The organism is Acidovorax sp. Leaf191, assembly GCF_001424425.1.
In the GTDB taxonomy this organism is placed as follows: domain Bacteria; phylum Pseudomonadota; class Gammaproteobacteria; order Burkholderiales; family Burkholderiaceae_C; genus Acidovorax.
On record NZ_LMPT01000005.1, the window covers coordinates 57,672 to 115,342 of the forward strand.

Annotated in this window: 43 protein-coding genes and 1 pseudogene (2 of these 44 cut by a window edge); 19 read left to right on the forward strand and 25 right to left on the reverse strand. The window is 65.7% G+C overall.

Annotated features, from left to right (window positions below; translation table 11 throughout):
- Nucleotides 1-1,629: the 5' end (the start) of an IPTL-CTERM sorting domain-containing protein gene (locus tag ASG27_RS05935; protein WP_082485839.1), read on the reverse strand. The gene continues 1,839 nt to the left of window position 1, outside the view; the window shows 1,629 of its 3,468 coding nt (coding positions 1-1,629); the start codon lies at nucleotides 1,627-1,629; its stop codon lies beyond the left edge, outside the window.
- Nucleotides 1,630-1,961: 332 nt separating this feature from the next.
- On the opposite strand from ASG27_RS05935, the gene ASG27_RS05940 reads away from it, so the two are divergent.
- Entirely contained in the window at nucleotides 1,962-2,270 is a 309-nt protein-coding gene (locus ASG27_RS05940) for a hypothetical protein (protein ID WP_056409786.1), read from the forward strand.
- Between the two features lie 247 nt (nucleotides 2,271-2,517).
- Here ASG27_RS05940 and htpG read toward each other — a convergent pair whose 3' ends face one another.
- The 7 genes from htpG to ASG27_RS05975 all read right to left on the reverse strand — a co-directional run bounded on the left by htpG (nucleotide 2,518) and on the right by ASG27_RS05975 (nucleotide 12,169).
- Nucleotides 2,518-4,494: a molecular chaperone HtpG gene (htpG, locus tag ASG27_RS05945; RefSeq protein ID WP_056409788.1), complete on the reverse strand. Its 1,977-nt coding sequence runs from the start codon at nucleotides 4,492-4,494 to the stop codon at nucleotides 2,518-2,520.
- 220 nt (nucleotides 4,495-4,714) lie between these two features.
- Nucleotides 4,715-5,650, reverse strand: coding sequence for a hypothetical protein (locus ASG27_RS05950; protein WP_056409791.1), 936 nt, complete (start codon nucleotides 5,648-5,650; stop codon nucleotides 4,715-4,717).
- A 96-nt stretch (nucleotides 5,651-5,746) separates the two neighbouring features.
- Nucleotides 5,747-7,027 (reverse strand): esterase/lipase family protein, encoded by a 1,281-nt coding sequence (locus ASG27_RS05955; protein WP_082485840.1) that lies wholly within the window; start codon nucleotides 7,025-7,027, stop codon nucleotides 5,747-5,749.
- A 107-nt stretch (nucleotides 7,028-7,134) separates the two neighbouring features.
- The gene (locus tag ASG27_RS05960; protein WP_442854059.1) at nucleotides 7,135-8,157 is read right to left on the reverse strand and encodes a pseudouridine synthase; all 1,023 of its coding nucleotides are present in this window, start codon (nucleotides 8,155-8,157) and stop codon (nucleotides 7,135-7,137) included.
- A 105-nt stretch (nucleotides 8,158-8,262) separates the two neighbouring features.
- Entirely contained in the window at nucleotides 8,263-10,605 is a 2,343-nt protein-coding gene (locus ASG27_RS05965; protein ID WP_056409796.1) for a putative bifunctional diguanylate cyclase/phosphodiesterase, read from the reverse strand.
- Complete coding sequence (locus ASG27_RS05970) at nucleotides 10,602-11,258, reverse strand: methylamine utilization protein (protein WP_056409798.1); 657 nt, start codon at nucleotides 11,256-11,258, stop codon at nucleotides 10,602-10,604. The genes ASG27_RS05965 and ASG27_RS05970 overlap by 4 nt, the downstream gene beginning before the upstream one ends.
- Before the next feature lie 8 nt (nucleotides 11,259-11,266).
- Nucleotides 11,267-12,169: a DUF4394 domain-containing protein gene (locus ASG27_RS05975; protein WP_056409801.1), complete on the reverse strand. Its 903-nt coding sequence runs from the start codon at nucleotides 12,167-12,169 to the stop codon at nucleotides 11,267-11,269.
- Between the two features lie 450 nt (nucleotides 12,170-12,619).
- Here ASG27_RS05975 and ASG27_RS05980 point away from each other — a divergent pair, with 450 nt between their 5' ends.
- Entirely contained in the window at nucleotides 12,620-14,347 is a 1,728-nt protein-coding gene (locus ASG27_RS05980) for a methyl-accepting chemotaxis protein (RefSeq protein WP_056409803.1), read from the forward strand.
- Nucleotides 14,348-14,458: 111 nt separating this feature from the next.
- On the opposite strand, the gene ASG27_RS05985 is transcribed toward ASG27_RS05980, so the two are convergent.
- A complete protein-coding gene (locus tag ASG27_RS05985; protein WP_056409806.1) occupies nucleotides 14,459-15,205 on the reverse strand; it encodes a Crp/Fnr family transcriptional regulator in 747 nt (248 codons plus the stop codon).
- A 154-nt stretch (nucleotides 15,206-15,359) separates the two neighbouring features.
- On the opposite strand from ASG27_RS05985, the gene ASG27_RS05990 reads away from it, so the two are divergent.
- Nucleotides 15,360-16,583: an ABC transporter substrate-binding protein gene (locus ASG27_RS05990; RefSeq protein WP_235503834.1), complete on the forward strand. Its 1,224-nt coding sequence runs from the start codon at nucleotides 15,360-15,362 to the stop codon at nucleotides 16,581-16,583.
- A 201-nt stretch (nucleotides 16,584-16,784) separates the two neighbouring features.
- On the opposite strand, the gene ASG27_RS05995 is transcribed toward ASG27_RS05990, so the two are convergent.
- Nucleotides 16,785-17,609: a general secretion pathway protein GspB gene (locus ASG27_RS05995; RefSeq protein WP_056409809.1), complete on the reverse strand. Its 825-nt coding sequence runs from the start codon at nucleotides 17,607-17,609 to the stop codon at nucleotides 16,785-16,787.
- A gap of 1 nt (nucleotide 17,610) precedes the next feature.
- Complete coding sequence (locus ASG27_RS06000; RefSeq protein ID WP_056409812.1) at nucleotides 17,611-19,374, reverse strand: ExeA family protein; 1,764 nt, start codon at nucleotides 19,372-19,374, stop codon at nucleotides 17,611-17,613.
- Nucleotides 19,375-19,680: 306 nt separating this feature from the next.
- On the opposite strand from ASG27_RS06000, the gene ASG27_RS06005 reads away from it, so the two are divergent.
- From ASG27_RS06005 to ASG27_RS06040, 8 genes are all read left to right on the forward strand, one after another.
- A complete protein-coding gene (locus ASG27_RS06005; protein ID WP_056409815.1) occupies nucleotides 19,681-21,627 on the forward strand; it encodes an AMP-dependent synthetase/ligase in 1,947 nt (648 codons plus the stop codon).
- 35 nt (nucleotides 21,628-21,662) lie between these two features.
- Nucleotides 21,663-22,448, forward strand: a complete 786-nt coding sequence (locus ASG27_RS06010; protein ID WP_056411486.1) for an ABC transporter ATP-binding protein — start codon at nucleotides 21,663-21,665, stop codon at nucleotides 22,446-22,448.
- Nucleotides 22,449-22,466: 18 nt separating this feature from the next.
- The gene (locus ASG27_RS06015) at nucleotides 22,467-23,396 is read left to right on the forward strand and encodes a branched-chain amino acid ABC transporter permease (RefSeq protein ID WP_056409818.1); all 930 of its coding nucleotides are present in this window, start codon (nucleotides 22,467-22,469) and stop codon (nucleotides 23,394-23,396) included.
- A 151-nt stretch (nucleotides 23,397-23,547) separates the two neighbouring features.
- Nucleotides 23,548-24,624, forward strand: a complete 1,077-nt coding sequence (locus ASG27_RS06020) for a branched-chain amino acid ABC transporter permease (protein WP_056164211.1) — start codon at nucleotides 23,548-23,550, stop codon at nucleotides 24,622-24,624.
- A 187-nt stretch (nucleotides 24,625-24,811) separates the two neighbouring features.
- A complete protein-coding gene (locus ASG27_RS06025; protein WP_056164207.1) occupies nucleotides 24,812-26,140 on the forward strand; it encodes an ABC transporter substrate-binding protein in 1,329 nt (442 codons plus the stop codon).
- 235 nt (nucleotides 26,141-26,375) lie between these two features.
- On the forward strand, nucleotides 26,376-27,188 hold the full coding sequence (locus tag ASG27_RS06030; RefSeq protein ID WP_055400025.1) for an ABC transporter ATP-binding protein: 813 nt from the start codon (nucleotides 26,376-26,378) through the stop codon (nucleotides 27,186-27,188).
- A gap of 218 nt (nucleotides 27,189-27,406) precedes the next feature.
- Nucleotides 27,407-28,654, forward strand: a complete 1,248-nt coding sequence (locus ASG27_RS06035; protein WP_056409821.1) for a phenylacetate--CoA ligase family protein — start codon at nucleotides 27,407-27,409, stop codon at nucleotides 28,652-28,654.
- Between the two features lie 327 nt (nucleotides 28,655-28,981).
- Complete coding sequence (locus ASG27_RS06040) at nucleotides 28,982-29,971, forward strand: tripartite tricarboxylate transporter substrate-binding protein (RefSeq protein ID WP_056409823.1); 990 nt, start codon at nucleotides 28,982-28,984, stop codon at nucleotides 29,969-29,971.
- Between the two features lie 189 nt (nucleotides 29,972-30,160).
- On the opposite strand, the gene ASG27_RS06045 is transcribed toward ASG27_RS06040, so the two are convergent.
- Complete coding sequence (locus ASG27_RS06045) at nucleotides 30,161-30,766, reverse strand: hypothetical protein (protein WP_056409827.1); 606 nt, start codon at nucleotides 30,764-30,766, stop codon at nucleotides 30,161-30,163.
- Nucleotides 30,766-31,320, reverse strand: coding sequence for a M23 family metallopeptidase (locus ASG27_RS06050; protein ID WP_056409830.1), 555 nt, complete (start codon nucleotides 31,318-31,320; stop codon nucleotides 30,766-30,768). Before ASG27_RS06050 ends, ASG27_RS06045 begins: the two co-directional genes overlap by 1 nt.
- A 254-nt stretch (nucleotides 31,321-31,574) precedes the next feature.
- On the opposite strand from ASG27_RS06050, the gene ASG27_RS06055 reads away from it, so the two are divergent.
- Nucleotides 31,575-32,702 (forward strand): Bug family tripartite tricarboxylate transporter substrate binding protein, encoded by a 1,128-nt coding sequence (locus ASG27_RS06055; protein ID WP_235503835.1) that lies wholly within the window; start codon nucleotides 31,575-31,577, stop codon nucleotides 32,700-32,702.
- 33 nt (nucleotides 32,703-32,735) lie between these two features.
- On the opposite strand, the gene ASG27_RS06060 is transcribed toward ASG27_RS06055, so the two are convergent.
- From ASG27_RS06060 to ASG27_RS06070, 3 genes are all read right to left on the reverse strand, one after another.
- Nucleotides 32,736-33,326: a hypothetical protein gene (locus tag ASG27_RS06060; RefSeq protein WP_156370506.1), complete on the reverse strand. Its 591-nt coding sequence runs from the start codon at nucleotides 33,324-33,326 to the stop codon at nucleotides 32,736-32,738.
- Between the two features lie 112 nt (nucleotides 33,327-33,438).
- Nucleotides 33,439-33,762, reverse strand: a complete 324-nt coding sequence (locus tag ASG27_RS06065) for a DUF1840 domain-containing protein (RefSeq protein ID WP_056409835.1) — start codon at nucleotides 33,760-33,762, stop codon at nucleotides 33,439-33,441.
- Nucleotides 33,763-33,798: 36 nt separating this feature from the next.
- Entirely contained in the window at nucleotides 33,799-35,067 is a 1,269-nt protein-coding gene (locus ASG27_RS06070) for a class I SAM-dependent methyltransferase (protein WP_056409838.1), read from the reverse strand.
- Nucleotides 35,068-35,189: 122 nt separating this feature from the next.
- Here ASG27_RS06070 and ASG27_RS06075 point away from each other — a divergent pair, with 122 nt between their 5' ends.
- The 7 genes from ASG27_RS06075 (at nucleotide 35,190) to ASG27_RS26520 (ending at nucleotide 42,658) form a co-directional block, all read left to right on the forward strand.
- Entirely contained in the window at nucleotides 35,190-37,568 is a 2,379-nt protein-coding gene (locus ASG27_RS06075) for a bifunctional salicylyl-CoA 5-hydroxylase/oxidoreductase (RefSeq protein ID WP_056409841.1), read from the forward strand.
- 2 nt (nucleotides 37,569-37,570) lie between these two features.
- Nucleotides 37,571-38,062, forward strand: coding sequence for a MarR family winged helix-turn-helix transcriptional regulator (locus ASG27_RS06080; RefSeq protein WP_056164186.1), 492 nt, complete (start codon nucleotides 37,571-37,573; stop codon nucleotides 38,060-38,062).
- Nucleotides 38,059-38,913 (forward strand): enoyl-CoA hydratase family protein, encoded by an 855-nt coding sequence (locus ASG27_RS06085; protein WP_056164182.1) that lies wholly within the window; start codon nucleotides 38,059-38,061, stop codon nucleotides 38,911-38,913. Before ASG27_RS06080 ends, ASG27_RS06085 begins: the two co-directional genes overlap by 4 nt.
- 4 nt (nucleotides 38,914-38,917) lie before the next feature.
- Nucleotides 38,918-40,123, forward strand: coding sequence for an acyl-CoA dehydrogenase family protein (locus tag ASG27_RS06090; protein WP_056409844.1), 1,206 nt, complete (start codon nucleotides 38,918-38,920; stop codon nucleotides 40,121-40,123).
- Nucleotides 40,124-40,129: 6 nt separating this feature from the next.
- Complete coding sequence (locus tag ASG27_RS06095; protein WP_056409847.1) at nucleotides 40,130-41,839, forward strand: AMP-binding protein; 1,710 nt, start codon at nucleotides 40,130-40,132, stop codon at nucleotides 41,837-41,839.
- A 17-nt stretch (nucleotides 41,840-41,856) separates the two neighbouring features.
- A complete protein-coding gene (locus ASG27_RS06100; RefSeq protein WP_056409850.1) occupies nucleotides 41,857-42,261 on the forward strand; it encodes a RidA family protein in 405 nt (134 codons plus the stop codon).
- A 226-nt stretch (nucleotides 42,262-42,487) separates the two neighbouring features.
- Nucleotides 42,488-42,658: a hypothetical protein gene (locus ASG27_RS26520; protein WP_156370508.1), complete on the forward strand. Its 171-nt coding sequence runs from the start codon at nucleotides 42,488-42,490 to the stop codon at nucleotides 42,656-42,658.
- A 526-nt stretch (nucleotides 42,659-43,184) separates the two neighbouring features.
- Here the strand turns inward: ASG27_RS26520 and ASG27_RS06105 are convergent.
- The 9 genes and pseudogenes from ASG27_RS06105 to ASG27_RS06130 all read right to left on the reverse strand — a co-directional run.
- A pseudogene (locus ASG27_RS06105) lies at nucleotides 43,185-43,445 on the reverse strand (integrase core domain-containing protein); the annotation flags it as partial.
- Nucleotides 43,445-43,804 carry an RHS repeat domain-containing protein gene (locus ASG27_RS06110; RefSeq protein ID WP_056434579.1) on the reverse strand — a complete coding sequence of 120 codons (360 nt, stop codon included), beginning with the start codon at nucleotides 43,802-43,804 and terminating at the stop codon, nucleotides 43,445-43,447. The pseudogene ASG27_RS06105 and the gene ASG27_RS06110, both read right to left, overlap by 1 nt.
- 485 nt (nucleotides 43,805-44,289) lie before the next feature.
- Entirely contained in the window at nucleotides 44,290-44,802 is a 513-nt protein-coding gene (locus ASG27_RS26525; protein WP_156370510.1) for a hypothetical protein, read from the reverse strand.
- The gene (locus ASG27_RS25775) at nucleotides 44,768-45,421 is read right to left on the reverse strand and encodes an RHS repeat-associated core domain-containing protein (RefSeq protein ID WP_235504169.1); all 654 of its coding nucleotides are present in this window, start codon (nucleotides 45,419-45,421) and stop codon (nucleotides 44,768-44,770) included. Before ASG27_RS25775 ends, ASG27_RS26525 begins: the two co-directional genes overlap by 35 nt.
- Complete coding sequence (locus tag ASG27_RS06115; RefSeq protein ID WP_056434582.1) at nucleotides 45,418-46,251, reverse strand: hypothetical protein; 834 nt, start codon at nucleotides 46,249-46,251, stop codon at nucleotides 45,418-45,420. Before ASG27_RS06115 ends, ASG27_RS25775 begins: the two co-directional genes overlap by 4 nt.
- A 57-nt stretch (nucleotides 46,252-46,308) precedes the next feature.
- On the reverse strand, nucleotides 46,309-46,773 hold the full coding sequence (locus tag ASG27_RS25780; protein ID WP_162240427.1) for an ankyrin repeat domain-containing protein: 465 nt from the start codon (nucleotides 46,771-46,773) through the stop codon (nucleotides 46,309-46,311).
- The gene (locus tag ASG27_RS06120) at nucleotides 46,760-51,163 is read right to left on the reverse strand and encodes an RHS repeat-associated core domain-containing protein (protein WP_056434585.1); all 4,404 of its coding nucleotides are present in this window, start codon (nucleotides 51,161-51,163) and stop codon (nucleotides 46,760-46,762) included. Before ASG27_RS06120 ends, ASG27_RS25780 begins: the two co-directional genes overlap by 14 nt.
- Before the next feature lie 114 nt (nucleotides 51,164-51,277).
- Nucleotides 51,278-55,177 (reverse strand): Ig-like domain-containing protein, encoded by a 3,900-nt coding sequence (locus ASG27_RS27775; protein ID WP_156370516.1) that lies wholly within the window; start codon nucleotides 55,175-55,177, stop codon nucleotides 51,278-51,280.
- Nucleotides 55,174-57,671, reverse strand: partial view of a hypothetical protein gene (locus ASG27_RS06130; RefSeq protein WP_156371470.1) — the 3' portion only. The gene runs 4 nt beyond the window's last position; the window shows 2,498 of its 2,502 coding nt (coding positions 5-2,502); the start codon falls outside the window, past its right edge; the stop codon is at nucleotides 55,174-55,176. Before ASG27_RS06130 ends, ASG27_RS27775 begins: the two co-directional genes overlap by 4 nt.

Here is a 57,671-nt window from a genome sequence, read left to right on the forward strand (position 1 = left end):
CGCAGACACGGTGATGGCGGGTGCATTGGTGTTGGCCGCAAGGCCCGAGTTGCGCGTGCAGTTCCAGGCGCCGGGGCCGGTGAAGGGCAGCGCATCGCAGGTCCAGCCTGAAGCGGTCAGGGGTGCGCTGAGCGTGACGCCCGCAGGCACCTGGTCGGTGACGGTAATGTCCTGGCCCGCGGGCACGGCCAGCGGACCGGCGTTGCGTGCGGTCAGTACGTAGTTGAACGCCTGGTTGGGCACGACGGGGTTGATGCTGGCCGTCTTCGTGAGCTGCATGTCCGCGTCGTTGCTCGATGTCACATTGATCGAGGCGGTGTTGTTGGCGGGCACCGGGTCCGACAACGCGGTGCTGATGCCAGCGGTGTTGGTCAGCGCGCCCGTGCTGGTCGCGGTGGCCACCACCGTGATGACCGGCATGTTGGTGAAGTTGGCGCCGGTGTACTCCGTGCGCGTGCAGGTGATGGTGGGATCGCACGTCCACCCGGCTCCGCTGGCGGAGACGAAGGACAGGCCGGCACCGAGCGTGTCGGTCACCGTGATGGGCTGGCCGGTCAGCAGCACACCGCCGTTCAGGCGCGGCGTGAGCGTGTAGGAGACATCGCTGCCCAGCGCCACATTGGTACCGCCGGGAGCGGACTTGGAGATCTGCACGTCGGCCCCGGAGGCGGACGTCACGTCGGCGGACACGGTGTTGTTGGACGCATCGCCATCGGGCATGGCGGAGTTGTCAGGCTTGATGCCGGCCACCGCGAACGCGGCGGTCACCGTGCCGTTCACATTGGACACCGCCGGTACCGTGAGCACGGACGATGTGGCACCGTTGGCGAGCGTGGCCGCACGCGTGCAGGCCACGGACGCACCGCTGGCCAGGGGATAGCCTGCGGAGGGGGTGCAGGTCCAGCCGCCGCCGCTAGGCGCCGCAGTCACCGAGGCCCCTGCGGGCACGGTGAAGCTGATGCGCTGGCTGCCGGTGGCCGCATCCGGGCCGTTGTTGGCCACCTGCAGCGCGTAGCTGTAGTTCTGGCCGGCGGTCACGTTGGCCAGCGACGGCGTGGCCGTGAGTGCCAAGTCCGCGGCCTGCGTGGCCGTGGTGTCCTGGATGCTGTTGACGTTGTTGCTGGTGTTGGGGTCGGACGTGCTGCTGCCCGCCGTGGCGGTGTTCGTCCACACGCCGGCGGAGGGCAGGCGCACGCGGATGGTCACCGTCTGGTTCGCATTGAACGGAATGTTGCCCAGGGCACAGTTGACGGTGCCGCCGGCCTGGTTGCAGGTGCCGGCGGTGGTGTTGACGTCGATGAAGGCCGAGCCCGTGGGCAGCGTGTCGACCAGGGTCACGGCGGTCGCGGCATTGGGGCCGTTGTTGTCGATGCGCAGGGTATACGTGAAGATGCCGCCGGCAGGGCCCGGGTCCGGAGAGTCCGCATGGTTCACCACCAGGTCGGCCGACTGCGCCATCGCAGCCCCCGCGCACAGGCCACCGGCCAACAGCAACCAGCGCAGGCGCCGCACGGCGCGCGGTTTCACCGCGGCGCCCGGGGCGGCAGGCAAGGTATCGCCCGAGGCCGGCAGCTGCCGGCTGGGGGGATGTTCTCGCGCGAACAGGCGCGCCAATGAACTGAACAACATAAATGCTCCTGGGTGTGAATGGCTCAAGCCTTTTGGGTCACGCCGCAACCTCACCAAGCCCCTTTCGGGTTGGAACAAAGTCGGTGCAAAGGGAGTGCGTGAAATCTGCCTTGAGCACAGCGGCTGAAGGCTGGGACCGAATCTATCGGCACTACGGCCGGCAGGCCGCGTTGCAACAATCGTTCACATTCTACCGACTGGTAGCGTTGGGTTTGTGCCACGCCGCCACGGGCATTGAACAATTCGATCCGTGCAATCTGCTGCATGGCCGCATCTCGGCCACTGATATATGCTGCACCCATGACCAACCCTGTGAACGGACCACCCACCCCATGAAGGACTGGATTCGCAACGCCCTCTCGATTCGCCAGAAGCGCCGCGCCGCGCCCGTCGGCTCACTCCCCCCGGTGGGCGCCACCATCGTTCGGGGCCCGATCAAGATGACCATCACGCACGATGTGCCGCCCGACCTGTGGGACTGGCTGGTGCTTTCGGGCTGGCGCAACATGCCCGTCAAGAACGACCGGCGCAAAGGCATGCAGGCCTCCAAGAGCGCCCTCAAGGACCTGATCGACGCCGACCCGCAAGAGCGCAACCGCGCGCACAGCCGCATCCTGGAGCAGGCGCAGCCCGAGGAGTGAGCCGCGGGGTGCCACTCGTGCGCCCTTGGCACGGATCGGGCACGGACCGGGCACGAACTTGGCACGGACTTCGGCGTGCGCATCGCCACCCCCTGCAGCCTGCGCCCCGCGTGCGTTGATGGCGCAAAAAAGCCCGGGTCCTTGCGGAGCCCGGGCTTGCTATCAAATAAGTAGCTGCTTGCGCTCTGCCGGCCAGCGTCAGAGGCAGAGAGAGGCACAGGCCGAGGCCATCACCAGCCCGGCCGCATCAGACCAGCAGCGCATTCACGCGGCGCACGTAGGCTGCCGGGTCTTCGGGCAGGCCGCCTTCGGCCAGCAGGGCCTGGTCGAACAGGATGTGCGCCAGGTCGTGGAAGTGCACGCTGCCGTCGAGCTTCTTGACCAGCGCGTGCTCGGCATTGACCTCCAGCACGGGCTTGGATTGCGGGGCCTGCTGGCCGGCCTGCTTGAGCATGCGCGCCAGCTGGGTGCTCATGCCGTCGTCCTGCACCACCAGGCAGGCGGGTGAATCCACCAGGCGGGTGGTCACGCGCACGTCTTCGGCCTTGTCCTTCAGGGCTTCCTTGAGCTTGGCGAGCAGGGGCTTGAAGGCCTCGGCGGCTTCTTCGGCGGCCTTCTTCTCGGCCTCATCCTGCAGCGTGCCCAGGTCCACCGCGCCCTTGGCCACGCTCTGCAGCGGGGTGCCGTCGAACTCGTGCAGGTAGTTCAGCGCCCACTCGTCCACGCGGTCGGTCATGAGCAGCACCTCGATGCCCTTCTTCTTGAAGACTTCGAGCTGCGGGCTGTTCTTGGCGGCGGCCAGGGTGTCGGCGGTGATGTAGTAGATGGCCTCCTGGCCCTCTTTCATGCGCGCCTTGTAGTCGGCAAAGCCCACCGTCACGGCGTCGCTGGCGGTGCTGGCAAAGCGCAGCAGCTTGGCCAGGCGCTCGCGGTTGCCGAAGTCCTCGCCCAGGCCTTCCTTGAGGACCGAGCCGAACTCGGCGTAGAACGCGGTGTACTTGCCTTCCTTGGCCTTGTCGTCGGCATCGACCACATCGGTGACGCCGTCATCACCACCGGCTGCAGCTTCGTGCTTGTCGTGCTTGGCCAGGTCTTCCAGCATGCCCAGCACGCGCTTGGTCGAGCCTTCGCGGATGGCGCGCACGTCGCGGCTTTCCTGCAGCAGCTCGCGGCTCACGTTCAGCGGCAGGTCGGCCGAGTCGATCACGCCCTTGACGAAGCGCAGGTAGGTGGGCATCAGCGCCTCGGCGTCGTCCATGATGAACACGCGCTTGACGTAGAGCTTCACGCCCGCCTTCTTGTCGCGGTTCCACAGATCGAACGGCGCCTTGGCAGGGATGTACAGCAGCTGCGTGTACTCGGTGTTGCCCTCGACGCGGTTGTGCGCCCAGGTCAGCGGGGCCTCGTGGTCGTGGCTGATGGCCTTGTAGAACTCGGCGTACTGCTCTTCGGTGATGTCCTTCTTGGGGCGGGTCCACAGGGCGCTGGCCTTGTTGATGGTTTCCCACTCGCCGGTCTTGACCATGCCGCCGGGCTGGCGGCCGCCGGCTTCGTCGCCGGGGGTGATCAGCTCGCCGTCTTTCCACTCTTCCTTTTCCATCAGGATGGGCAGGCTGATGTGGTCGGAATACTTGGCGATGACGGACTTGAGCTTCCAGGCGTTGAGGTATTCCTCGGCATCGTCGCGCAGGTGCAGGATGATGCTGGTGCCGCGCTCTGCACGGGTGATGGCTTCGACCTCGAAGTCACCCGTGCCGCCGCTCACCCAGCGCACGCCCTGGTCGGCGGGCAGGCCGGCACGGCGCGATTCGACCGTGATCCTGTCGGCCACGATGAAGCCCGAGTAGAAGCCCACGCCGAACTGGCCGATGAGCTGCGCGTCCTGCTTCTGGTCGCCCGAGAGCTTGCCCATGAAGTCCTTGGTGCCGCTCTTGGCGATGGTGCCCAGGTGGTCGATGGCCTCCTGCTGGCTCATGCCGATGCCGGTGTCGGTGATGGTGAGCGTCTTGGCGGCCTGGTCGAAGGTCACGCGCACCTGCAGGTCGGGTGCGTCTTCGTACAGGGCGTTGTTGTTCAGCGCCTCGAAGCGCAGCTTGTCGCACGCGTCCGACGCGTTGGAGATCAGCTCGCGCAGGAAGATTTCCTGGTTGGAATACAGCGAATGCGTGACCAGGTGCAGCAGCTGGGCCACTTCGGCCTGGAAGGACAGGGTTTGCTTGCTCATGGGATGAATGCTCTGGATCAGGATAAAAAAACGTCAGCCGGCGCAGCCCCGCGGGAGCCGCCCGGCCTGGCAGGCGATGACGTGGGGGCACACGGCCCCATTTCAAGAGGACTCCGGGAACGGCCCGGACGCGGGTGTGGCAGCCAGCGATTGTTGGCGCCGCCGGGCACCACGGTGCGCGCTCCGGGCGGACACCCCGGGCGCGGCGTCGGCCTCAGCCTCAGCCTTCCAGCGTGATGCGCTGCACCAGCGACTGCAGGATCTTGTCGGCCCGGTCGTTGGCCACCTGGCAGGTGCCGGCCGCCGCGTGGCCGCCGCCGCCGAACTCCAGCATCAGGTTGCCCACGTGCACCTGGCTGCTGCGGTCCAGGATGGACTTGCCGGTGGCGAACACGGTGTTCTGCTTTTGCAGGCCCCACATCACGTGGATGGAGATGTTGGAGCCGGGGAACAGCGCATAGATCATGAAGCGGTTGGTGGCCCAGATGGTGTCCTCCTCGCGCAAATCCAGCACCACCAGCTTGCCGATGTCGATGCCGCAGCGCAGCAGCTGCTCCTTGGCCTTGGGGGCGTGTTCGCGGTACAGCTGCACGCGCTCCTGCACGTCGGGCAGGGCCAGTATCTCTTCGATGGTGTGGTCGCGGCAGTACTGGATCAGGTCCATCATCAGCGCGTAGTTGCTGATGCGGAAGTCGCGGAAACGCCCCAGGCCCGTGCGCGAATCCATCATGTAGTTCAGCAGCACCCAGCCCTGCGGGTCCAGGATGTCCTCGCGCGAGTACTGGGCCGAGTCGGCCTGGTCCACGGCGGCCATCATCTCTTCGGTGATGCGCGGAAACGCGGCCTTGCCGCCGTAGTAGTTGTAGACCACGCGCGCCGCGGACGGGGCGTGGGCCTCGATAATGTGGTTCTCGTCGCGGCGGCCCGAGTTGCGCACGGTTTCGGACTCGTGGTGGTCGAACACCAGGTGGGCGCCGGGCACGTAGGGCAGGTTGGTGGTGATGTCGCGGCTGGTGACGGCGATCTTGCCGTCCTGCATGTCCTTGGGGTGGACGAAGGTGATCTCGTCGATGAGGTTGAGCTCATTGAGCAGCACGGCGCACACCAGGCCGTCAAAGTCGCTGCGGGTTACCAGGCGGTATTTCACGTCGCTCACTAGCTTCTCCTTGTTTCGGTTCTCACAGCCGCATGGTAGCGGCGTCTCCACGTCCGTCCGCACCGTTGGCATCAAAAAGGCACCCTCCGGTCGTTTTCACGCGGTCTCCAGCCATTGTTCGACCTGGCGGGCCACGCGCACGTCGTCCAACATCGCCAGATGCCCCATGTTGTGGAACACCGCCTGCCGCTCCTGCGCGAAGTGCAGGCAACGCCGCGCATCATCGTGGATGCCCAGGGCGCTGCGCAATGGCACCAGGCCGTCGCCCAGCAGGCGCTCGGCCACCGGGCTGCGCCGCGGCGCCAGCGTGGCCGCCACGGTGCAGCATGCCACCCCGGGGGGCAGCGGCACGGGGGTGCGCTGGTCGGGGCTTTGGCGAAAGCGGTCGCGCCCGGCCCAGTCGGCATCGCACACGTGGCCGTAGCGCAGGTCGGTGATGCCAGCACTGCGCAGTTGCGCCAGCCGCGCAAAGGGGCGCGAATAGGCAGAACTGCCCAGCAGCACGTCCACCCAGCTGCCGGCCCGCTCCAGCGGCGCGCCGTGGTGCGGCGTGCCCAGGCACACTAGGTGGCGCAGCAGGCCCCGCCAGCGCGTGGCCGGCGCCTGGTCGCCGGCCGCTGCTTGCTCGCAGGCGCTGCGGGCCACCAGACCGCCCATGCTGTGGGCGAGGATCGCCAGGTCCGTGACCGGCACGGGCCAGGCCGCCACCAGTGCGTCGAGCATCCGGGACAGTTCGGCACCGTTGGTAGAGGTGTGCAGGCCCGTGTTGTAGCGCAGGTAGACCGGCGTGTAGCCCAGCGCCTCTCCCAGGTAGGCGCCGTGGTCGTGGCCGCCGCGCTGCCACTGCAAGTCGTTCATGCACAGGCCGTGCACCAGCACCAGCAGCTTGCCGCTGGCGCGCCCCGCAGCGCCCAGCGCGGCCGGGTCCAGCGGCAGGCCGCGCTGGTAAAAGCCCATGGGCGTGCACAGCGGGTTGTGGTCGGCCTGCAGCCGGTCGCCCATCACACCGTTCAGCGCTGCCAGCACGGCCTGGCGCTCCCACTGCACGCCGGCCTCCGCCGGGCCCTGCACCAGGGGCTCCAGCCGCTGCAGGCCCGCCTGCAGGCCGGCATCCACCAGGCGGGTCACGCCGCGGATGCTCTGGTAGACCAGCCCGGTGAACCCGCGCGCCTGGCCCGGCTGCGCGCCGCCCGGCAGGCCCAGCGTGCCCAGCACCGACTGGTGCACGCCCTCGACCACGCGGGTGATGCCCGTGGTGGCCTGGGTGGCCAGCCGGGCCACGCCGCGCAGGTCCGACGCCCGCACTTGCCGCAAGGGGCGCGCCGCCGCCGGTGGGACCACCGGCGGGCGTGAGCGGGGGCGTGGCGGGGACGGCATGGCGGTGGGTCCAATCCTGATCAAACCGGCGCCATGGCGGGCCCTGCGGCCCGCACCCGGCCAGCCGCATCCCCACCCGGCAGGCGGGCCTGTGCGCTCATGCGGCGTCAGAACTGTTCATGGGGCGAGAGGTAGCGCCACTGGCCCACGGGCAGGTTGCCCAGCGTCACCCGGCCGATGCGGATGCGCTTGAGCCCCACCACCTTCAGGCCCACCTGCTCGCACATGCGGCGGATCTGGCGCTTCTTGCCTTCGTTGAGCACGAAGCGCAGTTGCTCGGGGTTCTGCCACTCGACCTTCGCGGGCTTCAATGCCTGGCCGTCCAGCGACAGCCCGTGGCACAGCAGCGCCAGCTGTTCGCGCGGAAACGCCGACTGCACATCGGTTGCGATGTCGCCGTACTGCACGCGCACCAGGTATTCCTTGTCGACCGTGGAGTCCTCGCCGATGAGGTGGCGCGCCACGCGGCCGTCCTGGGTCAGCACCAGCAGGCCCACCGAGTCAATATCGAGCCGCCCGCAGGGCGCCAGGCCCCGCAGCTGCGGCGGCGAGAAGCGGTTGCGGCTCGGGTCATCGCGCCAGTGGGTGCGGGGGTTGATCAGCGCCACGGCGGGCGTGTGGCCGTCTTCGGCCTGGCCGCTCACGTAGCCCATGGGCTTGTGCAGCAAGATGGTGACGCGCTGCTCCTGAAAGCTCTGCGCGACCTTGTCGACCTCGATGCGGTCGGTGGGCAGCACCTGCTGGCCCATCTCCGCCACCTGGCCATTGACCTTGACCCAGCCCAGCGCCACCCATTCGTCGGCCTCGCGGCGCGAGCACATGCCCAGCTCTGCCATGCGCTTGTTCAGGCGCGAGCTGACCAGGCCGTTGGGTGCCACGGTGCGTGCGGCGGGCGCGGGGGCCTGGCGCACCGGGGCGACAAACCCGGTGCCCGACGCGGTGCGGTAGCCCGACGGTGCAGGCGCGCGGGACGGCCGGGGCGGCGGCGCGGGCCGTGCAGGGGCGGCCTTGGCGGCCTTGCCCGCGATGACGGGACGGCGAAGCATGGGCCGCGGTGCGGACGGGCCGCCGGCATCCGGGGCGGGGGCCGCGGCGGGGCCGGCGGGCGGGCGGGAGCTGGAAGAGGACATTGCGCGTATTTTCGCCTGTGGGCCGGTCGGGCCTTGCGGGCCCGGCGCCAAAAGACCGGAAACGGTGCCGCTGCGGCACCCGCCCCCGGTGAAAAACCGGAAAGCTTACCCCTGGCGCGCCTGCCAGGCCAGGAAATCCTCCACCGGCAGCGGGCGGGTGATGTGGTAGCCCTGCGCCTCGTCGCAGTCGAGCACGCGCAGCCGCTCCAGGATGCCGGCCGTCTCCACCCCTTCGGCCACCACCGTGAGGCCCAGGTTGTGGGCCAGGTCGATGGTGGAGCGCACGATGGTGGCGTCGTCCTCGCCCACCTCCATGCCCATCACGAAGGACTTGTCGATCTTGAGCTCGTCCACCGGCAGGCGCTTCAGGTACGCCAGCGACGAGTAGCCCGTGCCGAAGTCGTCGATGGACAGCTTGAAGCCCTGCTCCGACAGCTTGTTGAGCATGGCCTCGGCGCGCAGCGGGTCGTCCATGATCGCGCTCTCGGTGATCTCCAGGCAAAACGACGCGGCCTGCACGTTGTGGCGCACCAGGATGGCGCCCAGGCGCTGGCTCAGCTCCGGGTCCAGCAGGTCGCGCGTGGACAGGTTCACCGACACCCGCAGGGGCAGGCCCTGCGTGCGCGGGTCGGCCAGCAGCCGGGCCACGGCCTCGAACATCCACAGCGTGAGCTGCCGCACGAAGCCCGTCTGCTCGGCAAACGGGATGAACTCCATCGGCGGCACCAGGCCCCGCTGGGGGTGCGCCCAGCGCACCAGCGCCTCGGCCGCCAGGCCGCCCTGCCCGTGCAGCGCCACCTTGGGCTGCAGGTACAGGCGCAGCTCGTTGTGCTCGACCGCGCGGCGCAACTCGCTCAGCAGCGACAGGGTGAGCGAGCTGGCCGAGTCGAAGGAGGCGTCGTACTGCAGCGCGCCGCTGAGCTTGCGCTTGGCCGCGTACATCGCGATCTCGGACCGGCTGAGCAGCGTGTCGGCATCGTCCGCATCGCCCGGCCAGCACGCGATGCCGATGCCCGCGCTCAGGTCCACCGTCTGGTCCGCAAACGCCAGCGGCTCCTCGAACGACCGCGTGATGCGCTGCGCCATCTCGTGGGCCGCTGCGGCATCCGCGTCGGGCAGCAGCACCCCGAACCCGTTGCCCCCCAGCCGCGCCACCATGTCGTCGCCGGAGCGCACCTGCTGGCGCAGCCGCTCGGCGACGGCCTGCAGCAGGCGGTCGCCGAACGCGTAGCCCAGCACGTCGTTCACGTGCTTGAAGCGGTCCAGGTCGAGCGTGAGCACGGCCAGCGGCTGCGCGGGCGCGCCCTGGCGGGTGCTTTGCGTGATGGCCTGCACCACGGCTTCGCGAAAGCGCTCGCGGTTGGGCAGGCCGGTCAGGCGGTCCCAGTAGGCCAGGCGGCGGATCTCGGTTTGCTGCGTGCCGATGTCCACGCGCATGCGGTCGAACGAGCGCGCCAGGTTGCCGATCTCGTCGGTGCGCTGGGTGTGCGCCAGCGGCACGTCGTACTCGCCGCGCGACAGCCGCTGCGTGGCCCCGAGCAGCGAGCGCAGCGGCGTCGCCAGGCGCTGGGCCATCAGGCCCGTGCCCACAGCAAACAGCAGCACGCCCGCCACGGTGATGATGGCCAGCAGCACCTGCAGCTGGCGGTACGGCGCCAGCACATCGTCCACGGAGCGCAGCAGCAGCGCCTGCACCTCGCCGCCCACGCTGTCCATGCGGATGGCGCGCGCCAGCAGCGTGCCGTCCGCGGTGGTCAGCTCGCCGGCCCCGGCACCCTGGCGCTTGAGCTGGGCCAGCGCCTCGGGCGGCAGGGTGGAGACCGGCATGGTCACCACACCGTTCTTGTCCTGGAGCGCCAGCACCACGTGCACCGACAGCAGGCGGCGCATTTCATCGGCCAGCGGCTGGTCGATGGGAAAGCCCATCAGCACCCAGCCGATGACCACGGGCGCGCGCAGCGGCACCATCACGAACTGGTAGGGCACGCCGCCCATCACTGCGATCTGGCTGCCCTGCGGCTTGGCGGCCAGCGGCGGCACGATCTGGCGCAGCGTGGCCGGAAACTCCTCCATGCTGTCCGACAGACTGGCCGCGCGCAGTTCCAGGTCGGTGCCCAGCAGCGCCGTCACGGCCGCACCGATGCGGCTGCCGTGGTTCTCCAGCACCGACTGGATGGTCTGCGCGTCGCCCGAATTGACCGCCGACCGAAAGCCGTAGTCGGCCGCGAGCAGGGCCGAGCCCTGGCGCAGCTTGTCGGCGTTCTGGTCGAGCAGGCGCAGCCAGACGTTCTCGTCCAGGTCCAGAGCCTGCGCGATCTGGGTGCGGGCATTGCGCTCGATGCTGGCGCGCACCACCGCGAAGCCCGCCGCCTGCACGATGAGCAGCAGCAGGAGCGACAGCCCCACCAGCCGCACGATGAGGCTGCGCCGGGGCCAGCGCAGCGTCAAGGCAACAACCCCGTCATGCGCACCGATGCGGTGCCGGTGCCCGTGGCGGGCACGGTGATCGCCTGCTCCAGCGCGGGCGCGCCCACGGGCAGGCGGCTGTGCCAGGTGCGCAGCGTGTAGCTGCCGGGCGGCACGTTGTCGATCTGCGCCCGGCCGGTGGCCGCCTGGCTGCGGGTGTAGAACGGCGTCTCCACCACCAGGATCCAGCCCACCATCTGGTCATGGATGTTGCAGCCGAGCACCGCCACGCCCGGGCGGTCGAACAGCACGGGGTTGGCAGGCGTGCCGGCATAAAGCTTGAGCTCGAACTTCTTGGTGGGCGAGAACGAATACACGTGGTGCCGCACCGAGTCGTTGTTCGGAAAGCGCACCTCCGAGCCCACCGGCACCACCAGCACCCCGGGCACGAACTGGCGCTTTTCCTGCGCCATCTCGGCGTTGGCCAGGGGCTTGGCCAGCTTCTTCGCATCGGCCGAATCCAGAAGCACCACGGCATCGGCCACGGGCTTGCCCGCGGCGTCCAGCACATCGACCTGCACGGTGGCGGCGTGGGCGCCGGCCACCGCACCGGCCAGGCCCAGGCAGGCCAGCGCCGCGCGCACGGCGTGGCCGGTGCGGCCGCGGGCCTGGGTGGCAATGGAAGGCGCGCGCATGGGCGGACTCAGGGCTCGATGGCCATGCCGACCAGCGGCGCGCCGTCGCCCACCTGGCCCAGGGGCTGGGCCGCTCCGGTCTGGAGGTTCACCAGCACCAGGCGCGTCGGGTTGTCGGCCGCGGTGCGCACCACCGCCAGCGCCGCGTTGCCCACGTCGGCAATGTCGAAGGACACGTCGGTCAGCCGCCCCAGGCCCAGCGGCCCCACGGTACGCAACTGGCCGGAGTTGGGTGAGACCACGGGCGTGGTGCCTTCGAGCGAGCCCTGCATCACCAGCACGCCCAGCGCGCGGTCGATGGCGTAGTTGGTGGTGAGCTTGCTGTCCTGGGTGTTGTAGGTATAGGCAGCGCCCGCGATGCTTGGCGTGCGGCCGGCGTTCACGTCGCTGGCGGCGTAGCGCAGCCAGGGGTCGGCCTGCACGCCGTCCACCGCCGGATCGCCGTCCACCACGGCCCCGGTGTCGGGGTGCAGCCGCAGGTTGAGGCCCGTGTCGGAGACCACGCGGATGCGGTCGGCCGCGGGGTTGAAGTCGAAGCCGAACACCTGGCCCCTGAGCGGCACCACCGCGGGCGCGGCGCCCACGGGCCGCAGCGCGCCGGAGGGAATGTCGAGCGTGTACAGGCGGCCCGACTGCGCCAGCGCATACAGCACGCCGCGCGCCACGCGAAAGTCGATGCCCACGAGCCGGTCGCCCGCGGCCAGGCCCGTGACGGGGCGGCGCTCGAGGATGCGACCGGGTTCGCCGGCACTGAAGGTGATGAGTTCGTGCGAAGCCGTGACGGCCACGACGAGCTCGCGCCGGGCCGGGTCTGCAGCGGGCGGCGCGGCACAGCCGGCGATGAACGCAGCCACCGCCAGCAGCACACCCGCGGCCGGACGGCGCGCGAAAGAGAGGGATTTCAGTGACATCGACGGCCTCGAATCTGTAACATGGTTATAACCCAACGGCCCTACCGAAATGCGGCACAGGGTATTGCAGGCCACCGGAGTTGCTATTATTTCAATAGCTACAAACGATTTAAAAACAAGCGTGAAAGCCTATTTTGAATCATAATTTCAGACTTGCACAGGTCCATCTATCGTCGCACCATCCGGCCTTGCGTGGCGCGGCCATTTGTAACAGACAGGCTATGCGCTTTGGGCATGCCGCTATCCGCAAGCGTCATGCCGCAAACAGCACTTTCTGCCTACACTGCCCGGCGGGTATGGGCATCGATATTGCTTCCGCCGTTGTTACCGCGCGGTAGCACCGCCCGCCTTGCACCCTGACCGACCGATGGACCTTGGTGGGTTCGCCCGTTGTTTGTTCGTTTGCTTGTTTGTTGTTCGCTTCTTTACCGAGACCCAAGGAAAAAAACCATGCCGGCCGCCTCCTCCTTCAAATCCTTGTCGATCTCCACCCGCCTGGCCCTGGGCTTTGGCTGCCTGCTGGTGCTGCTGCTGGCCGTGGCCGCGGTGGGCCAGTGGTCCATCGGCAAGGTGCACGACCAGATGCTCCAGATCACCGGTGCGGGCGCGAGCAAGGCCAAGCTGGTCAACGGCATGCTCGAGAGCGTGAGCGCCATCGGCATCCAGGGCCGCTCGGCCGCGATGCTCAACGACATCGACCCCAAGCAGGCGCGCGAGCAGATCGTGAGCGTGGGCAAGACGCTGACCGAATACGCACGCCAGGAGGCCGCCCTGGCCGAGCTGCTCAAGCCCGACAGCGCCACGCCCGCCGAGGTCAAGCTGCTGGGTGAAGTGCAGGAGCTCGGCCGCAAGGCGCGCCCCGAACTGGACACGGCGATCAAGGCCGCCGACGACGGCGACACCGTGAGCGCATCGCTCGCGCTGATGACCCGCGTGGCCCCGGCAGAAACCGCCTGGCGCGCCAAGCTGCGCGAGCTCATCGACCTGCAGAACACGCTCAATGCCGAGGCCACCGCGTCGGCCGAAACCACGCAGAGCCGCTCGCGCGCCGTGGGCGGCCTGCTGGTGCTGCTGGCCATCGGCCTGGGGGCGCTGATCGCCTGGCGCATCACCTCCAGCATCACCGCGCCCATCGGGCGTGCGGTGGTGCTGGCCGAGCGCATCGCGCGCGGTGACCTCACCTCGACGGTGGAAGTGCGCATCCACGACGAAACCGGCCGCCTGCTGGAAGCCATCGCCGCCATGCAGGAGCGCCTGCGCACGCTGGTGGGCGAGATCGGCCAGACAGCGGACTCCATCCTCGTGGCCAGCTCCGAAGTCGCCTCGGGCAACCTCGATCTGAGCCAGCGCACCGAGCAGACGTCGCACAACCTGCAAAGCGCCGCCACGTCGCTCGTCGACCTGACCGGCACCGTGGCCCAAAGTGCCGACTCTGCCCGCCAGGCCAACCAGCTCGCCTCCACCGCATCGGACGCCGCCACGCGCGGCGGCGAGGTGGTGTCGCAGGTGGTGCGCACCATGGACACCATCAGCGCCAGCTCGCGCAAGATCGCCGACATCATCAGCGTGATCGACGGCATCGCGTTCCAGACCAACATCCTGGCGCTGAACGCCGCGGTGGAAGCCGCCCGCGCCGGCGAGCAGGGCCGCGGCTTTGCGGTGGTGGCGGGCGAGGTGCGCAACCTGGCCGGCCGCTCGGCCAACGCCGCGCGCGAGATCAAGGCGCTGATCGGCGCCAGCGTCGACCAGGTGCAGGAGGGCAGCACGCTGGTGAACCATGCGGGCAAGACCATCGAGGAGCTGGTGCTGTCGGTGCGTCGCGTGTCCGACATCATGGGCGAGATCACCGCCGCCACGCAGGAGCAAAGCCAGCGCATCGGCCACGTGAGCCAGTCGGTGGGCGAGCTCGAAGAGATGACGCAGCAGAACGCCGCGCTGGTCGAGGAAGGCGCGGCCGCAGCCGACAGCCTGAAAGACCAGGCCGGGCGCCTCACGCAGATGGTGGGCGCGTTCCGCCTCTCGCGCAACGGCGGCGACGCCGACAGCTGGGAACCCCCGGCCATCGGCGCCCTGCCAGCATCCGCGCCCGTGCCGGCACCGGCTGCGCGCAGGCCCGGCACGGCCGCCCATCCGCTGCAGGCACCGCGCCGCAACCTGCCGTCGCTGCCGCGCCACTGACGGCCCCCAGCGGGCTGGCGGGGCGCGCGGCGGCCTGTCTGCCTGCCCGTCCTCCTACCGGCCTACCGCCCCGGCCTGCGACCGCGCAACGTCATCTCGCGGTGCGCCGGGTCACTCCGGGCCCTGCTGCGCCTGCAGCTGGAAAATGCTGGATCGCAACGCCGCCAGCTCCAGCACGCGCAGCCCGCCGTACTCCACGCGGATCGCGCCCTGCGCCTCCAGCGCCTTGAGCGCCTCGTTCACCCGCTGGCGCGACAGCCCCACCAGGTAGGCCAGCTCCTGCTGCGTGATGCGCAGCACCTCGCCCACCCCCGGGTACAGCACCGGATTGAACAGTGACGCCAGGCTGCGCGCCACGCGCACGTCGGGGTTGCCGAAGCGGTCGATCTCGCGCGCGGCGATGAACTGCCCCAGCCGCTCGTTGAGCTGGTTCATCACGAAACGGTTGAAGCCGATGGAGTGGTCCAGCAGCCAGTGGAAGGTGTCGATCGGCAGGCCCGCCACCACGCTCCTCCTCAGCGCCTGGATGTTGTAGCGGTAGGGCTCGCGCTTGAGCGCCGTGCCCTCGCCGAACCAGCCGCCCGGCGGCACGCCGGTGAAGGTCATCGTCTGGCCCTGCGCGTTGTCGCTGCTCATCTTGAGCAGGCCCTCCACCACGCCGAACCAGTACGTCACCGGCCGGCCCACGCGGCACACATAGTCGCCCGCCTTGGCATCGCCCACCAGCAGTGCCGCCACGGCGCGCTCGCGCTCGGGCGGCTGCAGCTGGTCCAGCCAGGGAATGCCGCCGAGCTCGTCGGCCGTGGGCGGCCTGCGCCGTTGGTGCAGCGACAGGTCCTGGTGCGTGCGGGGGTCCATGGAGGGATGGGGTCGGTTCGGTGGGGCCGTCGGTCCGGCAGGTACGGGAAATCCTGAGACCAATTGTCGTCAGAAAGACAGAAAAATGCCAATCTCCGCCGGATGATGGCGCCTCCCCGGGCCGCAGGCCCGGGTCCACCGAGGAGACAACAACATGAAAAACCAACGATCCACCGGGTGCGGCACAGCCACGGGCACCGGGCCCGGCCCCGCCGCGCCCGCCCACCGCAGCGGCCTGGGCCGGCGGCAGCTGCTGGCGGGCGTGGCCGCACTGCCGGTGCTGGGGCTGGCGGCTTGGACCGGCCGGGCCCGCGCGCAGGACGGCGCCACGGTCCGCATCGCCCAGTCCACCGCGCTCACCGGCCCGCTGGGCGACCTGGGCTCGGCCATGCACCAGGGCGCGAAGGCGGCGTTCGCCGGCATCAACGCGCGCGGCGGCGTGAACGGCCGCACCATCGACCTCGTGACCCAGGACGACGCCTACGAGGTGCCCAAGGCGCTGGCCAACGTCGACCAATTCCTGGCCGACCGCGACGTCTTTGCGCTGTTCAACTGCATGGGCACGCCCATGATCGATGCCATGCTGCCCAAGGTGGTGGACAGCGGGATTCCGTTCTTCGCACCGTTCACGGGCGCGCAGCTCAGCCGCACCAAGAGCGCGCGCAATGTGTTCAACATCCGCGCCAGCTACGCCGACGAGGCCGAGAAACTGGTGCAGCACCTGTCCACCATCGGCATCCAGCGCATCGGCATCGTCTACCAGAACAACTCGTTCGGCAAAGAGGTGTTCAGCGCTGCCAAGCAGTCGATGGACCGGCTCAAGCTGCCCGAGGCCGTGGCGGTGACCGTGGAGAACAACGCCTCGGACGCGGGCAGCGCCGCCGCCAAGCTGGCCGCGGGCCACCTGGAGGCCATCGTGATCGGCCTGGCCGGCAAGCCCACGCTGGAGTTCGTCAAAGCCTTCCGGGCCTTGAAGCGCGGGGTGACGCTGTACGCGCTGTCGGTCATGGGCACGCCCGCCACCGTCAAGGCCCTGGGCGCCGATGCCACCGGCATGGCGATCTCGCAGGTCGTGCCCCTGCCGTCCAACGTGGTGATGCCGGTGGTGCGCGATTTTCAGGCCGCGTGGAAGGCCTCGGGCGCCACGGCCGAGCCGTCGCACCTGGCGCTGGAGGGCTACATCAACGCCCGCGTGTTCGCCGAGGCCCTGCAGCGCGCCGGCCGCAACCCCACGCGCGCGGCGTTCATCGACGCGAGCTGGAACCTGAAGAAGTGGGACCTGGGCGGCTTCGAGGTCAGCGCCAGCACGCCGGACCGCAATGCCTCGCGGTTTGTGGAGCTGACGCTGGTGGGGCGGGATGGCAGATTTATTAAATGACCCCCTGAGCCGCTGCGCGTCTTCCCCCAAGGGGGACGCACCCGGTGGCCCGGCAAAGCCGGTTCCACGGGTGCACTCGCGGTGGCGGCGTGGGGGTTTGGAGGGTGGCGGGCTATAGTGGGCGTTTTCTGCAGCGCTATTTATTTGATAGCTGCTAGCGCTTGCCAGACAAGCGGTAGCAGGCCTTTTTTATTCAAAACCCTATTGCGACGCAACGCCGTAGCGGTAGCCGCGGAAGGTCCAGACGGTGCGGCCGGGCTCGACGCGTTCGAGCACCAGGCCGGGGGCGGCCAGGTCGCCCTCGTGCAGGACCTGGCCGTTGACGATGGCCATGCGGTAGGCCGGGTTGTTCGAGTGCGTGGCGCCGCTGATCTTGAGCGTGGGCAGCTGTGTGCGCACCGACTCGGGCAGGTCGGCCTGTGCGAACACAGGGCCGCCGGAGGGCGCGGCGACGGGCTGGTCGGCCGCGGGGCGCTGTGCGGCGGCGGGCTCGCGCGGGGCGGGTTCGGCGCGCGCGCGGGTGGGCTCCGGCAGGGGTGCGGGCAGGCGGGCGGCGGGCGGCTGCGACGGCGGCGCTGCGGCCACGGGCCGCTCGCGCGGGGGCGCTGCGGGGCGCTTGTCCACGGCACGCGGCTCGGGCGATGCAGGTGCGGCCGCCACCACGGGCGGTGGCGCGGGGGCCGCTGCGGGGGGAGCGATGGGCGCAGGCGCTGCGGCCACCATGGGTGCCTGTGCAGCAGGCGCGGTGGTGGACGTGGCCGCGGGCACGGGCGGCGTGGTGGCGGCCGCCACGGTGGCGGCGGCCGGAGCCGATGGCCGCGGCTGCATCACCCACCAGGTTCCGGCCACGGCCAGCACCGCCACTGCGGCGGCACAGGCCACGCCGATCCACAGGCCGGAGGCGCCGCTGCGCCCCGCCGCGGGCGACAGCCCGGCCGTGGGCGCTGCATGCGTGTGCAGGCCGGGCACAGCGCCCCGGCCCCGTTCGGCGTCTGCGCGCCGCAGCGCATCAAGGATGTACGACATATCAGTTTCCGTTGCGCAGGCGCGGCTCGTTCACGCCGGTGGCGCGGTTGAGCAGCATGAGGGTCAGGGGGCCAGCGCGTCCATCGGGCGTCACGCCCTGGGCCAGCTGGAAGCGGTGGATGCGCGACTGGCGCAGCGCGGGCGTCATGGCCTTGGCGGGCGCGGCACCCGTGCCGCCTGCGGCCTTGCTGGCCAGCCGCTGGTCGAGCCAGGCGGCGCCCGCCGGCGACTCCGCGATGTCGCCCCGCTCGGGCATGCCCTCGGGGGTGCGCCACAGCGTGGCGATGTCGCCGCGCCAGGCCTGGGCGAGTTCGGCCACCGGCACCTGCAGGGTGCGGCCCGCGCCCTCCAGCGTGGCGGTGTCGTTGTCGAGGCCGCGCAGCACCACCGAGACCGGTGCCTCCGCGTCTTCGGACGCATACAGCGCCAGCAGCACGGGCCGGTCGATCTGGCGCACCAGGTTCAGGCCCGCGCGGCGGTTGCGGTAGCAGCGCAGGCCGTCGCGCGGCAGGGTGGCGCAGGCGTCTGCGCCAGCGGGCAGGGTCACGCCCCACGCCAACGCCAGCGCCTGCCAGGCACCCGCATCGCTGGCGGGCTGGGCCTGCACGAACTGCTCCAGGGCCGACGCAGGCACGGCCGCCGCGCCGGCGCCGGCTGCGGAACGTGCAGGCGATGCTGCCGCTGTGTTGGTGGCCGTGGTGGCTGCCGATGCAGACGCTGCTGCAGGCCGCGTGGTGGGCGATGCCGATGCGGCCGATGCCGCGCCGCGCGCCGTGGGTGCGGCGGCGGCACCGGCCCCCGCCGTGCCCGCAGGCGGCACCGGCCACACGCCCAGCGCCCAGCCTGCGGCCGCCACGGCCGCCGCGCCCGCCACCGCGCCGATGCCTGCGGACGCCCAGCGCGGCAGGGCGCGCGCTCCTTGCCAGGCCCGGCCTGACGCGGGCGCATCGAACACCTCGCGCGCGGCCCGGTTCACGATGGTCTTGGTGACCTGGCGCGCACCCGCCGCGTAGGCGCCCAGCAGCGCCCGGTCGCACAGCAGGTTGATGCGCCGCGGGATGCCGTGCGAGAGCTTGTGCACGCGCTGGATGGCGCGCCGGTCGAACGGCAGCGGGCCGTTGAGCCCCGCCACCGCCAGGCGGTGGGCGATGTACTGGTGCGTCTCCTGCGGCGTGAGCGCCCCCAGGTGAAAGCGTGCGATCACGCGCTGCGCGAGCTGCTCCATCGCCGGTTGCGCCACCATGGCGCGCAGCTCGGGCTGGCCGATCAGGATGATCTGCAGCAGCTTGCGCTCGCTGGTCTCGAGGTTGGTGAGCAGGCGCAGTTGCTCCAGCACATCGGCCGACAGGTTCTGCGCCTCGTCGATGATGAGCACCGTGTTGCGCCCGGCGCCGTGGGCGGCCAGCAGCGATGCGTTCAGCGGGTCGATGTAGTCCTTGACCGTCTCCACGCCGCCCGGCACGGTGGGCTTGTGCGGCACGCCGAACTCGTCGCAGATGGAATGCAGCAGCTCCTGCACCGTGAGCTTGGGGTTGAAGATGTAGGCCACGTTGCAGTGCTGCGGGATCTGCTCCAGAAAGCAGCGGCACACGGTGGTCTTGCCCGCGCCGACCTCGCCCGTCAGCAGCACGAAGCCCCCGCCTGCATCGAGCCCGTACAGCAGGTGGGCCAGCGCCTCGCGGTGGCGCTCGCTCATGAACAAATAGCGCGGGTCGGGGGCGATGGAAAACGGCGGATGCTGAAGACCGAAAAACGGGGCGTACATACCCCTGAGGATACCCCTGGCCCGTGACGCGCCCTCTGGCGGCCCGGGCGGTGACCCTTCGGCCCGCAGCGGAACGCGGCGGCCCGCACCCGGGGCGCGCCGTGTCCGTGGGGAGGGTTTCACCCACCGAGGAGTTTCCCGTAAATTGTCGTCGGCAAGACAAGATGACGTCAAAGTGGGTTCTAGCATTCATTCCAACGCGCTGCCTGCCTACCTGCTGCCCCCTGGCGGCGAGCGATCCCGGCTGTCGCCGGATCGACCCGCCGCAGGCCAGCCTGGGCGCCCCTTGTCACACCGAGGACCGGAATGAAGACCACGTTCCCGCAACTACTGCTCCGGCACGCCGCCGAACGCCCCACCGCGCCCGCCCTGCGTGAAAAGGAGTACGGCATCTGGCAGACCCACACCTGGGCCGACCTGGCGCAGCTGGTGGAGCACGTCGCCGCCGGCCTGCACCAGGCGGGCCTTGCGCGCCACGAGCACATGGTGGTGATCGGCGCCAACCGCCCGCGCCTGTACGCCACCATGCTCGCCGCGCAGTCGCTGGGCGCCATCCCCGTGCCGCTGTACCAGGATGCGGTGTCGGCGGAATGCATCTTCCCGCTCAACAACGCCGAGGTGCGCTTTTGCCTGGTGGAAGACCAGGAGCAGGTCGACAAGATGCTGGAGATCCGCGAGCAGTGCCCGCAGATCGAGCGCATCTACTTCGACGACCCGCGCGGCCTGCGCAACTATGCCGAGCAGGGCCTCGACTCCCTGGACGCACTGATCGCCGCCGGCCAGGCCTACGTGGCCCGGCACCCCGGGTGGTTCCGCGCCCAGGTGGCCCAGGCCAGCCCCGACGATGTGGCCGCGATGTTCTTCACCTCGGGCACCACGGGCAACCCCAAGGGCGTGGTCCACACGCACAGCACGCTGCTCGACCGCGCCTCCGCCGGCGCCGAGTTCGACAGGCTCACCAGCAGCGAGGAAGTGCTGGCCTACCTGCCCCCGGCCTGGATCGGGCAGAACATCTTCAGCTACGCGCAGTGGCTGGCTTGCGGCTACGTGGTCAACTGCCCCGAGTCGGCCAGCACCGTGACCATCGACCTCAAGGAAGTGGGCCCCACCTACTACTTCGCGCCGCCGCGTATTTTTGAAGGCCTGCTGACCAGCGTGATGATCCGCATGGAAGACGCGGGCACCATCAAGCGCAAGATGTTCGAGGCCTGCATGGCCGTGGCAAAGCGCGTGGGCCCGGCCTTGATGGATGGCGAACCCGTGGGCCTGCTCGACCGCATCAAGTACACGCTGGGCAATGTGCTGGTGTACGGCCCACTGCGCAACAACCTGGGGTTCAGCCGCGTGCGCGTGGCCTACACCGCGGGCGAGGCCATCGGGCCGGACCTGTTCACCTTCTACCGCTCCATCGGCATCAACTTGAAGCAGCTGTACGGCTCCACCGAGACCGCCGTGTTCGTCTGCCTGCAGCCCGACAACCAGGCCCGCGCCGACACGGTGGGCGTGCCGATCCGCGGCGTGGAGATCAAGGTGGCCGACAACGGCGAGATCCTCGTCAAGTCCGCCGGCCTGCTCAAGGAGTACTACAAGAACCCCACGGCCACGGCCGAGGTGCTGACGGCCGACGGCTGGTACCACACCAGCGATGCGGGCTTCCTCGACGCGCACGGACACCTGAAGATCATCGACCGCGTCAAGGACGTGGGCCGCATCAGGGGCGGCGCCAACGACGGCGCCATGTTCGCGCCCAAGTATGTGGAGAACAAGCTCAAGTTCTTCCCGCACATCAAGGAAGTGGTCGCCCTGGGCGACGGCCGCGAGAAGGTGTGCGTGATGGTCAACATCGACTTCGACGCCGTGGGTAACTGGGCCGAGCGCCGCAACCTGCCCTACGCGGGCTACACCGACCTGGCGCAAAAGCCCGAGGTGTACGAGCTGATCCGCGAGTGCGTGGAAAAGGTCAACGCGGACCTGGCCACCGACGCCATGCTGGCCGGCAGCCAGGTCAGCCGCTTCCTGGTGCTGCACAAGGAGCTCGATGCCGACGACGGCGAGCTCACCCGCACCAACAAGGTCCGCCGCGGCTTCATCGCCGACAAGTACGGCGTGCTGGTCGAGGCCCTGTACGCAGGCCGCACCGAGCAGTTCATCGAGACCCAGGTCAAGTTCGAGGACGGCCGTACCGGCAGCGTGAGCGCCACGCTCAAGCTGTCCGACACCAAGACGTTCACCCCCGTGAAGACCGCCGCATGAAGCCCGCGCTCTACCCGCCCGAGAAGCCCCACGCCATGACCACCAAGAAGATCGGCGACGTCATCCTCGACGTCAAGAACATCAGCCTGCGGTTCGGCGGCGTGAAGGCGCTCACCGACATCTCGTTCAACGTCAAGGAGCACGAGATCCGCGCCATCATCGGGCCCAACGGCGCGGGCAAAAGCTCCATGCTCAACTGCATCAACGGCGTGTACACGCCGCAGGACGGCTCCATCACCTTCCGCGGCAAGACCTTCTCGCACATGAACTCGCGCCAGGTGGCCGAGATGGGCGTTGCCCGCACCTTCCAGAACCTGGCGCTGTTCAAGGGCATGAGCGTGATCGACAACATCATGACCGGCCGCAACCTGAAGATCAAAAGCAACCTGCTGCTGCAGGCGCTGCGCTGGGGCCCGGCCGAGCGCGAGGAGATCGCGCACCGCGAGAAGGTCGAGCACATCATCGACTTCCTCGAAATCCAGGCCTTTCGCAAGACCCCCGTGGGCCAGCTGCCCTACGGCCTGCAAAAGCGCGTGGACCTGGGCCGGGCTCTCGCCATGGAGCCGCAGGTGCTGCTGCTCGACGAGCCCATGGCCGGCATGAACGTGGAAGAAAAGCAGGACATGTGCCGCTTCATCCTGGACGTGAACGACGAGTTCGGCACCACCATCGTGCTCATCGAGCACGACATGGGCGTGGTGATGGATATCAGTGACCGCGTGGTGGTGCTCGACTACGGCAAGAAGATCGGCGACGGCACCCCCGACGAGGTGCGCAACAACGAAGACGTGATCAGCGCCTACCTGGGCACCAGCCACTGAAGGGCGGGAGAAAAAACAATGGCATTCTTTCTCGAAACACTGATCGGCGGCCTCATGGCCGGCATGCTGTATTCGCTGGTGGCGCTGGGCTTCGTGCTGATCTACAAGGCCTCGGGCGTCTTCAACTTCGCGCAGGGCGCGATGGTGCTGTTCGCCGCGCTGGCGATGGCGCGCTTTGCCGAATGGATCCCCAAGTGGACGGGCATCGCGAACCCCATCGTCGCCACGGTGGCGGCCTTCATCATCGCGGGCGCCATCATGTTCGTTGTGGCCTGGCTGATCGAGAAGCTGGTGCTGCGCCACCTGGTGAACCAGGAGGGCGCCACGCTGCTCATGGCCACGCTCGGGATCACCTACTTCCTCGAAGGCCTGGGCCAGACGATGTTCGGCAGCGACATCTACAAGATCGACATCGGCATGCCCAAGGAGCCGATCTTCATGCTCGAGTCCCTGTTCCAGGGCGGCATCCTCGTCAACAAGGAAGACGTGATCGCCGCCGGCATAGCGGCCGCGCTGGTGGTGCTGCTCAGCGTCTTCTTCCAGAAGACCTCCACCGGCCGCGCCCTGCGCGCCGTGGCCGACGACCACCAGGCTGCCCAGTCCATCGGCATTCCCTTGAACCGCATCTGGGTCATCGTGTGGTGCGTGGCCGGGGTCGTGGCGCTGGTCGCCGGGATGATCTGGGGCAGCAAGCTCGGCGTGCAGTTCTCGCTGACCACGGTGGCGCTGCGTGCGCTGCCGGTGGTGATCCTGGGCGGCCTCACCTCGGTGCCCGGCGCCATCATCGGCGGGCTGATCATCGGTGTGGGCGAGAAGCTCTCCGAGGTGTACCTGGGCCCGTATGTGGGCGGGGGCATCGAGATCTGGTTTGCGTATGTGCTGGCGCTGGTGTTCCTGCTGTTCAGACCGCAGGGCTTGTTCGGCGAAAAAATTATTGATCGCGTATGACGTACGCGACCAATAATTTTTCGAAGGAGGCACAACGCGCACCGCGCGTTGTCAGCGGGGCCGCAGGCGCCGCGTGGCACCGCAGGTGCGCCCCCGTGCAAAAGATCATCGATCGCGTCTGAAACATAACAAGACCAACAGGAGACACACCATGCTCTACCGCGAAAACGGCCAGTTCAAGACCAGCTACCGCGCCGACCAGCAGATCTTCCCGATCGCGCAGGACCGCATCGCCATCGGCCTCATCCTGGCCGTGGCCTTCATCGCCGTGCCCATGCTGGCCAGCGACTACATCTTCCGCGCCATCCTGATCCCCTTCGTCATCATGGCGCTGGCAGCCTTGGGGGTGAACATCCTGGTGGGCTACTGCGGGCAGATCTCGCTGGGCTCGGGCGCGTTCATGGCCGTGGGGGCCTACGGTGCGTACAACTTCTTCGTGCGCATCCCCGGCATGCCGCTGGTGCCCGCGCTGATCCTGGGCGGCCTGTGCGCCACGTTCTTCGGCATCCTGTTCGGGCTGCCCAGCCTGCGCGTCAAGGGCCTGTACCTGGCGGTGGCCACGCTGGCCGCACAGTTCTTCTCGGACTGGATGTTCCTGCGCATCAAGTGGTTCACCAACAACTCCGATTCGGGCTCGGTGTCGGTGAACAGCCTGCAGGTCTTCGGCCTGCCCATCGAGAGCGCGACCAGCAAGTACATCTTCTGCCTGGCGGTGCTGGTGGTGGTGGCGCTGCTGGCCAAGAACCTGGTGCGCGGCGCCATCGGTCGCGAGTGGATGGCGATCCGCGACATGGACGTGGCCGCCGCGGTGATCGGCATCCGCCCGATGTACGCCAAGCTCAGCGCGTTTGCCGTCAGCTCCTTCATCATCGGCATGGCCGGCGCGCTGTGGGCCTTCGTGCACCTGGGTGCGTGGGAGCCGGCGGCCTTCTCGGTGGAGGTGTCGTTCCGCCTGCTGTTCATGGTGATCATCGGCGGCCTGGGCTCCATCATGGGCGGCTTCTTCGGCGCGGCCTTCATCGTGGTGCTGCCCATCGTGCTCAACCAGTTCCTGCCCGCACTGCTGGGCCTCTTCGGCATCACGATCTCCACGGCGGGCGTGTCGCATGCCGAGCTGATGATCTTCGGCGCGCTCATCGTCTGGTTCCTGATCGTCGAGCCCCACGGCCTGGCCAAGCTGTGGTCGACCGCCAAGCAAAAACTCCGGCTGTGGCCCTTCCCGCATTGACTGATATGCACCCCCTGAGTCGCTTCGCGCCTTCCCCCTCTCCTTCGGGAGGGGGACGCCACCGGTGGCCTGGCAAAGCCAGTTCCACGGTGGCGCTGGCCTCGTGCATGCCAGTGCAAAGCTCGCAGCCCTTGAATCCGTCAGTTTCTTCCCCGTGCTTCAACACATTCATTCAAAGGAGACATCCATGAAGCTTTCGAAACTCGTGATCGCCGCTGCGGTGGTTGCCGCTGGCGCATCGTCCGTCGCGACGAGTGCCTTCGCGCAAGCCAAGGAGCAGTTCTTCCCGCTGCTGTCTTACCGCACGGGCCCCTACGCTCCCAACGGCGTGCCTTGGGCCAACGGCAAGCAGGACTACATCAAGATGATCAACGCCCGCGACGGCGGGATCAACGGCGTGAAGCTGACCTTTGAAGAATGTGAAACGGGTTACGCCACCGACCGCGGCGTGGAGTGCTACGAGCGTCTGAAGGGCAAGCCCGGCGTGGCGCTGTTCGACCCGCAGGCCACCGGCATCACCTTTGCGCTGACCGAAAAAGCGCCCGTGGACAAGATCCCGCTGATGACGCTGGGCTACGGCCTGTCGGTGGCGCAGGACGGCCAGGCGTTCAAGTGGAACTTCCCCTTCATGGGCAGCTACTGGACCGGCGCCGACATCCTGATCCAGCACATCGGCAAGTCCGCCGGCGGGCTGGACAAGCTCAAGGGCAAGAAGATCGCGCTGGTCTACCACGACAGCCCCTTCGGCAAGGAGCCCATCCCGCTGCTGCAGGAGCGCGCCAAGATGCACGGCTTCGAGCTGCAGATGCTGCCCGTGACCGCGCCCGGCGTGGAGCAGAAAGCCACCTGGCTGCAGGTGCGCCAGAGCCGCCCCGACTACGTGCTGCTGTGGGGCTGGGGCGTGATGAACTCCACCGCCCTGAAGGAAGCGCAGGCCACAGGCTTCCCGCGCGACAAGCTGTATGGCGTGTGGTGGGCCGGCGCCGAGCCGGACGTGCGCGATGTGGGCGAAGGCGCCAAGGGCTACCACGCCCTGGCGCTGAACGGCTACGGCACGCAGAGCAAGGTCATCCAGGACATCATGAAGCACGTGCACGACAAGGGCCAGGGCACGGGCCCCAAGGACGAAGTGGGCTCGGTGCTGTACACGCGCGGCGTGATCATCCAGATGCTGGCGGTCGAGTCGGTGCGCCGCGCGCAGGAGCGCTTCGGCAAGGGCAAGGTCATGACCGGCGAGCAGGTGCGCTGGGGCATGGAGAACCTGGCACTGGACCAGAAGAAGCTCGACGCCATGGGCTTTGGCGGCGTGATGCGCCCCCTGTCCACCAGCTGCGCCGACCACATGGGCTCCACCTGGGCGCGCGTGCACACCTGGGACGGCAAGAAGTGGGACTTCTCGTCCGACTGGTACCAGGCCGATGAGCAGATCCTGAAGCCCATGGTGAAGGCCGGTGCGGAGAAGTATCTGGCGGACAAGAAGATGACGCGTCGCGACGCTGCCGACTGCCAAAGCTAAGTACATCCCCCTGAGCGGCTGCGCCGCTTCCCCCTTCTCTCGAATCGCTGGCGCGATTCGGGAAGGGGGACGCCACCAGCGCGGCGGGGCGGCCCTTGCGCGGTGGCCCTCGCGTCTGGGCTGCGACCGTACCGACGGGTGTGACGAAGCGGTTGCTCCCGGGGGCAGCCGCCAACCCAAAGCGTTGCGAACTACCGCAGCTCTTTGGATTGGCACAGCGAAGGAAGAGAAGACCATGGACTCCAACAGCAATATCGTTCTCAACGTCAACGGCATCGAGGTCATCTACAACCATGTGATCCTGGTGCTCAAGGGCGTTTCGTTGCAGGTGCCGCAGGGCTCCATCGTGGCGATCCTGGGGGGCAACGGGGCGGGCAAGACCACCACGCTGCGCGCGATCTCCAACCTGCTGCAGGGGGAGCGTGGCGAGGTCACCAAGGGCAGCATCGAGCTGCGCGGCGAGCGCATCGAGAATTTGTCGCCCGCCGACCTGGTGCAGCGCGGCGTGGTGCAGGTGATGGAGGGGCGGCACTGCTTTGCCCACCTGACCATCGAAGAGAACCTGATGACGGGCAGCTACACCCGCACCAGCAAGGCCGAGATCGCGGCCAACCTGGAGAAGGTCTACAACTACTTTCCGCGGCTGAAGACACGGCGCACCTCGCAGGCGGCGTACACGTCGGGCGGCGAGCAGCAGATGTGCGCCATCGGCCGCGCGTTGATGGCCAACCCCAGCATGGTGCTGCTCGACGAGCCCTCCATGGGCCTGGCGCCGCAGATCGTGGAGGAGGTGTTCAACATCGTGAAGGACCTGAACACCAAGGAAAAGGTCACCTTCCTGCTGGCCGAGCAGAACACCAACATGGCCCTCAAATATTCGGACTACGGCTACATCATGGAAAGCGGCCGCGTGGTGATGGACGGCGCCGCGAGCGACCTGGCCAACAACGAGGACGTCAAGGAGTTCTACCTGGGCGTGGGCGGCGGGGAGCGCAAGAGCTTCAAGGATGTCAAGAGCTACAAGCGGCGCAAGCGCTGGTTGGCCTAGGGTGCCCCCTGAGGCGCTGGCGCGCCTTCCCCCTCAGGGGGACGCACCCGGTGGACTGGCGGAGCCAGATCCGCGGGTGCGCTGGGTGGGGGCAGCGGGGGTTTGGCGGCGTGACGCATTCAACGTTTTTTGTTTACTCCTGATTTCATAGCTGCTGGCGCTTGATGGGTGTGCGGTAGCGGCTTATTTCATTCAAAACACTGCAGAGGAATCCCGGCATGACGACGTTTTTTGACGCCCAGGAAACCCGGAGCGCGGCCGAGCGCGAGGCGGCGCTGCTGGCGGCGTTGCCGCGGCAGGTGGGGCATGCGCAGCAAAGCAGTCCTGCATTCGCGGGCATCCTGGCCGGCGTGGATGCGGCGGGGGTGACCAGCCGTGCGGCTCTGGCGCGACTGCCGGTCACGCGCAAGTACGAGCTGCTGGAGCGCCAGCAGGCGCAGCGCGCGAGCAATGTGTTCGGCGGGTTTTCGGCGCTGGGCTTTGGGGCGGGCATGCCGCGGGTGTTCGCGAGCCCGGGCACCATCTACGAGCCCGAGGGCACGCGGCCCGACTATTGGCGCATGGCGCGGGCGATCTACGCGGCGGGGTTTCGGCGGGGCGAGCTGATCCACAACAGCTTCAGCTACCACTTCGTGCCCGCGGGTTCGATGATGGAGACCGGCGCCCATGCGCTGGGCTGCACCGTGTTTGCGGGCGGTACGGGCCAGACCGAGCAGCAGGTGCAGGCCATGGCCGAGCTGCGGCCCGCGGGCTACATCGGCACACCGAGCTTTCTGAAGATCATCGTGGAAAAAGCCGCCGAGCTGGGCGTGCCGCTGCCCACGGTGACCAAGGCGCTGGTGTCCGGCGAGGCGTTCCCGCCGTCGCTGCGCGACTGGTTTGCCGAGCGCGGCATCGCGGGCTACCAGTGCTACGCCACGGCCGACCTGGGCCTGATCGCGTACGAGACCTCGGCACGCGAAGGCCTGGTGCTGGACGAAGGCGTCATCGTCGAGATCGTGCGCCCCGGCACCGGCGACCCGGTGCCCGAGGGCGAGGTGGGCGAACTGGTGGTGACCACGCTCAACCCCGACTACCCGCTGATCCGCTTCGGCACCGGCGACCTCTCGGCCGTGCTGCCGGGCACCTGCCCCACCGGCCGCACCAACACCCGCATCAAGGGCTGGATGGGCCGCGCGGACCAGACGACCAAGGTGCGCGGCATGTTCGTGCACCCGGGCCAGATCGCGACCATCGCACGGCGGTTTCCGCAGGTGCTGCGCGCACGCCTGGTGGTCAGCGGCGAGATGGCCAACGACCAGATGGTGCTGCAGGTCGAGACCACCGAGACCGCCGAAGGCCTGGCGCGCCAACTGGGCGACGCCATCCGCGAAGTGACCAAGCTGCGCGGCGACGTGCAGATGGTGGCCCCCGGCACCTTGCCCAACGACGGCAAGGTGATCGAGGACGCCAGAAGCTACCAGTAGGCCATCGGCTTGGCCGCGGCGCGCCCGGCCGCCGGCTGCGGCCAAACCTGGTGCCACGCGTCCACCGCACGGCACCGCAGGTTTGCGCCAGCGCAAGAAACCGCCCATTCAGGCGGCCGCCACCGCCCGCCATTCCCATCCTGCCCCCCCGGGAACTGCAGTATTTACCCTAACGCATGCTCACTATTCAATAGCGCTTGCCGCTTGATTGGCAAGCGCTGCGGGCCTTTTTGGCTTGAAGACCCTGCAGGGGGTGTGCTACGTAATATCCGCAATACCTCGCCAGACCCCCCTCGCTATCATGGCCCGTCATTTACAGGAGAGACCATGAAAAAAATGCTGAAACTCGCACTGATCGCTGCCGCTGCAGCCACCGCCTTTGGCGCCAGCGCCCAGGAGTTCCCGTCCAAGGACAAGACGATCACCATCGTGGTCCCCTACGCCGCCGGCGGCCCCACCGACCGCGTGGCGCGCGACCTGGCCGAAGCCATCCGCAAGCCCCTGGGCGGCATCAGCGTGGTGGTGGACAACTCGGCCGGCGCCGGCAGCACCATCGGCTCCGCCAAGGTGGCCCGCGCCGCACCGGACGGCTACACCCTGCTGCTCAACCACGTGAGCATGGCCACCATGCCCACCATGTACCGCAAGCTGGCCTTCAACGTCGCCAACGACTTCGAATACCTGGGCGTGATCAACGACGTGCCCATGACGCTCATCGCCCGCCCCTCGATGCCCGCCAACAACTACAAGGAACTGGCTGGCTGGCTGCAGCAGAACAAGGGCAAGATCAACCTGGGCAACGCAGGCCAGGGCTCGGCATCGCACCTGTGCGGCCTGATCTTCCAGAGCGCCGTGCAGGTCGACATGACCGCCGTACCGTACAAGGGCACCGCACCTGCCATCACCGACCTGATCGGCGGCCAGATCGACCTGCTGTGCGACCAGACCACCAACACCACGTCGCAGATCGAAAGCAAGAAGGTCAAGGCCTATGCCGTGACCACCAGCAAGCGCCTGACCACCCCCGCCCTGAAAGACCTGCCCACGCTGGCCGAGTCGGGTGTGAAGGACTTCAACGTGACCATCTGGCACGGCCTGTACGCCCCCAAGGGCACACCCGCCGCCGTGCTGACCAAGATCAACGACGCCCTCAAGGTCGCCCTGAAGGACCCCGAGTTCATCAAGAAGCAAGAAGGCCTGGGCGCCGTGGTTGCGACCGACAAGCGCGTCGAGCCGGCTGAACACAAGAAGTTCGTGCTGGCTGAGACCGAGAAGTTCGGTGCGGCCATCAAGGCGGCGGGTTCGTACGCGGACTGATGCATTCGCTGCGGCTTGGCGCGAACTGATGCGCCAGGCCCACGATGGACATGCTGAAAGCCGCCCTGCCGAAAGGCAGGGCGGCTTTTTTCTTGGGACGCTGGCGGGACGTTGAATGACTGGATGGTTCTACGGTCGGCTCGGCTCGGCTGGCGAGTGAGCCAGACACACTGCCAACCCATGTCGGACTCAGTCCATGGTCACCTGTTCGCACGAGAAACGCCGAGGGTCGAGGGATACATAGCGTTGGTTCGCCAAATCCACGCCCCACACGGCCACGATGCCAGGGGGCCCGGACACCGAGTCTTTCCCGCCCCATCTGACCAGCACGTAGTAAAAAGGATCATCCGGCATGTCCGTGCTGCATTGCCCTGCGAAAGGGTCAATCAGCTCCAGTGGATCTTCACGCGTATCTGCATCGCTGTAGTTGGACACCTTGGGCAACACCTGTACGGCCACGATCTTCCGATGGGGCAGGCTGATGATGGGCGTGTCGCCGTTTTGCAAGAGCGGACTTTCGCGCGTTCTGGACAAATAGAGCACCGGCTCACCACCGCACACCGCCACGCCGTCGAACCAGCCAACCTGCTCCTTCCCGTTCGCCCATATCGCCCCACTGCTCACAAAGTCACAAGGGGAACCTTCCACAAATCTGCCCTGCGACGCAGAGACCAGAAACTCCTTGCCGATGAGCGCCTGCGCGTCGGACACCGCTGTCGGCAGCGGTCGCTCACCGGGCTTGCAAGCAGCCAGGACCGCGCAAAACGCCAACATCCAAGAGAAGTGTTTGCTCATCACCAGCGCCTCATGTCTGCCGCGTTCATTTTCAAACCTGTGCTGCCGGACAGCAGAAGTTTTTGCCCATGGGATTCGAGAATAGCGACACCTCTGGGTGCACGGCCATAGAGCGTTGCAGGGTCGACTCTTCCGCCCAAGCCCTGTCCGCCTTTCGGGTTGGTTCGTATTTCAAAATGCAGATGCTGGTCTTCGCCCGTCATCCCGCTCGCGTTACCGGAAGTGCCGGTATACGCGATCACTTCCCCTTGCGTCACTCGTGTGCCCTCGGAGACGTTGGTCAAGCTCAAGTGTGAGTACTGTGCGAAAAGGGTGCGCCCCTGAAACGAAAACTTCAGCAACAGATACTTGCCGTGTCCTTGCGACCCCGTGCTGAGTTTCTCTATCACACCGTCCGCAATCGCGTAGCAAGCCGTGAGCTTGGTCGCCACCAAGTCCCACCCTTGGTGATCACGCTTCGTCCCATCGGCGTTGGTCCGCACCGTGCCGAAAGTGTTGTTCGTCACATCACGCCGGATGCGGTTGCTCTCCAAAGGCCATGCCAGAAAACCCATCGACAAATCCCTCCTGATTCGCAGCACCTCTACCGGGTGCTGGCGGCGCGAATCATAGGAGTCGGAAATTCTTTTCAGCCGCCCTGCGGCGTAACAGACTTGCTCGCGTGTAACGGGCTACAACCCCGCAGAACAATGTAGCAAAGTAGGCACTTGATACGGGTTATCCCATCTGCGCAGGGCGTCCGAGCCCACGTAAAAAGAGAGTCACAGCCGTCGAGCTGCAAGACCATCCGTACTACGAAAGCCCGCCCATGGCTCAGCCGCAACCAGCCCCCTACCAACCCGCGCGCACCAGCGCACAGATCCAGGCCCGCAGCCAGGCGCGCAGCCGCCGCAAGGCCGTTGCGCTCGCCTTCACACTGAGCGCGCTCGGAGCCCTCGCCATCGCCGCGGCGGGCTCGCTGCTGGTAGCACCGGGCGCTGCCCATGCGCAGACCGCAGCGCCCACGACCGGCGGCGGCTGGCCCACCAAGCCCGTGCGCATCGTGGTGCCGTTCGCCCCGGGTGGCACCACCGACATCCTGGCCCGTGCCATGGCGCCTGAACTGAGCCGTGCATTCGGACAGCAGTTCATCGTGGACAACCGTGCGGGCGCGGGCGGCAATGTGGGGGCCGAGATCGTGGCCAAGTCACCGGCTGACGGCTACACGCTGCTGATGGGCACGGTGGGCACGCACGGCATCAACCGCGCGCTGTATGCCAAGCTGCCGTACGACCCGATCAAGGACTTCGTGCCCATCACCATGGTCGCTGCGGTGCCCAACGTGATGGTGATGAATGCCGACAAGGCCAAGGTCCAGGGCATCTCCAACGTGCAGGACTTCATCCGCGTGGCCAAGGCCAGTCCGGGCAAGATGAACATGGCGTCCAGTGGCAACGGTACCTCCATCCACCTGGCGGGCGAGCTGTTCAAGAGCATGACAGGCACCTTCATGCTGCACTTGCCCTACCGCGGCTCGGGCCCCGCGCTGCTGGACATGGTGGCAGGCAACGCCGATGTGATGTTCGACAACCTGCCGTCGTCCATGGCGCAGATCAAGGCGGGCAAGCTGACCGCCCTGGCAGTGACCAGTTCGCAGCGCTCCAGCGCCCTGCCCGATGTGCCCACGGTGGAGCAGGCCGGCGGCCCCACGCTCAAGGGTTACGAAGCCAGCTCGTGGTTCGGCCTGCTGGCCCCTGCGGGCACGCCGCCGGACATCGTCAACCGCATCCAACAGGAAGTCGCCAAGTCGCTCGCCACGCCGGCGATGAAGGAGCGGCTGGTGGCGCAAGGCGCGATCCCTGGGGGCAACACGCCCGCCGACTTCGCCAGGCACATCGACAACGAGCACAAGAAGTGGGCGCAGGTGGTGAAGACGTCTGGGGCGAAGGTGGACTGACCGGCCCCAAGCTTGCTCGCCGCCGCGCGGCCACTATTGAAAAAGCTTGGGCGCCTCTTCTCGAAAAACTTTCTGCGGTGCCAGCAGAACGCCCATGACCCGCCGTGGCTCTGCAGGCAACGGAAACTCATAGCAAAAATCTTCTGCGTAGAAGCGGAACGAGTTCTTGGTCGCGGCATGTGCGGCTGCGAAATATCCCAATTGCGGGTCAGCGGATGTCAGGGTTCCAACGAACACGCCATGCCCGCCGTCCTTCAAGGCCTGCAAAAACGCCATGCCTTCCACGGCGCGTACATCCGAAGAGCGCCGCGTGTGAAACCCGCCTTCAAAGGAAAAGGAGACCATCCCCGGCGCCTCCTGGCCCTTGGGAAACAACGCGATCTCAATGGGAAGGACCATCTGAATGGCTTCCTGCGTGGGTGCTCGCTGCAGGGTAAACATCGGCTTCTTGTTCTTGTGGTCGCCGAACTGCATCCAGAACGTGCCACCTCCGGCATCCCACTTCCAGGAACCCGATGGATCCGCCTGCTTGCATGCTCCGGCATGCGCAGAACCCGCCACGATGGAAACAAGCAGCGCAAGGGCGTAGCGCAGGCGGGGCAGGCGGGGCAGGCGAGAATTCACGGCGTCATGCCCCATCGGAGCATCAAAAAAGCCGCATTGTGCCTGCGCCCCCCGCCCTTCCGAGTCAGCAGCGGGAGTCCTGCACTGGGTGAGGGCTCAATAGATCAAATGTTCAAGCGCCCCACACCACATCCGCGCCCTCGGCCGCGCTGCGCTTGAGCATGTCGATCAGCGGTGCCACCCGCTGGCGCAGGCGCACGGTCTCGGCGCGTTCCTGCGTGGTGGCTTCGTCGTCGCCGTCCACGTCTGCAGAGGCCGGCAGGGCTTCTTCGGCGGCCACGGCCGACTCGAGCGCTGCGATGGCGGCAGGGATCTGGGCGACCGTCACGATGCCGCTGGCACCCGGCGTCTTGCCCATGATGGTCACGACCTGGCGGCCCTGCGGCTCCAGCATGATCAGGTCGGCTGCAGCGCGGGATTTGAATTTGTAGAGCATGGAGGTGAACCGTTTTCTTGGTTGGATGAAGCAGACTCAGCTGCGGTAGATGTACTCGCGGGTGAACGGATAGTCCGATTGTGCGCCGGGCATCGCCCCCGTGGCCATGTCGCCGTCGGGCCGGACGGCCAGCATCTGGTGCAGGGCCATCCAGCCGCGCTCGAACCCCAGCGCACTGCCTGCAAGGTACAGGCGGTACGCACGCAGGACTTTATCGCCCTGCTCGCTGCCCCAGTGTGCGGCCAGCACGTCGCGCGCCGCAGGCAGGCGGGCCTCGAGCCTGTCGGACCATGCCCACAGCGTGCGCGCGTAGTGCGGGCGCAGGTTTTCAGTGTCCACCATCTCCAGGCCCGCGCGCGCCGTGTCGTGCAGCACCGCGCTCACATGGATGAGCTCGCCGCCCGGAAAGATGTACTGCTCGATGAAATCCCCCATGCCCGCGCCCAGTTGCGCGTTGTCCACCGCGCCGGCGGTGATGCCGTGGTTCAGCATCAGGCCGCCCGGGCGCAGCAGGCGGTGCACGGTGTCGAAGTAGCGGCCCATCTGCGCGCGGCCCACGTGCTCGAACATGCCGACCGAGGCGATCTTGTCGAAGGGCTGGCCGGGCGGCAGCTCGCGGTAGTCGCGCAGCTCCATGCGCACCCGGCCCTGCAGGCCGCGCTCTGCGATGAGGCGCTGCACGTGCGCATGCTGGTGGTGCGACAGCGTGATGCCCGTGGCGTCCACGCCGTAATGCTCGGCCGCCCACAGCAGCAGGCCACCCCAGCCCGCGCCGATATCGAGAAAGCGCTCGCCGGGCGCCAGGCGCAGCTTGCGGCAGATGTGGTCGAGCTTGGCCTCCTGCGCGGACGCCAGGTCCAGGGCGGCGTCCCGGTAGTAGGCGCACGAGTACACGCGCCGCTCGTCCAGCCACAGCGCATAGAAGTCGTCGGACAGGTCGTAGTGGAACTGCACATGCCGTGCATCGTGCCCCAGGGTGTGCACGGCCATGGAGCGGGCCCGCGCCAGCACGCGCTGCCACCAGCCATGGTGCTGGTCGCGGGCCGGATCGCGCGTCAGCAGGCCCGCGGCCGCGGCCATGAGGTCGCGCATGCCGCCCTCCAGCGCCACCCGGCCTTCGACGATGGCGGCGCCCACGTTGCCGATCTCGCCCGTGGCCAGCGCCACCAGCGCCAGGCGGTCGCGAAAGCGCAGCGTGACCGCGGGGTCGCGCGCGCCCAGTTGCTGCCCGGCGGGCAGTTGCACGGCCATCGGCACCGGCAGCGCCGCCAGCCGCCCTTCCAGGGTGTTCAGAAGGTGCTTCATGCAATTTATTCTTGGCAGCTTGCTGCACTGCGTCAACACCTGGCGCCATGACCTTGCCCGCGCCATGGGTCGCCGGGAAGGCCCCATTGACAGCATGTTGTTTAAGCCTAAACTATTTTCCCATGAACATCCTCTGCATTGGCGGCGGGCCCGCAGGCCTTTATTTCGCACTGCTCATGAAGCAGCAAGACCCTGCCCACCGGGTCACCGTGGTCGAGCGCAACCGGCCGTTCGACACCTTCGGCTGGGGCGTGGTGCTGTCCGACCAGACGCTGGCCAACCTGCAGGCGGCCGACGCGCCCACGGCCGCGCTCATCGGCGACGCGTTCAACCACTGGGACGACATCGAGGTGTTTTTCAAGGGCCGCAGCGTGCGTTCTTCGGGCCACGGTTTTTGCGGCATCGGGCGCAAGCGGCTGCTCAACATCCTGCAGGACCGGTGCCTGGCCGTGGGCGTGGAGCTGGTGTTCGAGACCGATGTGGCCGACGACCAGGCACTGGCTGCGCAGTACAACGCCGACCTGGTGATCGCCAGCGACGGCCTCAACAGCCGCATCCGCACGCGCTACGCCGCCACCTACCAGCCTGACACCGACCTGCGCGAGTGCCGCTTTGTCTGGCTGGGCACGCACAAGAAACTGGACGCTTTTACCTTCGCTTTCGAGCAGACCGAGCACGGCTGGTTCCAGGCGCACGCCTACCAGTTCGACGCCGACACCTCCACCTTCATCATCGAGACCCCCGAAGCGGTGTGGAAGGCCCACGGCCTGGACCAGATGGAGCAGCCCGAGGCGATTGCGTTTTGCGAGCAGCTGTTTGCCAAGTACCTCGATGGCAACGCCCTCATCAGCAATGCCACGCACCTGCGCGGCTCGGCCAACTGGATCCGCTTTCCGCGCGTGATCTGCAACACCTGGGTGCACCGCGAGACCATCGGCGGCAAGCAGGTGCCCATCGTGCTGATGGGCGACGCGGCGCACACCGCGCATTTCTCGATCGGCAGCGGCACCAAGCTCGCGCTCGAAGACGCGATCGACCTGGCCAACGAGTTCGCCACCGGGCTGCCGAACGGCATGCCCATGGATGAAATCCTCACCCACTACGAGGCGCGCCGCAGCGTCGAGGTGCTCAAGATCCAGAACGCCGCGCGCAACTCCACCGAATGGTTCGAGAACGTGAACCGCTACACCGGCATGGAGGTGGAGCAGTTCGCGTACTCCCTGCTCACCCGCAGCCAGCGCATCAGCCACGAGAACCTGCGGCTGCGCGACGCGCAGTGGCTGGAGGGCTATGAAACCTGGCTGGCCGGTGGCAAGACAGCCGTTCCCCCGATGCTCACGCCCTTTGCGTTGAAGGGCCTCACGCTCAAGAACCGCATCGTCGTCTCGCCCATGGCCACCTACAGCGCGGTCGATGGCGTGCCGCAGGACTTCCACCTGGTGCACCTGGGCGCGCGCGCGCTGGGCGGCGCGGCGCTGGTGATGGTGGAGATGACCAGCCCCACGCCCGAGGGCCGCATCACCCCTGCCTGCACCGGGCTGTGGAACGATGCGCAGCAGGCCGCGTTCACGCGCATCGTGCACTTCGTGCACGGCAGCAGCACCGCCAAGATCGGCCTGCAGCTGGGCCACAGCGGCCCCAAGGGCTCCACGCGCGTGGGCTGGGAAGGCACGGACGAGCCGCTGCCCGATGGCAACTGGCCCCTGCTGGCCGCCAGCGCCCTGGCCTACGGCGAGCAGAACCAGGCGCCCGCCGCCATGACCCGCGCCGACATGGACCGGATGACCGCCGCGTTCGTCACCAGCGCAGAGCGCGCCGCGGCCTGCGGCTTCGACTGGCTGGAGCTGCACTGCGCGCACGGCTACCTGCTGGCCAGCTTCATCAGCCCCATCACCAACCAGCGCACGGATGAATACGGCGGCAGCAGCATCGACAACCGCTGCCGCTACCCGCTCGAAGTGTTCGCCGCCGTGCGCGCCGTGTGGCCGGCCGACAAGCCATTGAGCGTGCGCATCTCGGCCCACGACTGGGCGCCGGGCGGCACCACACCCGACGACGCGGTGCAGATCGCCCGCCTGTTCCAGGCCGCAGGCGCCGACCTGATCGACGTGTCGTCCGGCCAGACCACGCGCGCCGCCAAGCCGGTGTACGGCCGTATGTACCAAACGCCGTTTGCCGACCGCATCCGCAACGAGGTGGGTATCGCCACCATGGCCGTGGGTGCGATCAGCGAGGCCGACCACGCCAACAGCATCATTGCCGCCGGCCGCGCCGACCTGTGCGCCATCGCCCGCCCCCACCTGGCCGACCCGGCGTGGACGCTGCACGCCGCTGCGCAGCTGAGCCCCGTGGCCGCCGCGCACACCGACTGGCCCGTTCAGTACGCCAGCGGCCGCGACCAGATGCTGCGCGAGATCGCCAAGCAAAAGCAGGTCGCAGCGCTGGCTACACAAGCGCCATCAGCTATCAAAAACAGAGCGTCGGCCGAGGAAGAGGGCTAGCCATGGACCTCGAAGCCCGCCTGCACGGCGCCGCCCCCAGCGAGCACCCCGAGGCGCTGCGCCTGTGGCTGCGCATGCTCACCTGCACGCAGCTCATCGAAAAGCAGGTGCGCAGCAACCTGCGCGCGCAGTTCGACACCACGCTGCCGCGCTTTGACCTGATGGCGCAGCTCGAACGTGCGCCCGAGGGCATGAAGATGAAAGAGCTCTCGCGCCGCATGATGGTGACGAGCGGCAACATCACCGGCATCACCGACCAGCTGGTGGCCGAAGGCCTGGTGGAGCGCCTGGACGTGGAAGGCGACCGCCGCGCCTACCTGGTGCGCCTGACGCCGCAAGGCCGCCAGCAGTTCAACGACATGGCGCGCCAGCACGAGCAGTGGATCGTCGAGGCGTTTGCCACGCTGGGCGAACGCGACATCGCCACCTTGCACCGCCTGCTGGGCAAGGTGAAGGAACACACCCAAGACAACTCTTTGGAGACAGCCGAATGAAACACTTCATCGGGGCCAGCAACCCTATGCGCGAGCAGTTCAACCCCGAGGCCCGCTACGTGGCCGAGCATTTTGCGTGGAGCTTCGACGGCGGGGTGGGCACCGTCACGCTCAACCGGCCGGACCGCAAGAACCCGCTCACCTTCCAGAGCTACTCGGAGCTGCGCGACTTCTTCTACGCGCTGCGGTTTGCCACCGACGTGAAGGCCATCGTCGTCACCGGCGCGGGCGGCAACTTCTGCTCGGGCGGCGACGTGCACGAGATCATCGGGCCGCTGACCACCATGACCATGCCCGAGCTGCTGGAGTTCACGCGCATGACGGGCGACCTCGTCAAGGCCATGCGCGCCTGCCCGCAGCCCGTGCTGGGCGCCATCGACGGCATCTGCGCCGGTGCGGGCGCGATGATGGCGCTGGCCTGCGACATGCGCTACGGCACCCAGGCGACCAAGACCGCCTTCCTCTTCACCCGCGTGGGCCTGGCCGGTGCCGACATGGGCGCCTGCGCCCTGCTGCCCCGCATGATCGGCCAGGGCCGCGCCAGCGAGCTGCTGTTCACCGGCCGCGCGATGACGGCGCACGAAGGCCTGGCCTGGGGCTTCTTCAACGATTTGTATGAGAGCGCCGACCTGCTGGCCAACGTGCAGGCCACGGCGCGCACGCTGGCCGACGGCCCCACCTTCGCCCACGGCATGACCAAGACCATGCTCAGCCAGGAGTGGAGCATGACCATCGAGCAGGCCATCGAGGCCGAGGCGCAGGCGCAGGCCATCTGCATGCAGACCGAAGACTTCCGGCGCGCGTACGAGGCGTTTGCGGCCAAGCAAAAGCCTGTGTTCCAAGGGGATTGAGAAGATGCACCTCGCAACGCCCCCAGCCCCCCGCCCGCCCTCCATGGCGCACTTGGCCCTGCCCTTCTTCGACGACGCCCACCGCGCGCTGGCCGACGGCCTGGTGCCCTGGGCCGCCGCGCAGCAGGTCGATGAAACCGACGACCGCGCCGCCTGCCGCGACTGGGTGCAGCGCCTGGGCGCGGGCGGCTGGCTGCGCTACTGCGTGCCCGCCGAACACGGCGGCGCGCTGCCCGCACTCGACTCGCGCGCGCTGGTGCTGCTGCGCGAGACACTGGCCTACCACTCGCCGCTGGCGGACTTTGCGTTCGCCATGCAGGGCCTGGGCAGCGGCGCCATCACGCTGGCCGGCAGCCCGGCGCAGCAGGCGCACTACCTGCAGGGCGTGGCGCGCGGCGAGCTGATCGCGGCATTCGCGCTGAGCGAGCCCGAGGCAGGCTCCGACGTGGGCGCTATGCAAACGATAGCATCTGGCGCTCATTCATCCAGCGGTAGCGGCCACAACGGCTCCTATTCGCTGACCGGCACCAAGACCTGGATCAGCAACGGCGGCATTGCCGACTTCTACTGCGTGTTCGCCAAGACCGACCCGGCGGGCGGCACACGCGGCATCAGCGCCTTCATCGTCGATGCGGATACGCCGGGGCTCGATGCCTCGCGCCACATCCACGTGATGGCGCCGCACCCGCTGGCCACGCTGCAGTTCACCGATTGCAAGGTGTCTGGCGATGCGTTGCTGGGCGAAGAAAATGGCGGTTTCAAACTGGCCATGCGCACGCTCGACATCTTTCGCGCGTCGGTCGCCGCCGCCGCGCTGGGCATGGCGCGCCGCGCACTGGCTGAGGCCGTGCACCACGCGCGCCAGCGCCGCATGTTCGGCCAGACGCTGGCGGACTTTCAGCTCACGCAGGCCAAGATCGGCGAGATGGCCGCGCTGGTGGACAGCGCCGCGCTGCTCACCTACCGCGCGGCCTGGCTGCGCGACACGGGCCAGGCCCGGGTCACGGCCGAGGCCGCCATGGCAAAAATGACCGCCACCGAAAACGCCCAGCGCGTCATCGACATGGCGCTGCAACTGCACGGCGGCCGCGGCGTGGAAGTGGGCAGCAAGGTCGAGTCGCTGTACCGCGACATCCGCTCGCTGCGCATCTACGAAGGTGCCACCGAAGTGCAGCAACTCATCATCGGCAAGGCCACCCTGCAGGAGTAACACGACATGAGCAGCACCAGCACGAGCAGCAGCAGCAGCAGCAGCAGCAGCACCGCCCCGTCCGCCCAGCCCGACCATTTCGTGCACGACCGCCTGCCCCCACCCGAGGCCTGGCCCACGCTGCACTACGACCTGCCCGAGCAGCAGGTCGCCGCGCAGGCCAACCTGGTGCAGACGCTGTTCGAGCAGGCCGAGCGCGCCGGCCACATCGACCGCCCCCTGCTGCGCGGCCCGCACCGCACGTACACCTACCGCGACGCCTGGACCGAAGCGGCGCGCATCGCCGAGGTATTGACGCAGGACCACGGCCTCGTGCCCGGCAACCGCGTGCTGCTGCGCGGCGGCAACACGGTGGAGATGGCGCTGGCCTGGCTGGGCACGGTGTACGCCGGCCTGATCGCGGTGGCCACCATGCCGCTGCTGCGTGCGGGCGAGCTGGCCAGCATCATCGAACGCGCACAGCCCACGCTGGCGCTGTGCGACGGCCGCCTGCTGGCCGAACTGCAGGCGGCGCAGGCGCAGCAACCGGTGCTGGCTGCCATCGTGCCCTTCCACACCGCGCCCGACGCGGCCGACCTGATCCAGCGCGCACAGGCCAAGCCGGGCACCACACCGCCCTGCCCCACATCCGCCGACGACATCGCGCTCATGGCCTTTACGTCCGGCACCACGGGCGCGCCCAAGGCAGCCGTGCACACCCACCGCGACGTGCTCGCCGCCTGCGAGGCTTGGCCGCGCCACGTGCTCAAGGCCACGCCCGACGACATCGTGGCCGGATCGCCGCCGCTGGCCTTCACCTTCGGGCTGGGCGGCTTGCTCGTGTTTCCGATGTGGGCCGGGGCCAGCGTGTACTTCCCGGACCAGCCCTACACGCCCGAGACCATGGTCACGCTGATGCGCGATGCGGGCGTCACCATCTGCTACACCGCGCCCACCTTCTACCGGCAGATGGCGCCGTTCGCCCAACAGATCGGCCTGCCGCAACTTCGCATCAGCGTGAGCGCGGGCGAAGGCCTGCCTGACGCCACACGCCAGCTGTGGAAAAAAGCTACCGGCATCGACATGACGGACGGCATCGGCGCCACCGAAATGTTCCACATCTTTGTCTCTTCAGCGGGCGGCGACACGCGCCCCGGCGCCATCGGCAAGGTCGTGCCCGGCTACACCGCCAAGGTGGTGGACGACGACGGCCAGGAGGTGCCGCTGGGCACCGTGGGCAAGCTCGCCGTGGTCGGCCCCACGGGCTGCAAGTACCTCGACGACCCGCGCCAGGCCAAGTATGTGAAGGATGGCTGGAACTATCCCGGCGATGCGTTCACGCAGGACGCAGACGGCTACTTCTTCTACCAGGCGCGCGACGACGACATGATCATCACCGCAGGCTACAACGTGGGCGGCCCCGAGGTCGAAGACGCCCTGCTGCGCCACCCCGCGGTGGCCGAGTGCGGCGTGATCGGCGTGCCCGACGACGAGCGCGGGATGGTGGTCAAGGCCATCTGCGTGCTGAAACCCGGGCACACCGGCGATGCGGCGATGGTCAAGACCCTGCAGGACCACGTGAAGGCCACGATTGCCCCGTTCAAGTACCCGCGCGTGGTGGAGTTCGTCACGGTATTGCCGCGCACGGAGACGGGCAAGCTGCAGCGGTTCAAGCTGCGCCAGGGGGCTGCGGGCGCTCCTTCGCCTGCTCCGTCTTCCTCATCATCGTCCTCTTAGAAGATTGTAGAAACAACATGATCAACACACTTTTGCAACCGCAAGGTTGGGTGGCACCCAAGGGCTATGCCAATGGCGTGGCGGCGCGTGGCACGATGGTGTTTACCGGCGGTCAGATCGGCTGGAATGCGCAGCAGCAGTTCGAGAGCGATGACTTCATTGCGCAGACGCGGCAGACGCTGCTGAACGTGCGGGCCGTGCTGCAGGCCGGTGGCGCTGGGCCGGAGCATCTGGTGCGGCTGACGTGGTATGTGGTGGACCGCCAGGAGTACAACGCGCGGCTGAAGGAGCTGGGGGCCGTGTACCGCGAGGTGCTGGGGAAGAATTTTCCGGCGATGGCGTGTGTGCAGGTGGCGGGGTTGATGGAGGAGCGGGCGAAGGTGGAGATTGAGGCAACGGCGGTGGTGCCGGATGGGGAGTGATGGGTGACTGGGTACGCCGGTGCTGAGCCGGTCGGGCCCGACCGACAGGCCGCAAACTTCGATCCAGTCCGTTTGGGCAGAACCTCTCACGTTCTTGAGGCTGTTGTCCGGGCTTGCCTGGGTAAGTGGGAGCAGCAGATCGAGCAGATCGCCCAGTTGCCCAAGGCCCGCCAGCGCTTCGTGAACCAGGTGCTGGACCCACGCGCGAGACTTCGATGCACTCTTCGTGCTGCTGATGCCGGGGCGCCTGAACGACATCCGGCTGATGACCACCGCCAGCAGCGAAGGGAGCAGCCCGGGCACGCCCACCTATGCGGTTTTCAATACCAACGTGATCGGCTACCAGGAGATGCGGGCCGTGCTGGCGGCGATGAACCGCGCTGGGGTGCAGGGCTGACGGCGCAGGTCGGCAGCAACAGCAGGCAGCGAACCCAACCCTTACGACAAAGCCCTCGCCAACCCCGGCCTACGCGCCAGGGTGGGGAGGCTTTGTCGTTTTTTATTGCGGATATCCAGGCGGTACACGATTGGCTTGTGGCGGAATGGACCTACTTCCTCTTTGCTCCAAGCTCCTTCATGAATGCACGGATGTTCTTCATGGAAGCCTCATTTTCACCATATAGCAGGTAATGTCGCTGGTTTGTCGGGCACACAAGGCCGGATATGGAATGCCCCGGCTGCACTCCTGCGGGAATGGGCTGAAGCGCTGCGGCGCACACAGGACAGACAACGCGCAGGCCAGCCTCATACTTTCGGAGCGCTTCAGATCCTGTAAGGGAAGCTGCATTGACGGTTTCTTGCATCATTAACCTCCGAAGGGGGTTTTTCCACTAGGCTGATGGGGATACAGGTCCTGCACCCTTCCCATGATTTGTTGACGCTCAAACAAACTCGGTTTACGACCTTCGCTGAAGAGGTACTCGTTACGTGTCGTATCCCGGACGATCATGTGGCCGCTTGAGAAACAGATCCGGGCGCTCCTGGTACCACTCTTTCATGGCCTGCATGGGCGTCTTGCTGCCCAGCGCGGACTGCGGCAATTGGTAGTTGTACAGCGCCACATAGCGCTGCAAGGTCTGCTGCATGTCCTCGCGACTGTTGAAGCGGTGGGTCTTGAGCACGTCTGCGATGCGGCTATTGAAGCGCTCCACCATGCCATTGGTTTTGGGCGTCCTGGGCCTTGTCATGGTCCTGCGCCCGCTCCCACTATTGCACTGCCGATGCTCTTGCTGATCCTTCGCCCGAACGGGTCATACCGGTAACTGGTGCTTTGCCCGTTCTGGCTCGTCTCGATCAGCCGCTCCGCCGCGTTGTAGCGGTAGTCTCTTTGCCAGGCCCCGCTTTTCTCACTCTGCGTGTGCCCCTGCGGGGTGTAGGTGACCTGCGTGTTCTGCGCTGGCGTCCCGCTGAAGGGCGTGGTGCGCGGGTACTGGGTGAGCTGGTTGTCCCCGTTGTAGCTCCACACTCCCGGCTGGTGGCCGCTGCTGGTGCGGTTGCCCACCGGGTCGTAGCTGTATTGCTCCAGCGGCAGGCCCAGCTCCACACTCCCGGCTGGTGGCCGCTGCTGGTGCGGTTGCCCACCGGGTCGTAGCTGTATTGCTCCAGCGGCAGGCCCAGGTTCTTGAGGCTGTTGTCTGGTGCGGCCTGGGTGAGGCGGCTCAGTTTGTCGTAGCCGTACTGGGTGTTGCCCAGGTCGCTGCCGATCTGCGTGATGTTGCCCGCCAGGTCATATTGGTATTGGCGGCTTGCCAGTAGCTGGTTGGCGTTGGTTTTGACTTCGATGCGGGTGTGCCTTTGCAGGGCGTCGAATGCCTGGGTCTTGGCCGCTCTCGGGGTCTGGATGCGGGTGGGCTGCATCCATTGGTAGTCCAGGTAGCTGATGCGGCTTTGGTCGGGCAGGGTGACCTGGGCCAAGCGCCCTTTGTCGTAGGTGTGGCTTTGCTGGCTGCCATTCGGGATGCGACAACTAATGACGATCTTGGTCGTAAAAGATGAACAACTCCTTTATCAATCAATCGAAATCCATATTCAATACGCCCATTTTTTACAAGAATCATTTGAGAAAAATTTTTTAGGAATTTTTTTAATATCAAATCGTCCTACGAAATTTTGAAAACTTTCTAAAATGTAATTATTATTCTTCTCATCAAAAACACCCAGCATTGCAACACAATTTCTTTCATTCAAGTATGCAAGAGAGGAATAGTGAAATCTTGGATAATAAATATCGTTAATTTTTTGCACAAAGAAGATCAAATTTTTTTGTTTTGAAATGAAATTTAGATCAATTTCGTTTTTGTATATCCCTAAAGTACAGAAAGGAATCTTTTCATCAAATTCCCCCTTAATCGGAAATAAAACATTAATGCTTATGCAATTTTCATCAAAAATATTCGCTACTTTTCCCAAGAAAATAATCTCAGACTTGACCAAATCACCTTCCAAAGGCAAAACATAAGGAGATGCAAAAGCAACGCCGCTCGCCAGCGCAACCCCTAAGCACATCTTACATACATAGCTTATTAGCGCATCTAGACTCATATTCACTCACTTCATCAAAAAGAATTCCGCCATACAAAAGACTGGGTATTTGTGGACCGTGATCTAACCCAGCGTTGTGAAATAACTCGTGGTACAAAGATCTAGCAGGACATCCTCCGCACTTGTCATCTTCGCCAGGCTTATATCTAAAGCCTTTGGGCTTAAACGTGACAGAATCACCACCTACAGGTGCAAATGCGCATGCAGCACTGATGTCAATCAAGCCTCCAATTTTTATATTGTCAGTCTGCGTGCAATTTACCTTGACTCTATTAAAAACTTCAAGCATCCGATCACACCACTCATTCGGCATGCAAGCACTTTTCCGACAGTCTATGCCTTTGCATTCTTTTTCAAGCAATTCTCTCACCCGCCTAGCGGCTAGCTCCAACTCTGCCACCTGCAACACCGTGCAGTCGCCAGAAATACTGAACAGTCCTAATGGATCACTATTTTTCAGAGTATTAGCTTTCGCATAAAGCAGAGTATTCATACCACCCTTGACTCCAATAGGATCGCTCTGCACATACCTTCCCACCCCGGGTATGTAATCACGCTTAAAGTTGTAATGCGTCTGCGTCTCCTCATCCCAATACTGCCCCGGGAACCTCAGGTTCATATCGATGGCCTGGATCGTCGTGGTAGTCGCCCCAAACGCCTCTGACGCCCCTTCCATGTAGTGCCGCCCGTCTTGTCCGTCGCCAAGGTCGGCGTTGCCAAGTGGTCCGTGTGCAGATAGTGGTAGATCGTGGCTCGGTCGGTCAAGCTGTTGGCTGCTACGTCGGCCTGCCAGATCGGATCGGTGCTCCACAAGCCCTGCTGCGCTGCCTTGGGATTGAAGCCGTACGCTTTGCTCAGTTGCCCCTGGCTGTCGGTTTCTGCCATCAGCCCCGTCTCGCTGTACAGGTAGTACGTGGTCGTTGATGGTCCTGCTCCCGCTCTCGCTCCTGCACTGCCGATGCTCTTGCTGATCCTTCGCCCGAAGGGGTCATACCGGTAACTGGTGCTTTGCCCGTTCTGGCTCGTCTCGATCAGCCGCTCCGCCGCGTTGTAGCGGTACTCCCTTAGCCAGGCCCCACTTTTCTCACTCTGCGTGTGTCCCTTCGGGGTATAGGTGACCTGGGTGTTCTGCGCTGGCGCCCCGCTGAAGGGCGTGGTGCGCGGGTACTGGGCGAGCTGGTTGTCCCCGTTGTAGCTCCACATCCCGGGCTGGTAGCCGCCGCTCGTGGGGTTGCCCACCGGGTCGTAGCTGTATTGCTCCAGCGGCAGGCCCAGGTTCTTGAGGCTGTTGTCTGGTGCGGCCTGGGTGAGGCGGCTCAGTTTGTCGTGTGTGATGTTGCCCGCCAGATCGTCTTGGTAGCTCTTGCTTGCCAGTAGCTGACTGGCGTTGTTTCTAACCTCGACGCGATTGTGGCGCCGCAGGGCATCGAACGCGTGGATCTTGTCCACCCCCTGTAAATTATGCAAGTCAAATATACATCGGGCACCCTTAATGCCAAAAACCAATCATTTCAATGCAGCACCAATTTTCAAAGCCAACTCTCTAGCAGTAATGCCGAACTCATCGGCCAGGTCAATATCAGCACCACATCCTGCCAAGTATTTGGCCAACTCAAACCAGCCGAATCGCAAAGCATAACTAAGCGGCGTTGCCGATTGACCCATAACATTCAAATCACACCCTAACTCATAAAATGTTTTTGCAATTATTAAATTTCCTGATTTGGCAGCCAAGTGTATTGCCATGTCTCCAAGATCATTTTTCGCATACAAATTCGCCCCTCCCTCTATCAATACCCTCACAGCTCTGGCATCTGATTTTTGCACAGCAATCATCAAGTATGTCAGGCCATCATAAATACTCACCAAGTTAACATCATCAAATCGAATGCCTTCTAGCAGCCCATCCAGATCGCCAGATTCTATCGAACTGAAAATTGATTGGTTGTAGAAATTATCATTGGCATTCATCACAAGGCTCCTTGCAATAGTTTTTGATTTGGTCAACGGCGTTTGCAATCCTTCGAGCCACAGTTGCCAACTGGTCTGCATGGCGCTTGTCAAAAACTTTCCATTTTTGCATCCAACTCAATCTTAAATCGTAACATTTCTCTGCCAAATCTTTGTTTCTTTTGGCCCAAGGGCAAGATTGAGGCTTGAATCCGTTTGTTGAATCTGGGTTAGGAGGATTGTTATCACAAAAATTGTGATAACGCGCCCATTCTGCATTCATCTGAGCACCATCAGCTTCCGACATTCCTCTTTCATCTTGGATATTAAAAAAGTGTATCCCTACCAGTACCGCTAGAATTTTACATCCCTGCCCAATTATTCTAACGCCAGTCAGTATTACAGCTCCACATGCTAATGGATTTGCAACACAAACAGCGGCCCTCCCACGCGGGTCTCCGAGAGAGAGAGCATTAAGTTTTGCGTAGACATATAGATTAGGACCATCGTCAATTCCCTGGGAGTCGCCTTGCATGTACCTTCCCACACCCGGCAAGTAATCCCGATGGAAGTTGTAGTGGCTATTTGTCTCCCGATCCCGATACTGCCCCGGGAACCTCAGGTTCATCTCGGTAGCTTCGAGCATTGGCTTCGTCGCTCCAAGCGCCTCTGACGCCCCCTTCCATGTCGGCTCGCCCGCCTTGTCCGTCGCCAACACGGGCGTAGCCAGATGGTCCGTGTGTAGATAGTGGTAGCTGGTGGCTCGGTCGGTCAAGCTGTTGCTGTTGGCTCTCACATCGGCCTGCCACATCGGGTCGGTGCTCCATAACCCTTGCTGCTGCGCCCTGGGGTTGAAGCCGTAAGCCTTGGTGAGGTTTCCTTGGCTGTCTGCTTCCGCCATCAGCCCGGTGTCGCTGTAGAGGTAGTACGTGGTCGTTGTGCTGCCTGCCCCGCTGCCCGAGGTTTTGCTGATCCGCCTGCCAAACGGGTCGTACCGGTAGCTGGTGCTTTGTCCGTTCTGGCTCGTCTCGATCAGCCGCTCGGCCGCGTTGTAGCGGTAGTCTCTTTGCCAGGCCCCGCTTTGCTCACTCTGCGTGTGCCCCTGTGCGGTGTAGGTGACCTGCGTGTTCTGCGCTGGCGCCCCGCTGAAGGGGGTGGTGCGCGGGTACTGGGTGAGCTGGTTGTCCCCGTTGTAGCTCCACACTCCCGGCTGGTGGCCGCTGCTGGTGCGGTTGCCCACCGGGTCGTAGCTGAGCTGGTTGTCCCCGTTGTAGCTCCACACTCCCGGCTGGTGGCCGCTGCTGGTGCGGTTGCCCACCGGGTCGTAGCTGTATTGCTCCAGCGGCAGGCCCAGGTTCTTGAGGCTGTTGTCTGGTGCGGCCTGGGTGAGGCGGCTCAGTTTGTCGTAGCCGTACTGGGTCTTGCCCAGGTCGCTGCCGATCTGCGTGATGTTGCCCGCCAGGTCATATTGGTATTGGCGGCTTGCCAGTAGCTGGTTGGCGTTGGCTTTGACTTCGATGCGGGTGTGCCTTTGCAGTGCGTCGAATGCCTGGGTCTTGGCCGCTCCCGGGGTCTGGATGCGGGTGGGTTGCATCCATTGGTAGTCTAGGTAGCTGATGCGGCTTTGGTCGGGCAGGGTGACCTGGGCCAAGCGCCCTTTGTCGTAGGTGTAGCTTTGCTGACTGCCGTCCGGGTAGGTGTGGCTGCTGAGTTGGCCGTCGGCGTTGAAGGTTTGGCCGATGGTGAAGCTGAATGTTCCTGCGTTTGCTCCGGCTGCTGTCCCCGCATTCACCTTGCCGTAGGTGATTGCGCTCTGCGTGGTGCGTCCTTGGGCGTCTTTGATATAGCTGGCACTGCTGATCAGTTGACCCGCGCCGTCTTGTTGTTCGTAACCTGCCAGCAGGCCGTCCTTGTCGTACTGGCGGCTGATGCGCTGGTCCATCTGGCTGCCCTGCAGGCGGTGTTCTTCCAGGCCCATGCGACCGGCGGTGTCGTAGCTGTAGCTTCGGGTGTTGCCGCCCGCGTCGGTTCTTTGGGTCAGCTGGCCTGCGGCGTCGTAGCTGTACTGGATGGCTCCGCCCATCGGTCTGGTTTCTTTGGTAAGGCGCCCTGCCTTGTCGTAGTCGAACCGGTGGGTGTTGCCGTTGGCATCAGTCACGGCCACGAGTTGGTCTTGTGCGTCCCAGCTTTGCTTGGTGCTCTGGTTCAGGCTGTCGATGGTTTCCACCAATCTTCCCAGCGCGTCGTAGCGGTACAGCGTGCTGTTGCCCGCCGGGTCGGTGCTGCTGATGCGCTGGCCTTGGGCGTCGTACGCCTGGTGCTGGGTGCGGCTGTTGGCTGGGGTGGCGGGGGTGGCTGGGGTGGCTGGGGTGGCTGGGGTGGCTGGGGTGGCTGGGGTGGCTGGGGTGCCTGAGCTTGCCGTGGCGTCCAGGTTCTGGATGGTCTGGGTTTGCCGCCCTCTTTGGTCGTAGCGGTAGGTTTCTATGTAGGTGGGGTAGATGGTGGCCGTCAGCAGGCCGGCCAGGGGCGTGCCTGCAGCGCCGTACTCGTACCGGGTGGTGTTGCCTGCAGGGTCGGTGGTCTGGGTGATGCGACCCAGGGCGTCGTAAGCGCTGGTGCTGATGAGGCCGCCAGGGCTGGTGGTGGCTGCGGCGCGGCCTGCCGCGTCGTAGCTGACTTTGGTGCCTGTGGCTTGACCGGGCTGGCGTTGTTCCACCACGCGGCCTGCCGCGTCGTACACGGTCTGGCGGGTGCGGCCTTCTGAACTGGTGCTTTGGGTGCGTCTGCCCAGGCTGTCGTAGCTGTGGCGTGTGGTCTGCGCCAGGGGGTTGGTGCTGCTGAGCAGGTGGCCGGCCGCGTCCCAGGTGTAGGTGCTGGTCTGACCCAGGGGGTTGGTCTGGGTGAGGGGTTGGCCCTGGCTGTTGTACGTGGCGCTGGCGCTGTGGCCCAGGGCGTTGGTGGTTCTGACGAGGTTGCCGGCACTGTCGTATTCGTAGCCAGTGGCGACAGTGTCCGGCCCCAGGCCATTGCCTGCGCCTCGAGTGCGGCGGGTGGGCTGGCCCCATGGGTCGTAGGTACTACGGGTGGTGCGTTGCTCGGGCTGGCCCAGGGCTTCGGTGTGTTCGACTTCGCGGCCCTTGGCGTCATAGGCCCAGGTGCTGACGGCACCCAGGGTGTTGGTGTGCCGCACGGTGCGGCCTTGGGCGTCGTACTGGTGGCTCTCGCGGCTGCCGTCTGGGTAGGTGATCTGTAGCGGCTGGCGCGCAGTGTCGTACTGGGTGGTGGTGGTTTGCCCGCGGGCGTCAATGCTGCGCTCCTGGCTGACGCTGTCGACGATGCGTTGGCTTTGCATCTGGTCGTTGGTGCTGTCTTGCAGCAGCAGGCCTGTCTTGTTGTATACGCGTCGGCGGCTGGCGCCCGTGGGGTCTTGGCTGGTGATGGTGTATTGCTGGCGCACGCGGTCGTACTCGACACGGTACAGGGTGGTGGCGCCGCTCTCGTCCTGAATGCTGGACACTCGCGCCACCGGTGGCAGGGGAGCTTTGGTTTGGCCACTGAAGGCTACACCGACATTGGGAGTAGCGCCACCGCCAGTATTTACACCGGCACCGCTGCCCGCCCCCGTGCCCGCAAAGCCGGAGCTCGCCGGAACAGCTGCAGGGCTGCTGAGGTAGGTGATGTTCAGTTGCCCGCCCTCAGGGTTGGTGCGGCGCGTGAGCTGTCCTTGGCCGTTGTAGTCGTACTTCCAGCGCTGGCCCAGCAGGTCTGTCACCTGACTGAGCTGGCTGTCGGCACCGCTGCCACTCCACTGGTAGCTGACACTGCGCCCAGTGCTGTCGCTCACGCGGGTGACGCGCCCTTCGCTGTCGCTGAAAAGGCTGAGCGCGGCGCGGCCGTGGTGGTCGTTGACGGTGTTGATCTGGCCACTCGCGTCTCGCCCGAAGCTCACTTGCACGCCGTTCGGGTCTTCGTAGCGCTGTATGACCCCGGAGGCGTCGTAGTACACGCTGTGCCCCAGGCGGTCGTACCAGCGCCAGCCGGTAGCGGTCTGAGCGATGAGGTTGTTGGCGTCAAAGCGGTAGATGCTGCCAGCACTCTGGCCAGCCTGACTGCCGGTGCGCTCGTACAGGCTGCCTGCGCGCTGCACGGCCAAGACGCCCCCCAAGGGATCGGGGATGAGCCGCAGGTTGGACCACGCAGGGTTCAGGTACCACCGGCCTCCTGTCCATGTACGCTCTATCGCCACCTCCCCACCAAGTACCTTCACTGCAATGTCGCGCCTGCTTTCCGTGTATTCCTGGTTCGGTAGCCGCACGCTTTGGCTGATGGGCTGGGACTGGGCTGGCGCTGGCAGCAATACTGCAGCTACCAGAATCAAAGCTGTCTGGACGGCGAGGAAAGGGCGTTGCATGAAGTTCACGGTGAAAGAAACAAATCAAAGGCTGTACGAGGCTGAGTACCGAAGGTTGAATCCGGCACTCTGCGGTTGGGATTGCTCTGACCAGGCAGGCATGAGGTACTGGAACTAGGAGGAGCCAAAGCTGTTCGGACCTGTGCCACCAGGACCCGGACCGGCTCCTCCGGGGCCAGGGCCACTTCCGCCACCACCGCCTCCTCCACCCGGCCCCGTGCCACCGGAGCAACCTGGGCAAACAGGTACGCAGGCAGGCGCGAGACCAATAGGTGCGGCTCCAGAACTGCCACTGCCGCCTCCCCATCCCCCTCCCGCACCGCCACCGTGCCGTCCCGCATTGGAGGGGCCATAGGTGTTGTTGCCCGTCGCACAACTTGCGCCAGAAATACGGCTCATGTTCGTGCAAGCAGCCCCTTGGCGTTTGTCGCCCGCCGCACAGGCGTACGCGTAGCCAACGCATGCACTCGCTGCGTAGCTGCTGCAACCGGTAGCCTTTGCGACCAACTCTGCCTTGGACTGCGGCACCGCCGAACTGCGGCCAGTGCTCAACATGTGCCGGATCGCATGCTGGATTTGCAGGCTGGGGCTATAGCCACTGAACAACGGCAGCTCTGCAGCTGCGCTCTGGGTTGCGCGCGAAGTGGACAAGGCCAGACTCTTGACCGGAGCCAATGCGGTGATTCGGTAGGGAATCACCACGCGGCTTTTCGCAGCAAGCTCCCTGGGCATATCGCCAAAGAACTCATATCGGTAATTGGCATCAGACTTGGGAAGAACAAAATCCAATTCGTCAGCCCGGACCAGCCCGTAGTTGCTGAGCGTGAGTTCCCCCGTCAGCTCTTCCCCCACCTGCATATCGGGCAGATTGATGCTCATGGGCTCCATCAGCACCACAGGCGCCGGTACCTGGGTCTGGTAGGTGGCCTCCAGTGTGATGTGGTATTCATCCGTGATGGTCGTTTCCGTGACACTGAACTCAATGCTGATGAGTTGGCTGTCCAGAAAAACCCGCTCGTTGGCGGTCAGGCCCGCTTTAACCTGGATGCGACCGCTGGCATCGGTGTGCTGCGGCGCGCTGGCTCGCCAGCGGTAGTTGCCCGGTGGCAGATCTGGCAACTCAGCAATGCCCTGCTCATTGCTCAAGAGGCTGCGAATGTCAGCAGTCAGCGCCTCGTTCTGTAGCTTGATGGTGGTGCCTTGCAGGCCGGCAATCAGTTGGCCGCTTTTGTTCAAGGTGTTGGTATAGATGTCCACCATCTTGAAGCGCACGCCGCCTTGGCCACTTTGTGCCACGGCGACGGTGACAGGCACCTTGCCACCAGGATCGTTGTCTGCGCCAACGCGGAGCTCGAACTGGTAGTAGCCGTCCACCACATCGGCGCCAGGCCTGGCCAACAGCTGCAGCGTCGTGGCTTGGCCCACATCGAGATTGCCGATGTCTCCATTGCTGGCCAGGCGCATCCACGCGGGCGTTCCAGTGCCTTGTGGAGTCACCAGTTGCGCCCGCACGTTGCGCGCCACCGCCAATCCCTTGTTGGTCAGCGTGACCGAACCACTTGCGGCCTCCCCCTGCCTCACACCAATTTCGATGAACCCCGGGTTGGGACTCAAACCCGGCGTCGCCTCGTGGAGCTGATAGTCCAGGCGCAGCTCCGCACGCGGCACTGCGCCGCTTTCCTGAGCAAACGCCTTGAGAATGATGCTGCCTGTGGCGCCCGCCGAAGCTGCGCCGGTCACATTGATTGTCATGGGTACGCTGGTGCCCGCGGCCACATCGACAGGCTCGCCAACATCCAGCGTGATGCCCGGCGGCAGTGCGCCCGAGGGCTGGTCCGCTGCCAATGCCTGCCAACGAACGGCCTTGGCACCTGTTCCGGCGCTCGCCCTGACCTCCAGCACAGCCGGTGTTGCCTGGCCCCGGATCGCGTTCAGCTTGTACTGGCTGTAGTTCACACTCAGACGGTTGATGGTGAACTGTGCGGGCGCGGGTTGAGCCGCATACACGGTGTCGTCTGGATGAACGACATGGACCGAATATGTGCCGGCATCGTTGGCCTGTGGTACGAAGCTGTAGCTGAACTTGCCGGTCGAATCGCTCACCAGCGTGATACGTCGCTCGAACCCCTGTATGCGAAGTGCCAGGCGCACGGTAGCGTTCGGCACGGGTTGAGCCGCTGCATTCAACGCGACCACCTGTCCACTGATCAAGATCGGCTGCTCTCCGAAAGAGAACGCAGGGGAGACGCTCACGCCGCGAACGCCGTAGGGCAGCACAGGAGGTGGCGGTGCAGGAGGCAACTGCTGCACGCGCACGGCGCGTGAAGCCTGGGCGGTTTTTCCGGCATTGCCTGTCGCAGTCGCTCTGAGCACATAGTCGCCATCGGGCACCTGGGTGGTATCCCAGTCCACACTCCAAGGCTGCTGGTCCAAGGTCCCCAGCAGTTGATCAACGTTCTGCCCCTGCAGCCGAACCTGGACCTGAGCGATACCGCTGGCATCGAGAGCTGCGACCTGCACGGGTACCGTAGCACGCACCAGCGCTTGGTCCGAGGGGCTCAGGAAGGTCACCGTGGGAACGGGCGCTGTGTAGTTCAGAGATATCGGACTACTGAGCGGCCCCATGCCCCGCGCGTTCGTTGCCCTTGCTTGAATGCTGTGAACACCTTCACTTGGCAATAACACGCCCCCGGCAAAATTGCCAGCAGCATCCGTGTTCAAAGCCTGCCCCACAGGCTGCCCGTTGACGAAAACCTGCACCAGCGCTGCCGGCTCCGCAGTGCCTGCGACTGCGATTTGCGACATGACGACCGAGGATCCAGAAGTCGGTTGCGTGATCAGGGGCGCCGCCGGGGCGCTCAGTGCAAGGCGAAAAGAAATGCTGGATGTCGTGGTGCCGCCATCTGCATCTTGCGCGGTGATCAACAGCACATGCGCACCGTTGGCCAAACCGTTGAACCCCAGCAGTTGGCTTGCAGTACTCGGGCTGGCAGGTGTACTGGGCTGTGCCATCGGAAAGTCCTGCCGCAGCACGGACATGCCGTCGATGTAGGCCTCCAGCATCTTGACGCCTTTGGAGCTGTGGGCACTGAGCGTCAGAACACCCGACATGGAAAGTGCGGCGCCGTCCAGCAAGGGTTTGTCATTGAAGGCGGCATTCAGTACCGGCCCACCTGATTGCGCCACATCCGAAGTGAGATAGGGCTGGTAGACAACTCCTGCACTGACACGGCTTCCTTTCCCATAGGGATTACTTTCTGCCAACGGACCCGTAACATGCCCCCACCAATTGCCCGAGGCCTGCACCACTGACGTGGGGGTTTCATTGGAAATACCGTAGAAACGGTTGCCGGCGAAACTGCTCTGCGTCACTGCCGGCGTAGCGCCACGCACAGCAACGAGGCCAACGCCATTGGCTTCAATGCGAGCGTTGCGAATCTGCGGAGAGCCCAGCCCCACCACGCGCACGCCCGCAATGCTGTTGGAAATTTTCAGTCCTGAAAGCTCATAGCCTTTTCCAGGCATGACCAACGCAGCACCAGCTTCTTGGAGCCTGATGGGCACAGCTTGGTTACCTCCGCCATAGCGCAACGTCAATCCATCAATGGACACTGACGAGGGCGATGTTCGTGAACCCAGAAACACACCGAGCCAGTCACCTGCAGCGGCTGCCGCCGCAGGCGCTGCACCAGTCTGCCCGGCATCTGCGTCGTCTCGTTCGCTTGTCAGAACGACCCCAGCGCCAGTCCGCAGGCTTCCGTGCACGAGCAACCCTGCGCCTTCTTTTGCCGGATCCTGAACTGCGCCAAATTTGACGACCACGCCTGCCCCGAGCGTCAGCTGTGCATTGGAGTCTGCGTGAGCCAAACCAGGCACTGCCAATACAAGGAGTGCCAATGCAACAGTCCACCAAACGATATTCCAGAAGGTCTGGCGCATGGCACCTGCCGCTCGGTCCGTTGCACTGTGAGCAAACAGACAGAAGCTTTCCAGTGACATTGGGTAGAACTTCATGGAAGCACCTCGACGGCAATCACGGCGGGCGTGAGACCAGGCGCCTCAAAGCTGACCCTGGCCTTTCCTGTAGCAATGCCCAGCAGATCGACTCCGACACAGCTGTCTCCCTCGGCCAAGCTCAATGTCCTCACACTGGGTCGCAAGACCTCGGGCTTGCTGCTGGCAACGGACACCGAAACCGGCGCCGTCGCATAGCTTCTGCCGTCCCATTTACCGATGCACACCTGGGAGTACGAAGACTGCCCCACAGGAACGGTCAAGGTGTCGTCATCGGAGCTGAAGGTCCACACGGGTGGGGCGACACTGACGGCCACGCTGTAAACCTCCGGGTAGCGTTGCGACCCCGGCACGCTGGCCTCGATGGTGGTCGTCCCTTCTTGCAAACCGAGAACCGGCAGCCTCACGGGAGTCCATGGACTCGTCCCCGAAGGAATGGTGATTTCCGCGGGAACAGAACAGATTGGCGCATCGACGCAGCGCAGTTTGAGAGTCAAGGTCTCCGGCGCATCTTCGTAGTCCCCTAGATGCAGCGTGCGTACCGCAATGTCCGCATGGAAGCCCTTGACGACGGAGAACTGGATGCAGTCGCTGCAGGCAGCGCCCAACGACAGTTCCCTGTCTGCATGAATCCGCTGCACGGCAGACTGCGCGAGGCGAATACCTGCCGAACTCGCATTGACGCGGTAGCGGCCCATCTGGCTTGCTTCTCCCACAAACAACGGAGATGAGCACCCCATTCCCGGACTGATGGTCGACTGCGCAGCAGATGAACCTCCTGAGCTTTGGGCGTAGATGCCCGACACCACGCCCGCGGGATTTTGGTCACTGAGGTCGAAATCAATCGACCATGGCTTGTCGGTGACGAAGCGCACATGATCATGTGCCGCGGGCACAGAGAAACACAGCGATAGGTCTTGACGCAAGCCCATGTAGCGGTGGCCGCTCCATGGAGTTCCGTACCTGTCGGCAAATTTGAAAGTGGGCTCAACGACGTGCACGCCAATCTTTGTGGCTTGCACCCCCGCGGCCTTTGCCTCGATCTCCGAGACACCCAGCCCGACACCTATCGCGGTCACTTCCACAGACGCTCGCCCAGAGGGAATGGTCAGGGTGGACGGAACCTCGCAAACCGCGCTCGACACGCAACGCAATTCGACCGACAAATTCTCGGCGCCGTAGTCGGGCTCGCCGTCCACCGTCCGTTCGATCCAGAGTCCACCGACGCTGCGCAGTTGATGACCCAGAACGACCGCGCTCTGGCTATCGACAAATCCCCACCTCAGCACCGTCGGACTTCGCACTGTGACGTTGGCGTATCCATCCTGGGAGTTGGCGGCACTGAGTTGGACCCGTGCCTGGCCTTTCGCCTTGGCCTGCAGCATGGCTTTGCCGACGGACGCGTAGTCGCCCTCGGCCACCACCAGCTCGGCAGGTGACACGCCCACAACGTTGGGCGCCTCCGACGCGATACGGACCGTCAATCCACCCAGGGGCGCGCGGTGACTCAAAGCGACTGAAGCTTCTCGTGCATCGCCCACCACGATGGGTACGGAAGCACGCAATTCATGAGGAAGGAGGATCAAGGTCATGCGGCTGGTCTCCACGTCCACGCTCGCCGCGCGAAGGCCTTGTGCCTGCGCAGAAATCCGGGCACTGCCGTGTGCCAAACCCTGTACAACGAACTGCACCTGAGATTGCCCTGCAGGCACGGTGATGCCAGCAGGAAGCTGGAAAATCCCTGAAGGCTCGGCACGCAACTGAATCGGAATGCCGCCGGCCGGCGCCGCGGCGGGCAGGCGCACCGTGATGCCGTAGGGCATGCCCAGTGCCATCGACCATACAGAGGGATCCAGCTGCAGCGCAGGAAGACTCACCACATTGACCTGGGCCCGAGCGCTTCCCAGTTCTGGGTGAGAAGCTGACAGCAATGCACTGGTGAACCCCAAGGCCCGCACCTCGAACGCGGCGCTCGAACTACCTTCCGCAACCGTCACGGTGGCAGGCACCTTGACCGCGTCGCTGCTACTGCTCGACAGCGCAATCAACCGACCTCCTGCAGGCGCCGCAGCGTCGAGCACAACGCGCATGGGCGTCAGCGTGCCAGCCCCGACATTCAGCAGCTCTGGCTCGATGGTCAACGACGGCTGTCCAATCTCGACCAAGCCTTCGCGCACCAGGTAGGGAATTCCGACAAGCCCCCAGAGGACCTGTCCGCGCACAATTCCGGACGGAACCACAATCGCATTCAGCGTATTGCCTGCCGCACTCAACGACTGCCCGGATGGCGACGATTCCAAGTCCATCTCGATGGCAGGGCCGCGGTGGTGGTTGATGGAAACGCGATCAAGCGTCGGCGAAGACTTCTCGATCACAACACCGCTGCCGTACTCGATGCGCACATGCTCCAGGCGCGTCTGCGCACTCCGTGTGCCTTGCCTGAAACGCCATTGCCCCCATGAGCCCGGTGCAGGCGCTGCAATGGCAGATGAGA

Bases quoted from the DNA above. Each gene is read 5' to 3' on its own strand.
- ASG27_RS06120 (WP_056434585.1), bottom strand. From the start codon at position 51,163: ATGCAACGCCCTTTCCTCGCCGTCCAGACAGCTTTGATTCTGGTAGCT.
- ASG27_RS06055 (WP_235503835.1), top strand. From the start codon at position 31,575: ATGGCTCAGCCGCAACCAGCCCCCTACCAACCCGCGCGCACCAGCGCA.
- ASG27_RS05955 (WP_082485840.1), bottom strand. From the start codon at position 7,027: ATGCCGTCCCCGCCACGCCCCCGCTCACGCCCGCCGGTGGTCCCACCG.
- ASG27_RS06010 (WP_056411486.1), top strand. From the start codon at position 21,663: ATGACCACCAAGAAGATCGGCGACGTCATCCTCGACGTCAAGAACATC.
- ASG27_RS05960 (WP_442854059.1), bottom strand. From the start codon at position 8,157: ATGTCCTCTTCCAGCTCCCGCCCGCCCGCCGGCCCCGCCGCGGCCCCC.
- ASG27_RS06000 (WP_056409812.1), bottom strand. From the start codon at position 19,374: ATGTACGCCCCGTTTTTCGGTCTTCAGCATCCGCCGTTTTCCATCGCC.
- ASG27_RS06080 (WP_056164186.1), top strand. From the start codon at position 37,571: ATGGACCTCGAAGCCCGCCTGCACGGCGCCGCCCCCAGCGAGCACCCC.
- ASG27_RS06005 (WP_056409815.1), top strand. From the start codon at position 19,681: ATGAAGACCACGTTCCCGCAACTACTGCTCCGGCACGCCGCCGAACGC.
- ASG27_RS05940 (WP_056409786.1), top strand. From the start codon at position 1,962: ATGAAGGACTGGATTCGCAACGCCCTCTCGATTCGCCAGAAGCGCCGC.
- ASG27_RS06095 (WP_056409847.1), top strand. From the start codon at position 40,130: ATGAGCAGCACCAGCACGAGCAGCAGCAGCAGCAGCAGCAGCAGCACC.
- ASG27_RS26525 (WP_156370510.1), bottom strand. From the start codon at position 44,802: ATGAGTCTAGATGCGCTAATAAGCTATGTATGTAAGATGTGCTTAGGG.
- ASG27_RS06100 (WP_056409850.1), top strand. From the start codon at position 41,857: ATGATCAACACACTTTTGCAACCGCAAGGTTGGGTGGCACCCAAGGGC.
- ASG27_RS25780 (WP_162240427.1), bottom strand. From the start codon at position 46,773: ATGAATGCCAATGATAATTTCTACAACCAATCAATTTTCAGTTCGATA.
- htpG (WP_056409788.1), bottom strand. From the start codon at position 4,494: ATGAGCAAGCAAACCCTGTCCTTCCAGGCCGAAGTGGCCCAGCTGCTG.
- ASG27_RS06015 (WP_056409818.1), top strand. From the start codon at position 22,467: ATGGCATTCTTTCTCGAAACACTGATCGGCGGCCTCATGGCCGGCATG.
- ASG27_RS25775 (WP_235504169.1), bottom strand. From the start codon at position 45,421: ATGAACCTGAGGTTCCCGGGGCAGTATTGGGATGAGGAGACGCAGACG.
- ASG27_RS06045 (WP_056409827.1), bottom strand. From the start codon at position 30,766: ATGAGCAAACACTTCTCTTGGATGTTGGCGTTTTGCGCGGTCCTGGCT.
- ASG27_RS06030 (WP_055400025.1), top strand. From the start codon at position 26,376: ATGGACTCCAACAGCAATATCGTTCTCAACGTCAACGGCATCGAGGTC.
- ASG27_RS05975 (WP_056409801.1), bottom strand. From the start codon at position 12,169: ATGTCACTGAAATCCCTCTCTTTCGCGCGCCGTCCGGCCGCGGGTGTG.
- ASG27_RS06075 (WP_056409841.1), top strand. From the start codon at position 35,190: ATGAACATCCTCTGCATTGGCGGCGGGCCCGCAGGCCTTTATTTCGCA.
- ASG27_RS06085 (WP_056164182.1), top strand. From the start codon at position 38,059: ATGAAACACTTCATCGGGGCCAGCAACCCTATGCGCGAGCAGTTCAAC.
- ASG27_RS27775 (WP_156370516.1), bottom strand. From the start codon at position 55,177: ATGAAGTTCTACCCAATGTCACTGGAAAGCTTCTGTCTGTTTGCTCAC.
- ASG27_RS05985 (WP_056409806.1), bottom strand. From the start codon at position 15,205: ATGGACCCCCGCACGCACCAGGACCTGTCGCTGCACCAACGGCGCAGG.
- ASG27_RS06020 (WP_056164211.1), top strand. From the start codon at position 23,548: ATGCTCTACCGCGAAAACGGCCAGTTCAAGACCAGCTACCGCGCCGAC.
- ASG27_RS06070 (WP_056409838.1), bottom strand. From the start codon at position 35,067: ATGAAGCACCTTCTGAACACCCTGGAAGGGCGGCTGGCGGCGCTGCCG.
- ASG27_RS06065 (WP_056409835.1), bottom strand. From the start codon at position 33,762: ATGCTCTACAAATTCAAATCCCGCGCTGCAGCCGACCTGATCATGCTG.
- ASG27_RS06035 (WP_056409821.1), top strand. From the start codon at position 27,407: ATGACGACGTTTTTTGACGCCCAGGAAACCCGGAGCGCGGCCGAGCGC.
- ASG27_RS05970 (WP_056409798.1), bottom strand. From the start codon at position 11,258: ATGCGCGCGCCTTCCATTGCCACCCAGGCCCGCGGCCGCACCGGCCAC.
- ASG27_RS06050 (WP_056409830.1), bottom strand. From the start codon at position 31,320: ATGGGTTTTCTGGCATGGCCTTTGGAGAGCAACCGCATCCGGCGTGAT.
- ASG27_RS06040 (WP_056409823.1), top strand. From the start codon at position 28,982: ATGAAAAAAATGCTGAAACTCGCACTGATCGCTGCCGCTGCAGCCACC.
- ASG27_RS06025 (WP_056164207.1), top strand. From the start codon at position 24,812: ATGAAGCTTTCGAAACTCGTGATCGCCGCTGCGGTGGTTGCCGCTGGC.
- ASG27_RS05995 (WP_056409809.1), bottom strand. From the start codon at position 17,609: ATGTCGTACATCCTTGATGCGCTGCGGCGCGCAGACGCCGAACGGGGC.
- ASG27_RS05980 (WP_056409803.1), top strand. From the start codon at position 12,620: ATGCCGGCCGCCTCCTCCTTCAAATCCTTGTCGATCTCCACCCGCCTG.
- ASG27_RS05990 (WP_235503834.1), top strand. From the start codon at position 15,360: ATGAAAAACCAACGATCCACCGGGTGCGGCACAGCCACGGGCACCGGG.
- ASG27_RS06090 (WP_056409844.1), top strand. From the start codon at position 38,918: ATGCACCTCGCAACGCCCCCAGCCCCCCGCCCGCCCTCCATGGCGCAC.